Here is a 57671-nt window from a genome sequence, read left to right as displayed (position 1 = left end):
TTCAAAGTAACATACTGATAAGCTTGTTTTTTTGCAGTAGGTAAGGTCCCAACTCTCATCTCTGAAGAAGCGGTACGTATCTCAAGCACAGGTACCTTTTCAAAATCCACAGCCAGATCGCCATACGTAATCTGAATCAGGCGTTCTTTCAGAGTCCCGATATGGCTGGTAAAACGCTTGCAGTTAGGCAAATCGCACCCCCCCTGCCAGACGACACCACCGCCATAAGCAATTGCCTCCCAATAAGGATCATCAGGGTCAGATGTTTCTGTATCAATACCCGTCCAGCCCAACACGAACGGATCTAACCGTTGGCTCAATTTCAAGCCACCGGTCTGGCAAGCCGTCAAGGAAATACATATCAGGGATAAAAAACGAAACGCATATCAACCTCTACACTGGATAATGGCAGTGTAGAGAGGTCGGACAAACTGTCAACATTTTGATATTTAGTAATTAATAGGCGTCACCACATGGGACAACCAGGCACGCAGTTTCGCTGGCTTCAACGGTTTGTTCAGCAAGGCATAGCCCTGAGATGTGATGCTCGCGCGCAATTCATCCGTACGATCTGCAGTAATAACCATTGCCGGGAAATCGAGTTTGCGGTCGCGCTTCAACCAGGACAGCAATTCCACACCTGTTTCTGTTTCGCTCAAATGATAATCTGCAATGACTGCATCCGGGAAGGTCCCGAATTCATCCAACACTTCGATGGCTTCTTCCTGCGATCCGGCCGTCAACACGTTCACGTCCCAGTTTTCCATCAGGGCTTTCATGCCGATCTGGATATCGTCTTCATTATCCACCACCAGAACGGAAATCCCGCTTAAGCTTTCACCCAGCTTATCAATGGACGGCATGGCTTTTTGCTGAACCTGCTTTTCCACCAGCGGAACTTCTACGATAAAGCAGGCCCCTTGATCCGGACTCGACACCAAAGAAACCTTATGGCCCAGTGTCTGCGCAATCCGTTTAACGATGGCAAGACCAAGACCTGCGCCTTTTTCAGCCACAGAATTCTTGCTTTCCAACTGGCGGAACTCTTCGAAAATCCGTTCCTGATCAGCTTCTGAAATACCAGGTCCCGTGTCATATACGCAAAGACGCAACACATCACCGTGACGTTTCGCCCCAATCAGGATGCGCCCATTTTCCGTATACCGAACCGCATTACTGACAAAGTTGCGCAAGATACGCGACAACAATTTCGCATCACTATTCACCCAGGCTTTGGAGGCCACAACTTTCAGCGAAATGTCTTTTTGCGCAGCCAGGGGACCATATTCTTCCTGCAGGCGGTTAAACAAATCGCTCAGTTCAAAATTCGCGATCACAACCGGCACTGCGCCTGCGTCAAGTTTGGAGATTTCCAGCAGGGCAGAAAGTAAACTCTCCACGCCTTTTAGGGCAAAGTCGGCGCGCTCCACCAATTGCAGATTGTTATCTTCCAAAGAGCGTTCCAGCAGGGTGGAGATAAACAGGCGTGCTGCGTTCAACGGCTGCAACAGGTCATGACTGGCTGCGGCCAAAAAGCGGGTCTTGGAAAGATTGGCTTCTTCGGCAGCTTCTTTTGCCACATGAAGCTCATCGGTTCTTTCACGCACCCGTTCTTCCAGGTTTTCCTTGGCTTCGCGCAACTGTTCCTGCGCTTCTCGCCGTGCGGTGATGTCGGTGTAAGTCGTGACAAACCCTCCGCCGGGCATGGTATTTCGCTGGACTTCTACCACGCGGCCATTGGGTCTGGTATATTCAAAGAACAAAGCTTCCTTGGCGCGCGCACGTTCCATGCGTTTTTGGTAAGATTCTTCGGTTTTATCTCCAAATTCACCCCTGAACACATTGTAACGGGTATAGCGCTCATAGCTCATACCATGTTCAACAAGTCCGTCTGGCAAATCCAGAACCTCTATAAATCGCTGATTCCAGGCAACCAGTTTCAAATCCTTGTCAAACACCGACACACCCTGGCGCAGGTTATCCAATGTAGATTGCAGCAGTACGTTCTGTTCCGCCAATTCCTGTTCACGGCGTTTTTGTTCCTGCTGTTTAATCTCGGTAATATCGGTGTAGACGCCCACGATACCGCCATCTTTGGTCGGGCGTTCATTGATCTTGAGCCAGCGACCATCGCGCAACTGGATCACAAACGCATCTTTGGGGTTACGATGTCGGTTTAAACGTTCTTTCAACCAATCAACGGATTTATCCACCTCGTTTGGCACCACATACTGGCGCACAAAGGTGCGGGCCACATCTTCAAAGCGCGTCCCGTAAGGCACCTGATCACGACGGTCTCCCCAGAACTCCCAGAAGCGATGGTTGCAGAGGATCAGACGATCGTCTTTATCGTACAGTGCAAAACCTTCAGAAACGCTTTCCACCGCTTCTACAAGGCGGATCCGTGCTGTCTCTGCCTCACCTTTTGTGCGGCTGAGTTCCCGATTTACTTTTTCAAGGGACCCAAGCGCCTGTTCCAACTGGGTGGTGCGTTCCCGTACTTTTTCATCCAGTAGCGTTGCGGTCTGGAAGGAAGAAAACGCACCGCCCTGAACGTCAAGGGTGCGTTCCACCTGTTTCATCAATGCTGCGACAATTTTGCGCAGCTTCTGGGCTTCATCCGGTGTACCTGTGGGGATATCAAGGGCTTCAATCATCGCTGTCCCTCCAACCAATCGCCACACCTGTAAAGGTCTGGTTCACATGCATGCCTGCAAACTGTTCCCCATAGGTGTTAAAACCGAAAACGTTGTGTTCACGCAAGATATCAGAGACCTGATCATATTTTTCCGGCGTCTGTTCCAGCTCCAACCGTCTGAAGATACAATCACAGCCGATAATCAGTTCCGGGTCGCCTACGGCTTTATCAACATCCTGCAGCGTATGCTTTAAATTGGTGACAATATCCTGACCTTTGGCAAGGGTCAGAACCAACCCTTCATCAATGGCACAGAAAAAACGCAACCCGTCCTCGCCTTCCGGTTTCTGAATGGATCGCACGTAATAGGCCCCTCCCACACGCACCATCACCGGATGAGCGGCAAACAGGGTGGAATTCAGCTCATCCGGCTGCACCCCGATCAGGCGGGCATATTCTTCAGTCGCGGGACTTGCGTTAATTTCATGGACAATGCGGGACGCTGGATCCGCTTCGGTAATCACCATTTTGCGATCAGTCTCAACAAAATGTTCGGTGCGGAAGACCTGAAACGGACAAGTCGTGTGAACAAGAATAAGTGCTGCGCAATTGCTGATGGCTTCTGAATTGAAGAAAATCTGCGTTTTCTTGAACTTCAGATCATCGCCCGCCGATCCGCCAAACAACGGAATATCCCCTAATTCAGGATAAACCGCACTGAGAATGGTTTCTTCTGCCAGCGAAAGACCATCAATCAGTACAAGCCCGAATGTCTGATCTTTCAGCGGACCCGTTACATTGCTCTCAAAACGATCAACAAGATTTTTAGTGGCCTCTCCCCAGGCACTGATATCGATGGTACTGATATCACCGATCACATCTGCATCCACATGAAAGTGCGATGCAGGTAAGGCAAAGGCAGAAACGCTGTCTTCTTCATACCCCGAGACGCCGATCACACCAGCAGACGTGCATCCATATATCGGAATATCAGGGTAAAAAGTTGAAAGAGATCGTCCCAACTCAACAAGATCATAGTCACCGGACGTAAAGAAGAAAACAGCCGCAAACGACTGTTCTCCCAGGCCGATAAAAAGCTCGCCAGCGGCTTCAGCACCGGTTTTAACCTTGGTACTTGTTTTTGGTATTCTTGTTTTTTTATTCTTATGATCTGCCACTAAAAAGGTGCCTTTGCTTTTTTAGTCTTATTCGTCTTCTGGCTGCTCATCAACATAAGTGCGAATGGCCCAAAGCCCTTCTTGAGATATAACACCTACGAACTTCGGCATATAGACTTTTCCGTCACGAACCGCACCGTTTGTCATACGTTCGATAAACCATTCATCACCCTCAAAGTCTGCTTCCAGGTAACGCAAATCCGGCGCAATTCCACCAGATATTACTTCCAGACCGTGGCAACGCGCACAGTTCTGGTTATAGGCAGAGGCCCCGATTTCGATCGCACGCGCTTTATATTTTTCATCACTACGAAACGGATTTTCTTCCAGCCATTCGTCCCCCAACACAGGCAAACCGGATGTATCGACGGCTTGTGGTGTTACGTCACCATGGGCAAGCACAGTGTTTGCGAGACCAACCGTCATCCCAGCTGCCAACCCGGCGAAAAGGAACTTCTTGAACATACTTTCTTCCTCCAATGTGAAGGGGTGGAATTCAACCCTTCATGTGTGTTTTGTCCTGTCTCTTTTATACCGCGCATGCCCGGTTCATATCTGCTCGACTTTGGTCGCATTCGTACTAGCCAAAGGTCTAAAACGGACTAAAAAAAGGCAAAAAAATGCTGCCACCCATAAGGATGACAGCATAAGTTCGATGTAGAACGTCGGAGTTCTCTACATCTGGGATAGGGCCACATACGCATCCATGATGCGGTGGGGGTCTTCTTTGAGACGTTCTTTCCAGACACCAAGGGGTTTGCGATTCTGGATCAGGCCACGCAACACACCGATATGGTCCGTGCGTCCCAATGTCTGGGCACCCACAAGGATGTCGCCGTCAAATTCCAGTCGAATATATTTGTAATTTTCTTCATCAAGCCGTTCCACACTGTCACCACCGGGCACGCCTTCCCACAATCCGAAGGAGGCGGAAATCAAGCCCAGCGTATCCAGCACGTTCATCACCAATGATCCCTGATAAGGCGTTTCCTTACCCACCATATTCAGGGCAGCAATGCGACCGTGATCAGAGGCTGTGGGCTGAATGGCATGAACAGACCAGCCACCTGTTGAGAAATCAGGCCCCTGTGCCACGTCACCTGCGGCATAGATGTTGGAGACAGCTGTTTGCAGATGTTCATCCACCTTGATACCTTCATCCACTTCAACGGCGGAACCTTCAAGGAAGGCTGTGTTGGATCTCACACCAGCCGCAACCACCAGCAAATGCGCCGGGATTTGTTCACCGTTATCCAGATCAACCAGTAGCGTATCTTCCGGGTCACCCGGATTGGGTTCCACCATGGTGATTTTGGTTGAGGTATGAACCGTCACGCCGTGGGTATTACAGTATTTTTTGAGCAAGCCACCACAAGTCGGGTTCAACATGCGCGGCACCATCCGGTCGCCCATTTCCACAACGGTCAGGTTAACTTTACGAAGCGCGAGTGCTTCAAGGATAATACAGCCGATAAAACCGGCCCCCATCAACACAACATGCGCCCCTTCATGAGCAAGGTCGATGATCTTGCGCGCATCTTCCAATGTCCAGCAGTGGTGTACCCCTTTGTTATCCAGACCCGGGATTGGGGGCTTGATCGGGCTTGCCCCCGTTGCCAGACACAGCTTGCCATAAGAAATGGTCGATCCATCGGTCATGTTCAAAGCAGAGGCCTCCGCATCCACCTTTTGCACCAGACCATGGCGATATTCGATATTCAGGGCTTCATAGTGGTTTTCATCACGGCGCAGATAGGTGCCGTCCTCGCTCACTTTACCGATCAGAAGATAAGGGATCGCCATGCGCGAATAAGGGGGTTCTGGTTCACCACCGACCAAAAGAATGCTGGCTGTGGCGTCCTGTTTGCGCAAATGTTCAACAGCCTGCACACCTGCAGGGCCAGCACCCACGACGACATAGTCATACTGTCCACCCTTGGATTGCGTGCTATGCGTTTCCGCTTGCGGCTCAGCGGCAGGGGTATCGCCACCGAAAATACGCTTTAAAATTCCGATCATGATATTCTTTTTCCGTCTAAAAAAAGAAGCGGACCGAAAAGTCTCGGCCCGCTTCATCCATTTCAAGTCTTAAGCAAGACCCAAGCGGTTGAGGGTTTCGGATGTTGGAACGCCTTCCGCATCCCAGCCGCGAATATTGTAATATTCCGGCAGCATCTTATCCAAACCATTGACCTTGCCTTTGGCAGGGCCTGTCTTGGCCGCATCTTTCAGCAAGCGTTGTGGCAATGTGTCGTCCTTGCCTGTGAACCCGGCCGCCAGATTGTACTGACGTTCCATGTTCCAGACGCGTTCGCCCACTTCCAGCATGCTTTCAACCGTCCAGTCACCTTCACAAGCCGCATTCACTTGTGGTGCAATGTCTTCCAAAGACCAGGCAAAGGTCGTAAAGATACAAAGACCAGATGAATCCACAGCAGCTGTTGCATCCTGGAAGGCCATCACCAGACCTGCCTTACCGTCTGTTTCCAGCGGATCAGTCTTTTCAGGAATGCCCAGAACTTCTGATGCAACGGTGTAAGAACGCAAATGGCACGCCCCACGGTTGGAGGTGGCGTATGTCAGGCCCATGCCCTGGATGCCACGAGCATCATAAGCCGGGAATTCCTGCTTTTTAACGGACATGGACACTTCAGGGTGGCCGTATTTCTCAGCCAGACGGGCAGAACCCAGACCAAGTTCAACACCAAAGCCTTCTGCTTTACCAACAAGTTCCGCACAATCGGTCAGTGCTTTTGCATTACCGAAATTCAACTCGATTCCGCCAGTATGTTCGGTCGTCAGAACGCCCATTTCAAACAGTTCCATCGCCGCACCAACAGTGGCACCGAAGGAAATTGGATCATACCCCTGTTCGTTACAGATGAAGTTTGCAAATGTACAGGCTTCGATATCGTCCACCCCACATTCAGAACCAAGCGACCAGGCCGCTTCATATTCCAGACCACCGGATGCATTTTGATATTCCGGACGATCTTTAACGGTGTAGTGCGTGCGTTCAATGGTAGAAACACGCTGACAAGCAATGGTACAGCCATAACAAGCTGCGTTTGTCACCAGGTTCTTCGTCCCATCTGCACGAACTTCATGCATTTTCTCACCCGAGATATTGGCCGCACCTTCAAACTGAACGTCCTTGAAGTTACGGGTGGGCATGGCGCCCATCTCGTTGATCACATTCATCAGAACTTGCGTACCATAAGTCGGCAGGCCAGCCCCTGTAACCGGATTTTCAGCCAGAACGGCTTTACCCGCGTTTGTCGCTTCCAGGAAGCCCGCCGGGTCTTCAACCTTCACACCACGTGTCCCACGAATGACAACCGCTTTCAGGTTCTTGGACCCCATAACGGTCCCCACACCTGAACGGCCCGCTGCACGGTCCATATCGTTGACCACACAGGCATAAAGTACGCCCTGTTCACCGGATACACCGATGGAAGCAACACGCGCTTGTGGGTCCTGAAGGTCGGCTTTCAAGCCTTCTTCCGTATCCCAGCAGGATTTGCCCCAATAATCAGACGCATCCACCAGTTCAGCTTTTTCATCGATCAGTTTCAGGTAGACAGGTTTCTCCGCCTTACCTTCAAAAATGATCATATCCCAGCCAGCATTCTTCATCTCATTGCCGAAGAAACCGCCGGAGTTTGAACAAGCAATAGCACCCGTCAGTGCCCCCTTGGTCACAACCGTGTAACGACCAGCGGTCGAGGCACAGGTGCCTGTCAGCGGACCAGTAGACATGATCAGCTTGTTTTCAGGCGAAAGTGGATCCACCTTTGGATCTGTTTCTTCAATGAAATATTTTGTCGCAAGACCACGTGAACCCAGATATTTCTGCGCCCAGTCCATGTTCAATGCTTCTTCTGTGCAAGTGCCTTTAGAAAGGTTTACCCGCAATAATTTACGTGCCCATGACATCGTAGAGTTCTCCCTTTCTTAAGCTTCAGCTTGCATGCCAGCGTCGGTTTTGGCCGCCCAGCTGCGCATTTTATCCAGACCTGTCATCGATGCATCCACGAACGTGATGGCATCTGTTGGACAGGCCGTCGCACATTTCGGATCACCGCCACACAGGTCACATTTGGCAACCTTGCCTGTATCGGGCACATAGTTGACGGTCCCGAACGGACAGGCGATGGTACAGACTTTACAGCCCACACACGCACTGTCAGCCACAACCTTGGCACCCGTCGCCGCATCATAAGAAATGGCTTCAACAGGACAAGCCTGCAGACACCAGGCTTCTGAACATTGGGTACAGGTATAAGGAACAAAACGTCCCTCATCATGAAATTTGAATACTTTGATCCGTGACTTGGAAGGATTGAAGGCTCCCGTATGTTCCAGAGAACACGCCACTTCACATTGCAGACATCCGGTACATTTGCCCGGATCGATATTTAGCGCTTTCTGCATTTTATAACGTCCCTTAGAAAGACTCCCAAAACACTGACATACAGTCTGGCCACCTGCTTTTAACCCCAGTGCGTTAGCCGTTACTTTCCCAATTAAGGTTAATGATCAGAACAGTTTAGGGACTTCCCAAAATGGTACAATTCAACTTAAGGCGAATTGCCCGACGATATCAGCAATAGCCCTAGGGTTTCTGCGCATCTCAGGACTTAAAGCCACCTGTTTTTCCTGTAAAATTCGACTTGGCGTGCCCCCCAAATGCAAAATCCGGCTGCCCAGTTGTACGGCTTCGCCCAGATCATGAGTGACGAATAAGACTTTCGTCGATCTTTTCGCCATCACATCCAGAACCATCAGGCGCAATTGTTCTGCACGCGCCTGATCAAGCGAGACAAAAGGTTCATCCATGATCAGCACATCAGGATTGATGGACAGGGCACGCGCAAACCCAACACGACGCGCCATGCCTAGAGAAAGCTTGGACGCCAGCTGATCTTTGGCTTCCAAAACCCCGACATCCTTCAGCAAACCATCAATATCCACGCCATCTGCACAGACAAGGGCGATATTGTCATAAACCGACAGCCAGGGCAGCAGACGTGGTTCCTGAAAAACAAATCCGATTTTCTCACTGTCCAAATCAAGCTGCCCGTCAAAATCCGTATCCAGCCCGCAGATAATGCGCAGTAATGTGGTTTTGCCACAACCTGATGGGCCGAGAAGAACCGTGGTTTCATCTTTATGAAGGTGAAGGTCGATGTCTTTCAGGACGGTGATCCCATCAAAGTTTTTTTCCTGAACATGAAGTCGCATTACTTCGCCCTCCAGGCATGAAGGCGCTGATCCAGTGGCTTCATGATCAGATGTTCAATCACTGCAATAATCAGGATAAAGACCATGGAATAAGCCAGTATGCCTGCTACATCAAACAACTGAAAAAACAGATGGAGCTGAAAGCCAACCCCGTTGCTGCGCCCCAACAGTTCCACCACCAGCACAATCTTCCAGACGAGTGCCAGGCCGGAGCGGGCAGACGCCATGATGTAAGGCGTCAGTTGCGGCAGGATGATGGTGCGAATGCGTTTATCCAAGGGCAGTTTGTAAATCTTCGCCATTTCCGCCAGTCCGGCGTCCAGATTGCGGGTTCCTTCACGCAATGTCACAGCTACATTAGGGATTTTATTGATTGCAACGGCCAGAATGGCGGCCACTTCCCCCAGTCCGATCCAGAGGTAACACAGCACGATGACCACCAATGCCGGGATATTCAGAAACAACAAAAGCCAGGGATCAAAGAAACGATCTGCTGTTTTTTGTAGCCCCATGGAAATACCGATCACACAGCCGAATATCATCGCCAGACCAAAGGCTGCGACCACCCGCAACAAGGTAATGCCACAATGATAGAACAACTCCCCACTTTGGAATTCCTCACCAATACGTCCCGCAACGATCCAGGGCGCGGGCAGCAAGTCCCCTGCCCCTAAAACAGAAATGCCTGCCCATAAAATCATGAGCAGGCTAAGGGAAAACAACTGAAGGATTGCGGTTTTCTGCATCGTTAATATCGGATGGTCTCAGCAAAAGTGTCAGGCGACAGGGTCTTGCCTTTGCCCACCAGCTTTTCCCCACCCAGATCAGCCAGAACGTCAAACAGTTTGGCGGCTGCCTCGCGTTCCACATTGCCCCAGGCTGTTGGGATGCCATTGATAAATCCGGTCTTTAGGGCCTGAAAGGTTTTCTCATCCGCCACCTTCATCATCGGGCGGATTTTGGTCCAGGCGGCATCATCTTTTGCCAGCAAGTTTTTTGCCACACGTGAAGCCTTGGAAAAGGCCGCCATCAAATCTGTTTTTTGAGCAAAGACATAACCCAGCATAGGCACATCGGCGATCATGCCCAGTTCGGCCATGGCATCTTTGGAAGAAATCAGGACGTTATGGCCTTTTGCTTCCAGCTTGGCGACATAGTGCCAAAAATTGACCACCCCATCCAATTCGCCCATTTCCATTTTCTTGGCAAGCAAAGGCGGGGCGCCAAAGAAGATTTTTGTCGATTGGGCCAGGTCCAGATCAAAGCGTTTTTTTGCGACCGCCTGAAACAGCAACCAGTTTTTATCAACCGGACCACCTGCAATCCCCAGCTTTTTACCTTTCAGATCAGCCAGTGTTTCAATCTTTCGATCAGAACGTGCCACAAGCCCACCGACGATGCGCGAATAAGGCATAAAGCTGTAATCCTGGCCTGCACTTCGTTGGCGCGACACCCAGATCCAGTCATTTACAATCGCATCAACTGCCCCACCATGAAGCGCGGTAGCCGTTGCCTGTTTTCCGGCGAAGGGAACCACATCCAGTTTAAAGCCAGCCTTTTCATCCAGGCCATAGGCTTTAATAGTCTGCAGTTCCCAGTTCACCGTTCCGAATTTCAAGACGCCGACACGCAAACTCGGTAATTCTGCATAAGCAGAAGGAACCATAAAACCGATCAAACATACAAACGTCAGGAAAAATCGGATCATTGATCACACACCCTTACTTGAAGGTTTTCAGGAACGCGATCAGGTAGTCCTGTTCAGCCGCATCAGTGATTTCAACGTGACGCATGCGGGTTCCTTTAACCTTCATGTCATTGCCTTTGATCCAGTCGCGCAGGTTGGCTTCATCCCACACCAGACCGGATGCTTTCAGACTGTCGGAATAGTCAAAGCGTGGCAGACTGGCGGCCGGACGCATGTAAACACCGCGCAGGTTTGGCCCGAACGTGTTGCGTGCTGGGTCCATGGAATGACATTTCTTGCAGCGGTGGAACACCTGAATACCCGCAGCAGCTTCTGAACTTGGCGGCTTGTAGCCGAAGTAAGGATCATTCATTGCGGTTTCTGATGTGCTTTGGCACGCTGAAACGCCAATAACACACGCCAATACTGCCAGAGTTTTCTTGAACATTTTAATGTCTTCCCTAAAAAATAAAATTATTGCAGGAAAGCCCGATACATTCGGCTTCCCCCACCTGATAACAACAATACGAAACGATAGGAGAGAATGCATTTCGACTTTCGGCGAATAGGGATTGTCCCAAAGTCGTATGTTCACGTGACGGAAATCAATTTATCCCTACAGCGTGAAGTGTAAAATATGGACACTTTCATCTAAACAAAGGGATAGACCATGCTTGCCTCCCCCATGATTGGACATAATTCACAGGATCAGACGATTACTGTCAGTGTGCGTTTATTCAACGCCATGCACACCCATGGTGACCCGGACGCGGTGAAGAACCCGATGACCTATCCTGCAGGCACGACTGTTGGCGATATTTTTCGCGATTTGAAATTGCCGAAAGAACATCTCTTCCTGATTTTGGTGAACGGGCGCGACATCTCCCCCGGACTGGTGGGTGACCTATATTTCAACCATGAACTGGAAGAAGGCGATGTGGTCGCATTTTCCGGACCTGTCCCTTATAGTTATGGGTATGGCGCACCTGTGGTCTAATAGGGTATAGTGTTCGTCTTCCTTGATGACATAAAGAACCGTAATGCCGGATCAACCTTCCAAGTCTGTTACGATTGAAACGCTCCAGGCGGAAAATGAGCGTTTGAAAAAACGTATTGAGGAACTGGAAAAAACCGAAGAACGCTATGCGTTGGCCATGGAAGGACCGAACGAGGGCTTGTGGGACTGGAACCCGGTTACCAAACAGCTTTATATTTCACCCCGTCTGATGGAAACTCTGGGCCATCGCAATAAAGGCCATATGACCACAACCCACGAATGGCTGGAATGGGTACATCCAGATGACAAGGCCGGTTACGAAAACAAAGTGACCGAACATCTAAAGGGCCTGAGCGATTATTTTGAATGGGAATATCGCGTACGTGCCACAGACGGCGTCTATCACTGGGTCTTTGCGCGCGGTAAAGCTTTGCGTGACCCATATGGGACGGCGTACCGCATGGTCGGATCCGTTGGCGACATCACGGATCGAAAACTGGCCGAAGAAAAACTGCAACGCGCCCATGATGAGCTGGAACAACGTGTTGATGAACGCACCAAAGCCTTGGTTGCGCTCAACAAACAACTGAGTGCGGAAGTTCAGGAACGCCGCATCATCGAAAAAGAATTAAAAATCGCCAAGGATGCCGCAGAACAGGCCAACATCAGTAAGGATAAATATCTCGCAGCGGCCAGTCATGACTTGTTACAGCCCCTGAATGCCGCCCGTCTTCTGGTTTCCACCCTGCAAGAACGTGATCTGGGCTTAAAGGAAAAGAACATTGTGGAACGCATCCACAGTGCATTGAATAACGCAGAAGAACTGTTAAGCGATCTGCTGGATATTTCCAAGCTGGATGCCAATGCGGTTGTTAAAAACATCACGGAATCGCCTGCCAATCGGTTCTTGACCCCGTTGGGCGATGAATTCCAGTCGGTTGCCAATCAGGCAGGCGTCACCTTCAAGGTTCTGCCCTGCAGTCTGGGCGTGAGAACAGACAGTCGCTTGCTCAGTCGTATCCTACGCAATTTCTTAAGCAACGCTATTCGTTATTCCAGTGGGGGGCGCGTCCTTTTGGGATGCCGTCGGATCAAAGGCAATATGCTACGCTTTCAGGTTTGGGATACCGGGCCGGGCATTCCCGCTGACAAACTCGAAGAAATATTTCTGGAATTCCATCAGCTAAAGGACAGCCACCCGACCCCAACGGACAAAGGCGTCGGTCTCGGTCTTGCGATTGTGGAACGGATTGCCCGCATGTTGGAACATCCCATCAACGTACATTCCATTGAAGGCAAAGGGTCGGTCTTTAGTGTAGATGTACCGGCTTGCGAAATCAGCCCGCAAATGGCTGCGCCACGCCTCATTGCTGAAAACACAAACCCGATGAACTCACTTGCCGGGCATAGTTTTCTGATTGTGGATAATGAAGGCAGCATCACCCATTCCATGGCAGACCTACTGATGGAATGGGGCTGTACACCTGTTTGCGCCTTAAGCAAACGTGCTGCCTTAACCCAGTTAAAGTTCAGCAAAGTAATGATCAGCGGCATTTTAGCCGATTACCACCTGGATGACGGCGAAACAGGCCTGGACGTTATCGAAGAAATTTTTGCCCTTTATGGATCAGACATCCCAGCCGCCGTCATCACCGCAGATCGCACGCAGGAATTGAACAAGGAATGCCAGCGCCTTGGTCTGCCCATGCTGAACAAACCGATTAAACCCGGGAAATTGCGTGCGCTTTTAAATCACATGATCCAAGTCGGCTAAGACGATCTTCTGGCGAGGGATGACTGCCATACCAGAAAGCAAACAGACGATCATCCTTGAGCGGACTATGATCCTTGCCCCAGATTTTCTTTAAGGCAGCGATAAACATTTCAGCACCCACAAGGTCACGGGCTGTCTCATCTGCCTGAAATTCAAATCTGCGCATCATAGAACTGACCAACGGCAAGCTGAGGTTTTGGGTGATATATAACATCAGAACAAAGGTGACCAGGTTTAAAGGTTCAATCTGATCAATGCTGATAAGTCCCACCCCATAAAACAGGCACAACAGGCCCACCAGCTTCACATGATGATGGTGAACGATATGGCCAACTTCATGGGCGAGAACGGCGCGAAACTCATCCTCACTTAAAAGTTCTTTCAACTGTTTTGTATAGACAATAAAAGGGCGCAGCAAACCACCATAGGCACGTGCATTGGCATGCCCGGCTTTTACATCCTCAAAAACTCGCACATCAAAAACAGCTTCAGTTTCAGATAAGCCACGCGCCTTGATGCGGGGGATCAGGATCGTTTTTGCCCAGATGATCAGCCCGATTAAAACCACAGCCAGCCAGACAAAAGACAAAGGCAAAGAATGGGTCAGCAGCCCAACGCTTGGTGCCCCAAAGAAAAGTGCCAGAAGGCCGCCTGTTGCGGCACCTTCCAGCACCATCATTTTCTTGATCCGCTTCAGCCTAGGACTATTTTGCAAACGGCTGAATTGGCGCAACAACGCCCAGATTTTCAAACCCGAAATAGCAAGGGCCAATATGACCAGCCCTTCCATCATTTCAGGGTCGCAAGTCCTTTATTGATCTTGGGACTGACCGCCCCTTTGGCCCGCATCACCAGTGGCATACGTGGACCACCCTGAATTTTGGCATTTTCAACAGCAGACTGAACCACATTGAAATGTTCCGCCTTGCTGCAGGCCGGGTCGGCATTTCTCGCGTCCCCCGTCAAAAGGTAAGCCTGACAACGACAGCCGCCGAAATCCTTTTTCTTTTCCTCACAGCCACTACACGGCTCTTTCATCCAATCATCACCGCGAAACTCGTTAAAGGCCTGAGAATCTTCCCAAATCCATTTAACTGACTTTTCCCGCACATTGGGGAACTCAATCCCCGGAATGACCTGGGCTTCATGACACGGTAACACCTGACCGTTTGGTGTGATGCTCAAATGCACACTGCCCCACCCGCCCATACAGGCTTTCGGGCGACCATCGTAATAATCCGGGATCACGAAGAAGATTTGCACTTTATTGCCCAAACGTTCGCGCGCCGCTTCCACCTTGGCTTCGGCTTCCTGCAGCTGTTCCAGGCTCGGCAGCAACTCATTGCGGTTCAACAAAGCCCAGTTATAATATTGGATATTGGCGAGTTCCAGAAACTCGATCCCGTTTTCTTCACACAGATCAATAAGGTCTTCCACCGCATCGATGTTGAGGCGGGAAATTGGCACATTCAAAACCATGGGGAAACCATGCTTTTTGATCATGCGGATACAGTCCATCTTTTTATCAAAAGAGGTTGCCCCGACGATCAAGTCATTTGTTTCTTTATCAGAATGCTGAAAACTCAGCTGAATTTGCTTCAGGCCTGCTTCTTTCAACGCGATCAAACGTTCTTCCGTCAGTCCCATGCCGGACGTAATCAGGTTGGTGTAATAACCCATCTTGTCGGCTTCATCGACGAGAATTTCCAGGTCCTTGCGCACCATGGGTTCGCCACCGGAAAAGCCCAGTTGCAGGCTGCCCAACTCGCGCGCTTCGCGCAGTGCCTTGAGCCAATCTTCGGTGGACAGTTCATCGGTATAATCGTCAAAATCCATGGGGTTTGTGCACCATGGGCATTTCAGCGGGCACTTGTATGTCAGTTCGGCAACCAGCCACAAAGGCTTGCCGCAGTCAGAGAGTTGTTCAAACTCTGATCCATCCTTTTTCAAGGGCCACCTCCATGAATGCATAGACATCGTCGGACAATTCGTCTGATGCCTCAAATTTCTCTTTCAGGTCGGTAATGATCTGTTCGACATTGCGTTTGCCATCGATCATTTCCATGATAAAGCCCGCCGGACCGTTCAGCTTAATCAGCCCTTCGGGATACATTAACATATGGGCCTTCTGGCTTTCTTCCCAACGAAAAACATAGACAGGATTGATGGTCGGTGTTGAATCCAGATTTATCGGCGAGTTCTCGATCATTTTTATTGTTCCTTCAAATAAAAAAGGGAGGATTTCCCCCATCCTCCCTTTCTTAAGTCATTCTTGCTTGAAATAGCTTAGCGAACGTTTATGTAAGCTGTTACTTCAAAGCCAAGACGCAAGTCGCAAAATGCAGGTGTTTCCCACTTCATGTCAGTCTCCTTGTAAAAATCTATGCAGATCACTCTGCCTGTTTCATCCAAAAGTTTCTATTCGCCTTTAGTCCTATTCAGCAGCCTGGGCCGCCAAATCAGCCGGATCAAAGCATCCCGGCGGGATCATCCCCGGCGAGACATAGGCCAGATAAAGGGCGTCCAGTTGTGCCCAAAGAACACCCGTTTTCATGTAAAGCGCATCAATCACTGCCTGCTGTTCAGGCATCGTTGTTGCATTTTCTTTAACGTACCGAAGGGCAAAATCCACATCGCGTGGGGCTTGTGTCAAACGTTCACGGAAATAACCAACCATACTGTCATCCACAAAGTCGTAGTTTTCCAGCATACCCGCGATCCGTTCCTTATGGATTTTCGGGGCGAACAATTCGGTCAGGCAAGACGCAATCCCGATCAGAAGCGGGGCCTGTTTACAGAAATTGATATAGTTGTTCACAGCGTGCGTGCTGGCCGGATGGACCCCTTCCATGGATTTCACATATTCACGATCCAGACCAAGCGATACACACAGTTTCAGCCAGCGTTCAATCCCGCCTTCATCTTCGCCCAGACCATCATGATCAAAGATACGCTGGCGCCAAAGATTGCGCAGTTCCTTGTCATCACAATTGGACAGGATCGCGTAATCCTTGATCGGAATGCCCTGCTGATAAACATAACGGTTCAGCGCCCAGGCTTGCACTTGCCCCAAATTCATTTCTCCGCCATGCAGCATTTTATGGAACGGGTGCAGATTGTGATAGCGCTCAGCGCCAATGCTGCGCAGGGTTTCTTCCAGTTCGTCGGGTGTGAGAACTTTATCTAACTTGATCATAAAAGGACCTCCATCGTGTCATAGCCGATTTCCCAATCGGCATGATTTGCAATCGCTCTTTCTGGCGAATTGTTCATAAGTACGGGATTGGTGTTGTTGATATGGATAAAGATTTTGCGCTTTACCCCTAAGTCACGAAACGCTTCGATACTGCCATCCGGGCCATCCATACACATATGGCCCATGCGCTGTCCGGTCTTGACGCCACAGCCTGTCTTGATCATCTCTTCATCAATCCAGGTGGTGCCGTCAAAGAACACAAGCTCTGATCCGCGCACGCGACCTGCCAGTTCTTCGGGCATGGCTGAACAGCCGGGCAAATAATAAAAATGTTTGCCGCTTTCTTTAGATGTAATCTTGATCCCGACCGTATCCTCCGGCACGGACCCAAAATTATCGCCAGCACTTTCATCTTCCAGATAAAGCGCGATCTTGCCGGGGACAGGGAACAGTTCGACCTCAATCCCGCTAGGGGTACCGTCTTTATATTGCAGCTCTGTCACTTGGTGGACAGGCAGGTCACGACGATCCACATATTCAGGGTTCAGGATGTTAAACAGGCTGTTGCCCCCCAACACACCCATCACCCGCTTTGTCGCATAAATCGCCAAAGGATGGCTTTCGCGCAAGGTCAGCAATCCGCCGATGTGATCCACATCTGCGTTGGTCAGCATCACGCCGACGATGGGGCTGTGGCGTTTGCCTTTTTTGGGAAATAAACACGGATTGGCCTGAATTTGCTGGCGGATATCAGGGGATGCATTTAACAAAAACCAGTTTTCGTCATCCACCGTCACAGCCAGCGAAGACTGCGTGCGCGCATTGACGTTGTCGCCCCCTGCCCAGATGGCGCGACAGTTGTCACAATGACAGTTCCACTGCGGAAAACCACCACCTGCGGCAGAACCCAATATTTTTACTTTCAGCATATAGCTCTCATCCCAATTTTGTGTTTTTTCCAGCTTAGGCAAAAGAGGCACACAGGAAAATTGGACTTAGGTCTATAAGATTGGGGCTATTCTAAAGTCAGCTATTTCAGTTCAATAAGCATATCGACTGCACGTTCATCACCCAATTCATGTGCTTTTTCAATCCAGTAACGTGCTTTCGCCAAGTCAACCGGGCGGCCTTGTCCCTGCATATACATGCTGGCGATATTGATCATGGATGTGGTGTGGCCGTTTTCCGCCAAGGGCAGCCAAAGATCATAGGCCTCATCATACTGCCCCATTTTATAGACCGCATAGGCCTTGAGCGATGTGATCATGTCATGTTGATTTTTGTCACGTTTGCCAAAATCATCTGCCCAAGAAGGAGATGAAGTCATCAGAACAAACAGGATCAACAGAAGCTTTTTCATCTTCCCAAGATAGCTCACCTGCCCTGCACACGCCAGCTAGACAATGGTCGAAAGAAAAACCCGCTGCACTTTCATGCAACGGGTTTTCCAAGGTCTGTGAGGGACAAGAATTACTCAGCAGCCTTATGACGATCAAAATATTCTTTCGTCAGCTTGAAGACCACGGGGCTGAGAACAGCAATCGCAATCAGGTTCGGCAGGGCCATCATCGCGTTCAGCGTATCAGACACCAGCCAGACGAAATCCAGGCTCAGGGTTGCACCAACAGGCACAGCAATAATCCAGACAACACGGTATGGCAGGATAGATTTCACACCGAAGAGATATTCCACGCACCGCTCACCATACAAAGACCAGCCAAGGATGGTAGTAAAGGCAAAGATCGCAAGCGAGATCGCAACGATATAGTTACCCGCACCTGGCAGGGCTTGTGCAAAAGCAGCCGAGGTCAGCGCAGCACCGGAATCACCGGATGTCCACAGACCGGAGGTTACAATCACGAGACCTGTTACGGTACAAACGATGATCGTATCCAGGAATGTGCCCAGCATGGCGATCAGGCCCTGACGTACGGGGTCTTTTGTTTGTGCCGCCGCGTGTGCGATCGGGGCAGACCCCAGACCAGCTTCGTTTGAGAAAACACCACGCGCCACACCAAAGCGGATCGCTGCCCAGACAGCCGCACCAGCAAAGCCACCTTCAGCCGCATGACCAGTGAAAGCACTTTCAAAGATCAGGGCGAAAGCCGCACCGATTTGGTCAGCGTTGATAAACAAAACAACCAGACCAGCAATCACATACGCAACCGCCATAAACGGAACCAACGCACCAGCGACAGAACCGATACGCTTGATGCCACCGATCAGAACGGCACCAACCAGCACCATCAGCACCAGACCTGTGATCATGGGCGGTACGGAAAAGTTCGTTTCAATAACAGCAGCAATTGAGTTTGACTGCACGCCATTACCGATCCCGAAACCAGCAACTGCACCAAAGACAGCAAAGGCAGACCCAAGCCAGGCCCATTTCGCCCCCATACCGTTTTTGATGTAATACATCGGGCCACCAACATGGTTGCCTTCTTCGTCAACTTCGCGGAAATTCACCGCCAGAACAGCTTCGGAAAATTTGGTTGCCATCCCGACAAGGGCGGTAATCCACATCCAGAACAAGGCACCGGGACCACCCAGGAAGACGGCTGTTGCCACCCCTGCGATGTTACCTGTACCAACGGTTGCGGCCAATGCGGTCATCAAGGCTTGATACGGCGGGACTTCCCCTTCGCTTTCTTCGCCTTTGCGCGCATGGACGCCGCCTGCCAACAGTTTAAAGCCTGTCCCCAACTTTAAAATGGGCATTAATTTTAGGCCGATACTCATGAACAAACCGACACCGAGGATGAGGACAAGCATAGGCCATCCCCAAACGATACCGTTAATTTCACCAATGATGGAACTTAAAGCTTCCATTATTAAAAATCCTCTCTGTATAGAAAATGTGAGTGTTTTTTATTGCTTTTATTGGGGCGGAAAATTGCCCTTACATCGCATGCAGACGGCCTATGGCCTGCGCGCGTTTCTTGCGTAATTCTTCAAAACCCGTGTCCGCGTGATGGGACGATCTTGTTAAAGGCGTTGAAGAAACCATGTCGAAGCCCTTGCGCATGGCAATGCGCGCAAACTCTTCAAATTCTTCTGGGGTTACGAACCGGTCAATCGGTGCATGTTTTGGTGTGGGCTGCAGATATTGGCCGATGGTGATAAAATCCACCTTTGCCACCCGCATATCATCCATCACCTGCAACATTTCGTGTTTTTCTTCACCCAATCCCACCATCAGGCCGGATTTGGTAAAAATTTCAGCGTCCAGTTCCTTGACCCGGTCCACAAGGCGAAGCGACTGGTAATAACGTGCGCCCGGGCGAATTTCCCCATAGAGACGCGGCACGGTTTCCAGATTGTGGTTAAATACATCCGGCTTGGCTTCCACCACGATTTCCAGCGCGCCCTTGGGCTTATCGCGAAAATCAGGCGTCAGCACTTCGATTGTTGTAGCAGGTGACATATTCCGGATCGCAAGAATAGTTTCTGCAAAGTGGGTTGCCCCACCGTCATGCAGGTCATCGCGATCAACAGAAGTAATCACCACATGGTTCAGGCCCATTTCCGCGACAGCTTCGGCTGTTTTTTGCGGCTCTGTCGGGTCAAGAGCAAAGGGTTTTCCGGTCGCCACGTTGCAAAAAGCACAGGCGCGCGTACAGATTTCCCCCATGATCATAAATGTTGCATGTTTTCTGTCCCAACATTCCCCCAAGTTTGGACAGGCGGCTTCTTCGCATACCGTAGTCAGGTTCTTCTTTCGCATCAGTTTGCGGGTATCTTTCACCCCTTTCGACCATGCCGGCTTTACCCGCAGCCATTCAGGCTTGCGACCACTTGGACGGTCTGGATTTTTTTGCTTTTCCGGATGTCTTTGGGCAGCTGATAAAGTCGTCATAATGATACGCCTTTCACTCAAATTTTGGCAAAAAGGATCCTCTCCCCGTTTTTTTGGGGACTGAACCACCACAAAAAACAGGCTCTCAATTCTCTGTAATCCGGTTCGTAAAAAGCGGAGAGAGGACAAAGTAGGTCTTGTAGGAAAAGCAAAGATCTTATTGGGTTACGGCACTTTGCTTTCCGGACTTGCCAGCCTGAACACTAATGGGGAGAGACGGTTCAGACTGACAATTCGCTTGACCGGGCCAGCTTATTCAGCCGCGTCGGCATAATCTTCCAGCGGTGGGCAGGAACATACGAGGTTTCTGTCACCATAGGAGTTATCGACACGGTTGACCGGTGCCCAGTATTTATCAACACGGAACGCCCCTGGTGGGTAACAGGCCTGTTCGCGGCTGTAGGGACGATCCCATTCACCAACCAGGTCTTCCACCGTGTGTGGTGCATTTTTCAGCGGGTTGTTGTCCGCATCAATCTTGCCGTCTTCAATGTCTTTGGCTTCCTGATAAATCGCCAGCATCGCATCACAGAAACGATCAAGTTCGAACTTGGTTTCACTTTCTGTTGGCTCAATCATCAGGGTACCTGCAACAGGCCAGCTCATGGTCGGGGCATGGAAGCCGCAATCAATCAAACGCTTGGCCACATCATCAACCGTTACACCAGCTGTATCTTTTAGCGGACGGGTATCAATGATGCATTCGTGTGCCACACGGCCATTTTTCGACGTGTAAAGAACTTCATAGGCCCCTTCCAGACGTTTGGCGATGTAGTTGGCGTTCAGGATCGCAACACGGGTTGCCTGTGTCAGGCCATCACCGCCCATTGCCAGGCAATATGCCCAGGAAATCGGCAGGATCGAAGGTGATCCAAATGGTGCTGCAGAGACAGGACCAACAGCCGCGTCCAGTTCAGGGTGACCCGGCAGATGAGCTTGCAGATGCGCGCGAACACCGATTGGACCCATGCCCGGTCCGCCACCACCATGTGGAATGCAGAAGGTCTTGTGCAGGTTGAGGTGAGAAACATCCCCACCGATCTTGCCCGGCTGTGCCAGACCGACCATGGCGTTCATGTTCGCACCATCGATATAGACCTGACCACCATGGTCATGTGTAATCTCGCATACTTCACGCACGGTTTCTTCGAACACACCGTGGGTGGACGGGTATGTGATCATACATGCTGCCAGGTTTTCTGAATGCTTTTCAGCCTTGGCGCGGAAATCTTCAACGTCAATGTCACCATTTTCCGCAGATTTCACCACAACAACCTTGTAACCCACCATCTGTGCAGTCGCAGGGTTTGTCCCGTGTGCAGAGGTTGGGATCAGACAAACGTTACGATGGTTGTCACCACGGGAATTGTGGTAGTTACGGATCGTTGTCAGGCCTGCAAATTCACCCTGCGCACCGGAGTTTGGCTGCATGGAAATCGCATCATAGCCAGTGATCTGGCACAGTTTATCCGACAGGTCTTCGATCATTTCGTAATAGCCATCAACCTGATCGCGCGGCGCAAACGGGTGGATGTCACCAAATTCAGCCCAGGTAACCGGGATCATTTCCACAGTCGCGTTCAGTTTCATGGTACAGGACCCAAGAGGGATCATGGCACGATCAAGCGCGAGGTCACGGTCCGCCAGTTTACGGATGTAACGGGTGATTTCCTGTTCCGCACGGTTTTTGTGGAAGATCGGGTGTGTCAGATATTCAGATGTACGGGCCACATCTTCTGGCAGACGGTAATCCATCTCCTGATGTTCGTCATCTTTCATATCAACCGCACCGAAAGCAGCCCAAACAGCTTCGATCACTTCCGGACGTGTTTGTTCATCCAGTGAAATACCGACGCGATCTGTGCCGACTTTGCGTAGGTTGATGCCGTTTGCAACAGCGGCATTCAGGATCACGCCCTGCATGGCACCCACTTCCACCGTGATGGTGTCAAAGAAGACAGAGGGTTCAACATTGAAGCCCAGCTTTTCCAGACCAGCAGCCAGACGCACTGTGTGCTGGTGAATGATCTGTGCAATCGCTTTAATACCATCAGGGCCATGGAAGACCGCATACATAGACGCCATAACCGCCAGCAGAGCTTGTGCTGTACAAACATTCGATGTGGCTTTTTCACGACGAATGTGTTGTTCACGTGTCTGCAAGGACAGACGATAGGCTTTATTGCCACGGCTATCGATGGAAACACCGATGATACGGCCCGGCATGGAACGCTTATACGCGTCACGTGTCGCCATATAGGCAGCGTGTGGACCACCAAAGCCCATGGGCACGCCAAATCGCTGTGTGGAACCAACCGCAATATCCGCGCCCATTTCACCCGGTGCTTTCAACAAAGCAAGCGCCATTGGATCAGCAACCATCACAGCCAGTGCTTTTGCTTCATGCAGGCTGTCAATGATGGCGGTAAAGTCACGCACATGACCGTAAGTGCCAGGATACTGGAAGATCGCACCGAACACATCAGCTGGAACCAGATCTGTATCCGGGTTACCGACGATGATCTCAATGCCGATAGGTTCGGCACGTGTTTTCATCACCTCAATATTTTGCGCATGGCAGTTTTCATCAACGAAGAATGCCTTGGCTTTGGATTTGCTGGAACGCTGCGCCATGGTCATGGCTTCAGCCGCCGCAGTCGATTCATCCAGCAAGGATGCGTTCGCGATGTCCAGTGCCGTCAGGTCACAAACCATGGTCTGGAAGTTCAGCAAGGCTTCAAGACGGCCCTGGCTGATTTCTGGCTGGTATGGGGTGTAAGCTGTGTACCAGGCTGGATTTTCCAGAATGTTACGCAGGATCACAGGCGGGGTCATGGTGCCGTAATAGCCCTGACCGATCAGAGACGTCAGCACCTGGTTTTTATCTGCAACCTGACGCAGGTGATAAAGCGTATCACGTTCAGAAAGGGCCGGGCCCCATTCCAGCGGTTCAGACTGACGAATGTCGGCTGGAATGGTTTCATCAATCAGACTGTCCAGACTGTCCGTGCCAACCACTTTCAACATCTCGTCCATCTCTGAAGGAGACGGGCCGATATGACGACGGTTCGCAAAATCGTAAGGTTGGTAAGAGGTTGGCTTAAAGGTCATCGCGAGGGGATCCTTTCGATTAGGCGATTAAGTCTTGATAGGCAGCAGCATCCATCAAGTCATCGAGTTGAGACACATCTGAAATCTTGATTTTGTAAAGCCAGGCAGAACCTTCAGGGCTTTCATTAACCAGTGACGGATTATCGGCCAATTCTTCATTGGCTTCAACAACTTCCCCATCAACCGGGGCATAAATTTCACTTGCGGCTTTTACGCTTTCAATTACGCCGATATCATCAGCGCGTTCAAAGTCGTCACCTTCGTCTTTCAGTTCGATAAAAACGATATCGCCCAACAACTTGGCGGCATGTTCTGTAATGCCGACAGTTGCGATGTCGCCTTCAACTGTGATCCATTCGTGATCTTCAGAAAAATATTTAGTCATGGTGAGTTCCTCGAATTAACGTTTGTAGTTTTGTTGAACAAATGGGGCTTTTACGATTTCTGCAGGCAACAACTTGCCACGAACAGAAAGCTGGACTTCGGTACCCGGCGTAGCAAAGTCAGATGCGACATAGCCAAGGGCAACAGGTCCTTCAAATGTGGGGCCGAAACCACCGCTGGTGATATGGCCGATGGTGACTTCATCCTTGGACACAACTTCCACGCCCTGACGGGCTGGCGCGCGGCCCAGTGGCTTGATGCCAACCAGCTTGCGCGTCACGCCTTCGGCGATTTCATTCAGGATACGATCTGCACCGGGGAAGCCGCCTTCTTCGCGGCGACGTTTCTGGATCGCCCAGATCAGTTGTGCTTCAATCGGGGAGGTGGAACCATCAATGTCGTTACCATAAAGGCAGAGACCAGCTTCCAGACGCAGGCTGTCACGTGCACCCAGACCAGCAGGTTCCAGGTTTTCATCTTCTAACAATGTGCGTGTAATGCGTTCAGCTTCATCAGCCGGAATAGAGATTTCATAACCATCTTCGCCTGTGTAACCAAGGCGGGAGATACGACATTTCGCCCCCAGCAGGTCAGCTTCGATGGTTTCCATGAATTTCAGTTCAGCTGCCGCAGGGGCGTGTTTGGCAACAACACCTTCTGCCGCCGGGCCCTGAACCGCGATCAAAGCATGGTCTGTGATTTCGATAACTTCACAGCCTTCCAGATTGTCACGCATATGCGGGATATCCTGATCACGCATGGAGGCATTGACCACAACAAACAGATAATCACCCGCGTTGGATACGATCAGATCGTCCATGATGCCACCTTCTTCATTAGTGAAGAAGGTATAACGCGCTTTACCTTCAGGCAGGCCATCGATGTTGCTTGGCACCAGTTTTTCAAATTCAGTGCCACGGTTTTCACCACGCACAATGACTTGTGCCATGTGGGATACGTCAAACAGGGCCGCTTTGGTGCGACAATGGGTATGTTCACCCATGATGCCCATGGGATAGTTGATCGGCATGGACCATCCGGCGAATTCAACCATTTTGCCACCGAGTTCGACATGCAGGTCGTATAGGGGCGTTTTTAAAGTTTCAGTAGCAGACATTGGGGGTATTCCTTTTATCAAAATTCTTTTTAAGCGTGGATCGCGCGATCCAGCGCATCCATACAAGCTTCACGAACAGCTTCACCAAGGGCCGGGTGGGCATGACAGGTGCGGATCACATCGCGCACACTTGCCCCCGTGGTCATGGCAAGGACCAGTTCAGCAATCAGATCACCCGCATGGGGGCCAACGATATGGGCACCAAGGATTTTGCCACAGCTTTGCGAAACCAAAACCTTGACCAGACCATCCACATCACCAATGGCGCGTGCGCGGGAATTTGCACGGAACTGGAAAACACCTTTATCAAAAGGAATGTTCTTTTCGACCAGTTGTTCCTCGGTCTGACCAACACCTGCAACTTCAGGGGCGGTATAGACAACACCGGGAACCGTGCCGTAATCCACATGACCGTTTTGACAAGCCAGCATTTCAACGCATGCCACGCCATCTTCTTCGGCCTTATGGGCCAGCATGGGACCGGGGACGCAATCGCCAATGGCGTAAATGCCTTTGACCGTCGTCTGAAAATGATCATCAACCCGGATAAACCCGTGTTCATTCAATTCCACACCCAGATCACCCAGGTTCAGACCTTTGGTTACCGGACGGCGACCAACGGCAACCAGTACCACATCCGCATCCAGTTCTTCGATCTTGTCCTTACCCAGACGTTCCATAGAAACGGTCAGACCATCGTCTTTTTCGATGATTTCCAGAACCTTGCGGCCCAATGTGAATTTAAGGCCACGTTTGGACAGGGCACGCTGCGCAGTCTTTGCAATCTCGGCATCCATACCCGGCAGGATACGATCCAGATATTCAACGACTTTGACTTCTGCGCCCAATCTGGACCAGACCTGACCAAGTTCCAGACCGATCACGCCCGCGCCGATCACGACCATCTTTTCAGGCACTTCGGTTAGAGACAGGGCACCCGTGGAGCTGATGATTTTCTTTTCATCAATCTCAATGCCGGGCAGAGAGACAGGTTCAGAACCTGTTGCGATGATGATGTTTTGTGTTTCCAGACGAACATTTCCATCTTCTGTTTTCACATCAACAACACCGGCTTCGACAATGCTGCCCCAGCCCTGGATGTAATCGACTTTGTTTTTCTTAAACAGGAATTCAATACCCTGTGTCAGATCAACAACCGTCTTGTCCTTGCGTGCCATCATAGCAGACACATCGATGGAGACTTCACCCGTTTCAATTCCATGTTCCGCCATATGTTTTTTGGCATCGGCATATTTTTCGGAAGACGTCAAAAGGGCTTTGGAGGGGATACAGCCTACATTCAGGCAGGTCCCGCCAAGGCTGCCGCGTCCTTCGACGCAGGCGACCTTTTTGCCCAGCTGGGCGGCGCGGATGGCAGCCACATAGCCACCGGGTCCACCGCCAATTATTACAATATCATACGTGCTCATGACCCAATTCCTTAATAGAGTGGGAAGCGACGGCACAGTGCGACAACTTGTTCACGCACAGCAGCTTCAATCTCGACATTGTCATCGCCATGTTCGGCAATCCCGTCGATCACGTCACAGATCAGGTGACCGATCTTGCGGAACTCTTCTGTGCCAAAGCCACGGGTCGTACCCGCAGGTGTACCCAGACGAATACCGGAAGAAACAGCTGGTGGCTGCGGGTCAAACGGGATGCCGTTTTTGTTACAGGTGATACCTGCACGTTCCAGTGCTGCATCAACAACTTTACCAGTCACATCTTTCGGGCGCAGATCTACCAGCATCAGGTGGGTATCAGTACCACCAGATACAATATCAACACCGCGTTCAATCATCACGCCTGCCAGCGTTTTAGCGTTATCGACAACTTGCTGGGCGTAAGCTTTAAAGCTTGGCTGCAAGGCTTCACCAAAGGCAACGGCTTTCGCTGCGATCACATGCATCAATGGGCCACCTTGTAAGCCAGGGAAGACGGCAGAATTAAATTTCTTACCCAGCGTTTGATCGTTGGTCAGGATCATGCCGCCGCGTGGACCTCGCAGGGTCTTATGCGTTGTTGTTGTGACCACATGGGCGTGTGGCAGCGGAGATGGGTGAACACCACCTGCAACCAGACCTGCGATATGGGCCATATCAACCATCAGGTACGCACCAACTTTATCAGCAATTTCGCGGAAGCGGGCAAAATCGATGAAACGGGGATAGGCAGAACCGCCTGCGATAATCAGCTTTGGCTGACATTCAACAGCTTGGGCTTCCAACTCGTCATAATCGATCTGGGAGGTTTCTTTATCCACACCATATTGAACGGCGTTGAACCATTTACCGGACAAAGTCGGGCGCGCACCGTGCGTCAGGTGACCACCTGCATCCAGTGACATCCCCAAAATGGTATCGCCTGGTTGCAGCAGGGCCAGCAGCACCGCACCGTTTGCTTGCGCCCCAGAGTGCGGCTGAACGTTTACGAAGTTACAGTCGAACAGTTCTTTTGCGCGATCAATCGCCAGTGTTTCAGCCACATCCATAAATTCACAACCGCCGTAGTAACGACGACCGGAATAACCTTCGGCATATTTGTTGGTCAGAACTGAGCCTTGGGCCTGCAGAACAGCTTTGGAAACGATATTTTCAGAAGCAATCAGCTCGATCCCGTCAGCCTGACGGTTCAACTCGTTCTTGATGCCGGACATCAAGGCTGGATCGCTGTCTGCCAGGTCCTGATGGAAGAAGTTTTGTGTTTTCGCGTTCATTTTAGATAATCCCTGTTCTAATCTCTTAACATTCGACCACATTGACGGCGAGGCCGCCCTGTGAGGTCTCTTTGTATTTGCTTTGCATATCCATGCCCGTCTGGCGCATGGTCTCAATGACTTTATCGAGCGACACCTTGTGAGACCCATCCCCACGAAGGGCGAGACGGGAGGCGTTGATCGCCTTGGTCGCACCCATGGTGTTGCGTTCGATACATGGCACCTGCACCAATCCGCCTATGGGATCGCATGTCAGGCCCAGGTTATGTTCCATGCCGATTTCAGCGGCATTTTCAATCTGTTGGTTCGTTCCACCCATCACGGCGCACAAGGCACCTGCGGCCATGGAACAAGCCACACCCACTTCGCCCTGACAGCCGACTTCGGCCGCAGAAATGGAAGCGCGCTTCTTATAAATGGAACCAATGGCAGCAGCAGTCAGGAGAAAGTCGATACTGCCTTTATCTGTCGCGTTCGGGCAAAAACGCTCGTAATAAGCCAGTACCGCGGGAATGACACCCGCTGCGCCATTGGTTGGTGCTGTGACGACACGACCGCCAGCAGCATTTTCTTCGTTTACAGCCAAAGCAAACAGGTTGACCCAATCCAATACAGTCAGAGGGTCTTTCATGCCTGCTTCCGGTCTGGAAACCAATTCCTGATGAAGTTTGTAAGCCCGGCGTTCCACATCCAGACCACCTGGCAGGATGCCTTCGGTTTTGCATCCGCGATCAATGCAAGACAGCATGCAATCGCGCACCAGCTCCAGAAATTCCATCACATCCGCTTCGCCGTGCATGGCTACTTCGTTGGCCAGCATAATCTCGGCAATGGTCAGGCCTGTCTTGTCACCATGGGCCAGCAGTTCTTCACCGGACCCGAAAGGATAGGGAATATCACAAGCTTCAACGTCAGAAGGATCGGCTTCCAGTTCTGCCTTATCGACAACAAACCCGCCACCGACGGAGAAAAACAGGTGGCTGTAGACAAGCGTGCCAGCCGCATCAAATGCTTTGATTTCCATCGCATTCGGGTGTTCAGGCTTGAAGACGTTGTAGTGAAAGTTCAGCTGCGTTTCTTCAACAAAAGCCGTTTCCTTTTCACCCGCCAGCAACAAAACGTTACCTTCACGGATATTGGAAATGATGGTCGGAACCGCATCGGGGTTAACCGTGCGGGGACGCTGACCAGACAGGCCGAGCAAAACCGCAATGTCGGTTGCGTGACCTTTGCCTGTCAAAGCGAGAGAGCCAAACAGGTCAACCGTGACACGTTCAACATCAGCCAGCTTTTCTGATTTGATCAGTTCCTGACAGAAACGGTATCCGGCACGCATGGGGCCGACAGTGTGAGAACTGGACGGGCCAATCCCGATGGAGAATAAATCCATGGAACTGAGATGTGCGTGATCTGTGCCAATGGTGACATCCGCATCATCTGTAAAATTTTGAAGTTGGTCTGTAGAATCCAACAAAGGGCACCTCCTAATCAAACCGATAACGGTTTGGTTAAACGATGCCCCCTCTGTCTTCGGTGCCTGAGATAGTGTTCGACTTGGCGTAGCAAGTTCCGAACTTGACCTTCGGCGGATCAAGTCTAAGTGCTTGATCTCTCTCCAGAGTCTCATCTTCCTGCAGTACATGTGCCTGAGAGTTTCCGGGGCGGTTGCTCCTTCGGCGACAGCTTCTAGTACTGTCTCTCCCACAGGAATTTCATGAGAAGTTCTTATAAAATTGTCCAACAAGGAATGTGTTTCCTTATTGCCCTTTTACCGTAATGAAATCACATGCTCGCTGTCAAACGCTTTTTTGACACAACAACACACAATGCAACGCAATAAATAAAAAAACTCTTATAAAACATAAATAAAAACAGCAAAATAAAATTCTTTTTTTGCACTGCAGTGTTGTCAAAATCAATTAAGCAATCTCATTTTCGAGAAATTTTATTAGTCGCAAATCAACCAACTTCATCCTAAAATTCTCTCCTTGTATATTCCACCAAAGAAAAGAAACTGATGCTTTACTCTTGTCATTCAGTCTTGTATGTTCTGCCCGATTTTGATTAAGCACCCGTGGCACAGCTGGATAGCGCGTCGCCCTCCGAAGCTAACCCGTCTCAAAGTTGCTAATCGGCGTTAAGTGTTTTAATGCTGTGTCCCTTGGGTTTCTGCCATTCCTTAAAAATATGTTTTGATGCCGATTAAGGACTCTTTGTGCCGCTTTTGAATTTATGGGCACAAAAATAGGCACTTTTTTGAGGACGATTTCGGCCATTTTTCATACCCGCCTCAAGCAATAAGGCCATGAAAATAGTGAGGACATGTCCCCTCACTTCAATAAAATCCAATTTTAATAGGCAGCCGGAAATGGAACAGCGCGGCCTTGAGATTTAGCCTCGTCGGCAATGGCTTTCAGCAAACGCTTCTTTGATTTTGTGCGATTGATCCCTGAATTTTGGGCAGCAGAAAGTTGCTCGGATTTTAAACCAAGTTCCTTTTTCTTCTTCTCAACATACTCTGCTTTGTCTGTTAGAGAGCGCATGCTTACCTTACTCTTCCAGCAATAAATCAATCAAAGAACTATCTAAAAGTTCTTCCTTAAGTCTCTTTTCAAGATACTGTGAATCTACATTTTCTGCAAGTTGATACAAAATCTTTGCTTGCTCCAGCATTTCCGGCTGTCGTGTATCAGCTTCGTACTGTCCCATCCGATCAGCAATCAAATCTTCAATTGGCGGGAAGGCGACAATGGCTTCTTCTTCACGATCCACAGCAACAACTTCGATGCGCTTTGTATCTGTTCTTCCATCAAAAAGTGGGCCAGATACCAGTTCAATACCTGTCAGGTATTTCTTGTGATAAAAGCCGTGTGTTAAATGCCCAAACCGATCTTCAGATAAAAGCCCTGCTTTTCCATTTCCTTGGCAAAGGCATCCATATGTTCAAAAATGATATCAAAGTCACCAGAAACGATCTCACCTGCTGAGTAATATTCAACAGCTGCACCACCAACGATAACAGGTCGTGGGTAGCCTTGAGCTTCGAGTGATTTAAAGACTCTGCCAAGCAGTATTAACGTTTCGATATATTCCTGACGATACGCTATCCTGTCCTCACAGCAAGCGATTCATTTTTACAACAGATGCAACTTTTTGATTCGTTTGTTTTTATACACTGAAACAGTGAAAAAATGTGCTTCGCACTCAATATTTTCGATGTTTTTAAAGCGAAAAAACATTTTTTTACGACTTTTTTCTTATGGTTTATCTGATTAATCGTTGTTTTACAATGGGTTAATCGACGCCCTTTCTTTGTGGGTAAAATGCCCATCTAGGAAGGGCGTCGAAAAAATAAATATGTGAATAATAGGAGAGGCGCGTTACGAGCCTCATGGTAAATCGTAGCTCGCGTTGTTCAATCAATTCAAAGGAAACAACGTGATGAATTTAAAACAAACAACGCTTTCCCTCAAGCAATTTAATAGCTTGGATATCCATCCAGCTGCCAAATCAGCCCACGCTCAATGGGATGATTTAAGACTTCAAACGTCACTCTCAAATCTGCCAAGCCAGCTTCAGCAGCTGTTGATCGAAAATACGCCGATCTCAGCGATTAAAGAGGAGGGTGAAATTCTGGCTTTTGCGGGCTTTTACAACTTAAACATTTTGGATGAATTATCTGTTTTAGATGGACAGGCCTTCAAATACCAGAAAGTGATTTTTTATCCAGCAGATATTGATGAAAGTGTTCTCGAGCGCATTGCCTACACAGAAGTTCTCAGGATTCTTCAATTCCAACTTAACTCTGGCAATGGCTATGCATCACTTTTCCATGCATTAGCGGGTTGCAATTTCTTCAAGGCTCTTAATGAAACAAAGAAAATCACGCAAGTTTCTTTCTCGGCAATGGTGAACATTACGCGCCGAATATTGCGTTATCAGCTGAACGAATTTGGAAAAGGAGGCAAAAAATGAGCAACCTTCTTTCTTTCCAAGAAATTCTTCCGAACACCCCACCGAAACGTATCGAAAATATGATTGCCGGTAGAATTGAGAATCTCTTTAAAGCAATTAAGCGTCCTGGCAATCTCGAAGAATGGCAAATCAAACAGCTTGAGGAAATCGAACAAACGATCTCATCACATGATTTGCCATATGAAGATGATGGGAATGACTGGTGTGCTCTGCTACGTGACAAACATAAGATTTACTCACAAGACTACCCTTATGCCCATTTGCTCGCTTGGCAACCAACATGTGGAGCAACAGACCTTCAAAAGATCAACCTCCTGAAGGCGTATTTATTCTTGGCAGCAGTATGTTGGCCCAAACGAGATGAGTCCCCTACAACAGTTCCAACAGTTTTTGGTAACCTGCGTAATATATTAAAGGATGAAAAACGCCATATTTTGGAGGTGTTGCCAACCAACGGATCTATCACCAAGGTGATTTCCAGCTTGGAGCATGCAACAACAAACTGGAAGAAAGAACACGAAGGGCGTACCACTGCCCTTAGCTTTCTAAATTTATTGGACAAATTTCATCTCGAAGAAGATGCGATTTTGCGATCTCCCTTTTTGTATGATGAAGCGCCTGTTGAAACAAAGGTCGAGACGGAAGAAGTCGAAACCGATGAAGACGACTATCGCGCACAACTTCTCTCGGATGTGCCGGTTCTTCCTGCAAATAGTGTGAAACAAGAAAATTTCCGTGACGGGAAGGTGCCGTCGAGAAATATTCGTGTTCAGTCGAAGAGGCGGAAGAAACAATATTGGGGGGCTAAGCATACCTACCTTGAAGGGGCAATCTCAAATGGCATTGTGAAAAACGAAATTGGCGCTCCCTGTGCGTCAAATTCCATGACAAATGATGAAGCGGAAGTCTTGTTCAGGAAAATTTGTCTGGCTATGAGAGGCACCCCCATTGTTGGATTACTTGGCTTGAGCCTTCTAACAGGCCGAAATGCGAAGGAGATACATCGCTCTATTGTATGCGGAAATTCCAAAGAAGTGGATCGCTGGTTTATTGATGGAGGCCAACTCGTTCTTAAGCACCGCATAGCTGTTTCTTCTCACAAACTATCTGAAGAAGCGAAGAGTTTTGTGCTGCCTGGTGGTGGCTTTGTTTTCGTCCGTTTGCCGAAACTTTTTCAAGAAACATATAAGGTATGTCGCCAGCATTCTGGAAATGATGAAAGCTGGCTAGATGACATTCGTTCTTTTCTGTCTGAAATCGGTAGAGAAATGAATGCCAATCTTACACTGGTTAAAATAGCCGCTTATCCGTTCAATAAAATACGCTGGGATGGGGCAAGTGAAACCGTTGCTGCAGCCATTTGTGGCAAGTCACCCACAAATTTTCCCCAGCTTTACTATTTGCATTTTAACTCTGAGGTTTTGGAAACAAGTTTTATGCCATTCGTAAAGGAACTTGTGTCGTTCTCAAATGATTTAGGCTTAGGGCTTCAGTTCAAAATCGAGAGCAAAGAAGCTGGAAGTAAAATTTATCCAAGCTTGAAACAAGTTCGCAAGTTTGTTCAAAGACTAAAAGGTCGCCTAAAAGCAGCAAAAACAAGGATTGAATACCACAATGCCTTTGTCCTTTATCTGACAATTTCATTGTTATTTTCCAATGGCCATCGTCCTGTAAAAGGGCCCTGTGATCTTTTGGATGATAATGATTTTTTACGTGGCTTTCACTGGATCGCAGATAAGGAAAACCGTTCCATTTTGTCGGCTCGTATTGTTCCCATGCCGAAAGTCATTCGGGCATTGTTTCATGACTACCTGGAGCATTTGGCCAACTTAAAAACTTCACAGAAATTTTCCGACGACAAAAGAATTGCTGAATACTGTCAAAGAGCAATTGATGGTCAAGTCCCCTTATTGTTTTTCATTGATGATAGAGGCCGCCCTCAGACTGTTTCGCCGAAATGGTTGACTTCAAAAGTCAAAGATATTTGGCCGCTTCCCTTAAATGCAGGGCGTCATATTTTGGTTTCATTTCTTCACAGGAAAGGCGTTAAAGGTGAAATTATTGATGCGGTTGTGGGGCATTCAGGCTTTCGTCAGGAGCCCTTTGGGCCATGGAGTGGCTGTTCCATTAAACACCTTCAGGGGGCTTCCGTACCCACCGAAAAATATATCGAATGGCTTGGTATCAGCACCGTTGAAAAGTGGGAGGGCTGAAGATGTCGATTATTACGAGTACTATTGAAACGCGAAAACAAGAAAAACTGCTGAGAACCCAGAAAATCAGGCGGCAGGTGGATGCCTTTATCTCTGAAGATTTACCTGGTCTTACTGAGCAGCCCCCTTTTGTAGAAGATTATGAAGAAAACAGTGACAAGATTGTTGAGAAAGTTCTCACCTGTGATTTCAAGGTCAATGAGATTGCAGACGGCTTAGAATATTTTGCCGAGTTCATTGAAAAGGGAAATGCCGCTGGCGAATGGTATCTTCCTCTCCCGGAACGTTTATTGCGCATAAGAGGAGAAGAGCAATTACGCACCAGAGAGTGGTTCCACAACTCAATTAAGCTTTATAAAATGGACCAACTTGTACTTGAGGGGTTGAATAAGCCAAACCTTATTAAACATATGGCTACAGAGACACTTCTTGGGGCTGTTTTCTATTTTGCAGCTACCCGTGGCGGTTTATGTCAAGCGCATTTGATGTTCGCTCTTGGACAGACGCTTTCCTCGAAAAAAGTTATTAATTTTCAAGAGGGCGAACCACATTGGGTTGAATTGCAGTTTTCATTAAAGAGGCGTCCAACCAATGCTGTAGATGAAAACGGTAAACGCTACACTTCAATGCCTTGGTATTTACCACCAGTCTGCAAAGGTCTTCTATCTCAATATCTAAATCGTGACGTGTCCATTCCTGTTTCAAACGAAAAGAAGGCGTGGTCTTTAATTCAAGAATTCGTGAAAGACGTTTCCGGCCAAAAATGTACGCTACAGTCATTCACTAAATTTCTGCTCGTGTGCCCATCATTGACCGAGAACTTACACGGCGTTCACCTGTCACAGGCCCTTATTCAGTGTGTGGCGGGAAAAACGCAAAACGTATCGCTTCCCAAGAAATACCGTTTTGACATCCCTGAAACAGTATTTGAACCACCGAAAAAGAAAGCTAAAACCCGTCTCCCTGAACAACGAATGCATTCTTCTAATGAAGACATCGAAGAACTCGGAAAACAGCTGTATGCATCTCTGACAAGAAGTGAAAGAGGGTACGAAAAAGTTACTCATTCACAAGCGATTAACCGCTTAAAGAAGCTTCAAACGGATCAAACAACGATCTGCCAACATGTCATTCAATGGCATTTGCATATGCTCGAAGTGGAGATTTTGGCAGTTAGCACAGTCAAAAAATACCATCAAATTGTGTTTGATCAGTTTGCTAATTTTATGTCCGAGGAAAGCCCGTTTGATCTATCGTCGGAAGATTTCGCTTTTCACTATCACCATATGCTGGATCAGTGTGATTACGAAAACCAGCGGCTATCATTAGCAGCTCGACTGCAAAAATATCATGATTTTGCTCATCAGGAACTAGATTACCAACCGTTACTAGAGTGTATTTCCCGAGGAAGTGGAGAAGCCCGACATGTACGATCCGGTTATGTCTCGCATTCACTTTATATGGAATTGAGAAAGACGCTACGAACCCTTGAAGGAAAATTTGAACCCTACCGGGCATTCCTAGAAGTTATGGTGATTTTAGCCTATCGCACAGGAATGCGACTGTCCGAATTACTGCACCTTCAACTTTCAGATTTCAGTGACCCAAAAAATATTGGTAATTGGGTCATTCATCTATCTAATAATAAGTACAACAACTTAAAAAGTGCGAATGCGCGCCGGATTATTCCTTTACGGGTGTTGCTGAATGAGGACGAGGTAACAGCCGTTCATAACTTTTTGCCGTCTCCTGCGTTAAGGCTAAAAAATCCTAATCACCTGCTGTTTCATCGCTCAAATGCACCAACGATGCCAGTAAATGGTTTGGATGTGAGCATGTTTGTTTCAACGCTCATGCGTCAGCTTGACGAGAAAAATGATCTTGTGTTTCATCATTTCCGTCACACGGCTTTTTCGAACCTTCATTTCGTCATAGAAAACGAATTTCATCTGTTTGAACGACATGCTGGGATTTCGGTATTACAAGGTCTGGAGATATATAAAGCTATAGTGGGGCATCAGACAAATTACATAAACGCTTATCGAATGTTTGCAGTTTTTGCTGGTCACAGCTCACCGGAAACTACTTTTTTCAGCTATTTCCATTTTTCCGATCGAATTATCGCAGAAAAACTTAATCGTCAAAATGAAACACTGCCGCTTCATGTGATTAAAAATTTAACTGGGTTATCAGTTGCAGAAATTAGACGGGCAAATTCAGGTGAAAATATTTCAAATGGTGTAGCCTTTATATCTGTCCAGAACAGTTTGGACGAACGTTTGACAAAATATTGTAACCTTATAGGTTCTTCTCCTGTGCAGGCCGAAGAACCGATATCACTCCCCCAAAAGCCTTGGAATGCACTGGAAAACCTCGAAACCATTCAGCATGTATTGGACATTTTCGACAAAACACGCGACCTTTCAGAAACGGTTGATTTTTTTTCGTTACCTGAAGAACATATCAAAGGCTTGGTTGATACAGCTAAAGACATTGCAAATACGAAAACCTACAAGAAATCAAATCGTGTAATTAGTCCTCAGCGTGCTGGGAAAATTGCACCGGCGGTTCCTAAATCATGTGAAGATATGGCGTTGTTTGATCTTTTAGTTTCTATTATCAAACAGCAAGCGGGACCTGAAGAGATACGAAAAAAGTGTGGTTTTCTTTTGTCACGGATGAACACATCAGAATCAGAAATTCGTGTACATAATATTGAAATTGCTCATCGGATCGTTTCGCATTTTTCGGATGGACGTTCAAAACTTAAATGGTTTGTTGAGATTTCAGTGCCTTATGGACAAGAAGAAGAGTTGCGATTGCTTTGGAAGCAGAAATTGCCAAAGGCTACTATTAAACTATCATCGGACCCGCTCAGCAGCGATAGTCCATATTCTGAAGGCATAGCCAAGTTAACATTGCAGTCGCCCAGATTTGAAAGGCTTCGTAAAGAACAGGCGAATAAAGGCGTAAGGAAGAAATATACGAAGCTCGCAAATCCAGTTCTACGCTACGTGGCTCACCTTCTTTTGATCGCCAGCACATACGACATTCAAGAAACTGGAAAATAAGGAGAAAATGGCGGTCCCGATACGATTCGAACGTACGACCTTTTGCTTCGGAGGCAAACACTCTATCCAACTGAGCTACGGGACCGCAAGTTCTCCCTGAGAATGAGCGCAACATACTTTACCTTTTAAATCTCGTAAAGTGATGATTGCTGATTTTTTTTATACAGTTTTCTTATTTTCCATCCGTCAAATGAGTTAACCTTCATTTCGGGCGATAAATAAATCCCGGATCTAGCACAATCTCAGAGCTATCCACATCACAATATAGTTCATCAGAGGCTACGACATTTGCATAGAAATGGCATCATACATCGGTGCAATCTAGATATTCGAAAATCTTGACGCAGTTAAACTCCCCACATTCAGGGCCGCGTTTGGTTGTTTTTGGGTATTGGTCTATGTGTTTCACATTGATCTCCCTTTTCCTTATCTTCTGGAAAATTTTAATGAGGTTCCCTGTTTTTTGCAGGATAGAAACCAATTGTTTCTAATAATTTTGGATGTCCGCCGACACAGGACGGAACAGAGAAATTCATATTGTTGTAAGCAACAACTTCACCGGTTTCGATCTCAAAGAGGTTGCCCCCAGCGGCTTTCAAAACAGCATGGGCAGCGGCGATATCCCAGTGTGAGAAGACTTCACGTTCAGCTATTGATTCATTTTTATCAGGTCTGTTGTGCCAAACAATTTCAGCGTCACCACAGGCAACTCTGCATAGTTCCTCACCTCCTACGGCTGGAACAGCTTCATAAGAATGACCGTTAATGTCATGTGGACGCTTGTGAATTTTCCAGGGAACAGCGGCACGTAGTTTAGTCCCCTGTACTTTCGTTAAGACGGAAAGTTCAAGGGGGCTTTCTTGTTTAAATTGGCTGTATGCCTTTCCATCATTACCTGTGTAGTAACATTTTTCTTGAGCTGGAAAATAGCAAACTCCTAATTCTGGGTGGCCTGACTTTACAAGGGCAATATGAATTCCAAAGCCAGCAGTATTTCCAAGTTTTGGCCCATTTAAATATGTTGCAGTTCCATCCAACGGATCAACGACCCAATGCATTGGGTTCTCAAGTGCTTTTTCATTTTGAGCAAGGCTCGCCTCTTCCGAAATGACCGGTATGTCAGGTGTTAAATCGTTCAATGCCTTTATGATGAATGTACTGGCCTGTTGGTCCACGACTGTTACTGGTGAACCGTCGCTCTTCGCTTCACGGATAACGTATCCCCAATTCGGCATGAGAATCTTTTTACCAGCATTTTTTGCGATTATGATGATGTCTTGAATATCTATTTCCACATTGAGATTCCTTAAGATGGTCATGTTATGTTTAGACACTGCTTCGATAAAGTTTCTCACCACAAGCTTTGCATGAATGAATGTAAAGCCTGCCGCCAAAGCCATGTCCAAAATAGCTGCGCCAAATCGATAGGCTATTGCAATGGCAACAACGTGGTCCTCTTCGCGTTCTGCAATCCGGGTTCTCACGTAGATATTTGTGAAGTTTTGGCAATCTGAAAAATTGAACGATGTTCCTGAAGGCTGCCAGAATTGAGAATAGAATGAGGCCTGCGATTGCGAGACCTCCCAATACGGTAAGCTGATCCATTACAAGCCTCATATTTCTGGCGATTAAAACTGGGATGCTGCTTTTTTCTTTTCCTGTGCATCTTCCGCTTTGGAGATGCTGTTAAATGAGCTCAACAATTCCTGAGAGGCATAGACGATATTCATCTCGAAACCCATATGAGGGGCATTTAGTTTGATGATCGCATTGGGGGCCTGATATTCAACGTACTTGTTCCCCACAAAAGGAACTTGTCGTTTAACCGGTACGTATTTTTGAGAAATGAAACCGTCAAAATCGTTGAAGTGATGTTTGCGTGAATCAAAAGTCACGCCTTGCAGTATTTCTTGCTGATCAAAAATCAGGATGAGCTTCTTTACACCGTTGACCTGAGCGGAACTGACGTCAATGTCCAGCATCAAGCCGCCTGTATATTTATTCTCACCATCAATTTTGTGAGCATAGCCCCTTTCAGTGGCTTTGGTACGAGAAGACATCAAGGTATCGGTGCCGATTTCAAACCCGAAGGGAGCTGCTTCTTCTGCTGCAAGAGAGGGGACAACAAATAGTGTAAAAACGAGAAAAAGGAATGTACGGATAAAGATCATTAGAAGACTCCTTGTTATCTGAATAAGTTCGGTTTGAGTTTCTTAAGTTGCAATTAGTCTGATTATATTCAGTGAAAATATGCACGCAATCAAAACTCTGAATTCATTCGGTGGTATAGTGGTTAAATACGGGTAAAATTCCGTGTATGACCCAAGATCAGATCATCACGCAGCTGGGAAAAACTATCCGCAAGCTTCGAAAAGCAAAGCAGATGACCCAGGAACAGTTGGCCGAGGCCATAGATTGCAACGTTGACACCATTTCCAACATTGAACGTGGTGCGACATCTGCACGTCTGGAAAACCTGGCTGCGATGGCAAAAGTATTTGAAATTGAGATTGGTGAACTGTTCGACCTGCAGCCGCGCAATCTATCACCAGAGATTCTGCGCTTGATGCAATTATTGGAAGACCAACCATCGGATGTGATCAAGACGGTCACTGAGCAGGCCAAGGTTCTTATCCGACACAAAAAATAGCCTAGAGATAGTGGCATTGCATTATTCCTAATAAATATTTGTGAACCTCGATGATTGCAGGTAGACCTCCATCAACCATGTATCGAAGTGCAGATATTCCCTTTGTGAGTTGGGAAGCATTTGGGGCACGTACCCATTCGTTATGGACTTGGGGGCCAAACATCATGTGTAATGATTTTGCGATCTTTATAAGCACGCCAATTCTAAGTAACTGGTCTTCGGTTAAGGCAATGCCAGTTTCCGGGTCCCAGCCTTGATAACGTTCAAGGTTGAAAGGTGGTGTGCCACCTAACAAATCCCAACGGTCTTGTATGTCGGTTTGCCACAAATCCATAAGCTTGATATAGGCCTTGATTCCGACCGGGGTGAAATGGATGCGTTCATCTAGGCTCATTTCTGTATGGTCCATCACTCGGTTTCCCATTCAATGCGACGGTAATGAAGGTTGGGATGGAGAATTAAATCTCCGTTGGCCAAGTCATTCGGGCCATATCTGCGGTTTTCATCAAAGAGGCCGACATACAGGTAAAGGCTACCTTCGTTATCTTGGACCCATTCATAGATCTTCTGGCTATCAAGATCGCCAATCACGGGGCCAACTGTTGGAATGGCAAAGTTATTCATACGTCGCCTCCCGTATTGAGTTTGTTCATCAACTCGCAAACCAGGCGTTCATGCCAATGATCCAACGTGAGCTCAAAGCTGCTGGCGGGGAAGTCAGTGATGGTGTCCTTAATCCAAGTTTGGATTGCCTCAATATTATTTCTGTTTTTTCCATTGCCAATGAACGGGCGCAAATCGGTCTCATCATCGATCGGCAGAAGGCAGTGGAGCTTTTTGGCTAGTTGCATGCTGGCGTACCCTTCAAGGTGTCTCTTGAGCTTCATATAGAGTGCATGGTTATCTTTATTCATGTTTTGTTCCTTTGTTTTCATCTGTAAAATGAGTAGTGAGTAGGCGTTCAAAGGCTGAACCATCCTGACGGGTCAGGTTCGGGACATAGCGTGAGTAAACGGTGAACAGCATTTCTGTTGAGCTATGCCCCATCTGCCGGGCAATCCATTCCGGGTTCTCACCTGAGGCCAGCCACAGTGTCGCGGCCGTATGGCGCGTTTGATAGGGACGGCGTCGCTCAAGGTTGAGATGTCGCAACAATGGGTGCCAGATACGGCGACTGACATTATTGTGGTTTAACGGTTTTCCTGATGGTCCACAAAAGACATAGGAGCTGGTCCCCCTTGATAGATTTTCCTGGCTCTTCAAGGCGTCAAAAACCGGTTGGGACATATGAATAGCTCTATGAGAACCATCTGTTTTCGTCTGTACCATTTCGCCTTTCACGTAGGCTTCATGCACCAGAATTTGCTTTCTGGCGAAATCCACATACTTCCATTGCAGGCCATCAATTTCGGCGGTACGCATACCTGTGAAGAAGCGGACTGTGTAGTAATTGCGAAAATCCCGCCTGACGGAATTGATGATCAAATGCACTTCTTCCAACGTGAAGGGATGAACTTCTGTTTTGGGCACCCTTAGTTGCTTGATATTTTGCCATGGAGATGTGAACTCATATCGGTCAGCGGCTTCCGTAATAATCATACGCAAGGGCGTCATGATATGGTTGATGCGTGAAGGTGATAAAAACTTATTGGTTTTGCCTGGACGCTTTGCCAACTTAGATCTGAAGTTCAGGATATCAGCCTTGGTAATATGATTAACGGGTCGTTTTGAAAAATAGGGAAGAATATGCACGTCAAGAGACAATCTGACATTATTGATGTGAGACGTTCGCCACTCGACCTTTTTCTCTGAAAACCAAAGATCAACAAAATCCTCAAACATGGGAATGTCACCACGAGTAACACGGTTGAACTTTTCTTGGGTTGAAAACTGTTCTAGCTTTGAGCTCTTAGGGAAATACTTGCCATAGATAAAAGTTCCCAGCGTAATTTCCGCCTCCATCCGTTTAATCACGGAGTTTAGACGTCGCCGGTTTTGCGGCGTATCATCCAAAGAAGTCGCTTCGCGGCATCTTTGTTTTCTGTAACGGAAGTCCAGAAACAGCTTTCCGTTGCGTGATCGAATGCTTGCCATTTCAATAACTCCCTATTGAAGCCCTGCAACAAGGGAGTCCACTCCAGTTCCCCGGATCATATCTTCTTCGACCTTTTCCCAGATATAGAGGATTTTGCGACCACCAAAGGGACGGAAATAATGAATACCTTCAAGTAGGACAGAGTCTTTTAGACGTTCTCGGATCGTGCGTGAGTCATATTTTATGCGATTAGAAAGTTCTTCGGTTGTTAAATAAGTTTGTGACATTTGGTGTCTCCTCATTTAGTATTTTGACGCTGCAAGGAGATGAATTAACCTCCTGTAGATCATTGTAAGTGCAAAAAAATCATTTGCAAGCTTTTTTGATCTGCAGAAGGTCAAAAAGGTGTTTTGTGATGATAAAATGTCATTTATCCCGGTTAATGGGAGAGAAGAAGCTTAAGATTGCTGATGTTACAAGAGAGACAGGAATTAACCGCGGGACAATTACGCGCCTGTATCACGAAAGTGCTGAACGAGTGGAGCTTGATGTAATGAGCAAGCTATGCGCTTTTTTTGAATGTGAGCTGGGTGAATTGTTTGAATATATTGAATGAAAGAAAAAGGCTTTCTGATCATCTAAATGTCAAAACTGAACCACTACCGACTGATGTCGGTAGGTTCTGCAATATCTTAAGACGGTTGTAATTTCTCTGAATGTCCGTCGAGATATTCAATGATGATGTCATCGGTAATATTACCGCTTGTCGTGCAGAAATAGCCTCTTGCCAAAACCGTTGCCCCCAATAGCGTTTCCTAAGTTCAGGGAACTCCTGTTGGGCTCTACGCGAAGATCGCCCTTTTACCCTTTGCACAAAATAGCTCACAGCAATATGGGGCGGAATTTCGACAAACATATGGACGTGATCTGTCGAAAGTACGCCTTTCACAATACGAACACCCATTTCGTCACAAACTTGACGAACAATATCACGAATACGTTCCCGAAGGATGCCACGCAGCACCTTATATCGATATTTGGGAACCCAAACGATATGGTAACGATGATGAAATTTCGTGTGGCTGCCAGTGCTGTAAGGCATATTCTCTCTCCTTAAAATGAACGTTTACGCTCCGCCTGACGTTCATTTTAAGGAGAGAGAATATGCTGGCTGAAGCCCTTCCCGTCTAAAGACGGGGGATTTAACCAAGGGGAGACATTAAACCAAATCCAAACCGCTTTAAAACAAATTGACGCACTAAAACACAATAACGTGACTGTCAATCACAATTGATGCACCAGACCTAAAAATGGTCTCGTGAAGAATTAATGAATATGGAACAATGCAGAAAAATGGGACTGAGATTGATGATTAGATATCGCTTAAAAGAATTGATTGCAGAGAAGCAATTCAAGGAGCAGCGTCGTATTACGCTAGAAGAAGTTGCCAAAGCGACAGGGGTTCACCGTACAACCTTGTCTAAACTTTCAAACCAGATTGGTTACAATACAACGACAGAAGTTCTGGACAAATTGTGTGCTTACTTCAAAGTAGAGGTTGGCGATGTCGTTAATTATGTTGAGGGTCACCCCCAAAGGGATAGCTGACGCATAGGCAGGTTAATCTAGCGCCTTCCCGATTGTCTCCGGTCAGCCCCACTGGGACAAATTAAGAGAGTTGCGTAACGGAGGGTTTTGAGTTCATCGTAGAGACCGAAAAGGAACGAAGATGAAGTCAAAACCACAGACCTCGAAAATGGAAGCGGACAAGACGGTTCGCACCATTCGCCGTAAGACCCGTAAGCAGTACTCTGCCGAAGAGAAAATCCGCATTGTCATCGCAGGATTGCGTGGCGAGGAAAGTATTGCCGCGCTTTGCCGAGCCGAAGGCATTGCGGAAAGCCTGTATTACAGCTGGTCGAAAGAATTTCTGGAGGCCGGCAAGAAGCGTCTGTCTGGCGACACCGTCCGTCAGGCTACATCTCATGAGGTGCGTAATCTTAAACGTGAAAACCTTGACATGAAGGAGGCACTCGCCGACCTGCTTCTGGAAAATCGTCTACTCAAAAAAAGCATGAGCGAGGATGGGGACGACGATTTATGAGGTATTCGGCTGATGAGAAAATGGAAATTATTCGTCTTGTGGATACGTCCCACTTGGGCGTTCGCCGCACACTGGACAAGCTCGGTATTGCCAAAACCACCTTTTATCGTTGGTATGAACGCTATCAGATTGAAGGTGTTGATGGGCTTGCTGACAAATCGCCAAAACCGTCCCACATCTGGAACCGCATCCCCGATGACATTCGCGATGACATTGTGGAATTGGCACTGGACAACCCGCAACTGTCCCCACGAGAACTCGCAGTGACGTTCACTGATGAGCGTGATTATTACGTGTCAGAAAGTTCTGTCTATCGCCTGTTGAAAAGCCGGGACCTGATTACGGCTCCAGCCTACGTGGTGATCAAGGCAGCTCATGAGTTCAAGGACAAAACCGTGCGTCCCAATCAGCTTTGGCAAACGGACTTCACCTACTTGAAGGTCATCGGCTGGGGCTGGTTTTACCTCTCCACCATTCTGGATGATTACTCGCGTTATATCGTGGCGTGGAAGCTGTGCACGGGTATGAAAGCTGAGGATGTGACTGCGACGTTAGAGCAGGCTTTAGAAGCATCAGGCTGTAATCAGCTTGATGTTGTTCATAAACCCCGATTGCTGAGCGACAACGGGTCGTCCTACATCAGTGGTGACCTAGCCGACTGGTTGGAAGGTCAGGGCATGCGCCACACACGCGGTGCTCCTAATCATCCACAAACCCAGGGCAAGATCGAACGCTGGCATCAGACCTTGAAGAACCGTATCCTGCTGGAAAACTATTATCTGCCCGGCGATCTTGAGGCGCAAATCAACGCCTTTGTCGATCATTATAACCATGAGCGCTATCACGAAAGCCTCAACAATGTCACTCCTGCAGACGTTTACTTTGGTAGGCAGCACAGCGTTTTAAAACGAAGAAAGGAGGTCAAACTCAAAACCATCAAACAGCGTCGCTTGCATCATAAAAAGCACGTGGCATAATCAACAAACCTGATGAGCCAAAATCCTCTGGTATTTTAAGCGCTCACTTGTCCCAAATTATATGGCGACGGACAAACCTAAATAAGAATTCCCCCGCTTCAGCAAGGCATAGCTCAATCAGAAAAATTAAACGTTTTCACTTCTCTGTTGGAATCAATCAAAGTCAACTCAATCTCTGACTTTGTATCCAAAATATTTTGGGCACCTATATACCCCATCTCCTCAATTCGAACATTATTGACCATCACAATCGTCATACTATTCTTAACTCCCTTCTTGTCAGCCATACCGCCTGGAAAGATCCAAGCAAATGAAGAAGGATCATGAATACTTAATTGCATTCCCCATTTTTCTAATGAACTTTTTGTTTCTTCAGCTGTGCTTACTGTCAAGGCAAGTTCATTTTTAGAAAAATCAAAAGAAGAAATATAGTTTCTAAAAAAAGTAGCTCCAAATGCAGACCACGATCCGACTTGTCCCAAAACCCCTTTACGGCAAACTTCACCATCCAAGCAGAGGTCTGGCAACTCTCCAACATCAGTCAACTGTAAGCCATCTATGGAAAAGGCCATTTCATTGTATTTCGGCACGGGAATTGCCTCTGTCTGAGCTTGCATAAGTGGTGTAATACGTGTGTATGAAGCACCTGTATCTAGCAATACTTTATCATATACCTTTGCCCCCAAGCTCATCACGGCAAAAGGCCGTCCGGAATCATCAATGACAAAGGATGCTTTAGTTGCATTTTTATAATGAGGCATAAATCGAGGCAGAATGAAATATGCCAGTTTCTTATCATAATCAAGCGTTAACCCAGTTAATCTCAGTAAATCCATACCAATCAGGCCGTTATAATTGCCAATAATACGTTGTGTATAATTTGACTTTTTCGAGATCGCTTTCATTTGCTCAAAACATAAGTCATTGCTCAGGCAAAGACTGTCCAAATCAACTTGTCGCTGATTTTTATTCTCACTGAAGACTTCAGGCGGAACCCATGTCCTTGAAGCCCCTGTATCAATTAACATATTCAACGTTTGATTGCCGTTGACAACTACTTCAACAACCGGATGCACCCCCCTTATCAATTTAAAAGGAACACCTTCGTTTAGCTTTTTCGGAATATATGAAAGTCCTTGAGGTGAATAACTTTTGTATTGTTTTATTTTTTTATACTTTCGTCCCAAGTCGTTTCTAAAAGAAACATCGACTTTTTTACGATACTTTAGAAAAGAAAATTCCGATTTGATTTTTTGATCGCTTTTTTTCAGTTTTTCTTGATCCTTCGATAACAGGAAAGTGCTATCAGATAACTGTTCGACCTCACTATCGGATTTTGCAACGCGCAAAGCCTCAAAAAAGTTTCGGTATTTTTTTCCATCCACAATAACCTTTCCCAAAGACCAACATTCAGTTTCTGAGACTTGCTCACATTGTTGTATCAGTTCAACATGGAATGGGTTACTAATTTTGCTATTGATATACTCAAGGGCACCATTGAGGGACCATTGATCTTTATCGCCTTTTATCAAATAGACTTGTCGCGCCCGGGCAGAGTGACTATCCAAGCTTTCACGAAGAAGTTGTTTACCCGCGAACAAAGCAGAGTTTTTAAAATCAATAAGCTTTTCCTGCTCTAGCTGCTCATCACTCTGCATGAACTTGTTCGCACTCGCCAGTACAATAAGCAGAGCAAAAACAGCAAGAGCAATCTTTCCAAAGCTAAAGCCCGATTTTTTTTTGCGGCTACGCGATCTTCTGCGCCGTCTTTTTTTCTCAACCATGTTTCCCGACAGTAAGTTATTTAATTACCAATTTGTCGTCCATTTTACATATGGTTCTCCTTACATCAACAAAGAGATGGTTTCACTGATTAAAATCTCAAATTTTATACATAGATTATCACTTGACTAGACTATAAATCCCATCAAAATACGCGAAACAATCCCGCACTCTCTTTTCGAGTAAAAATATGCATATATTATCAAAAAAGATTATTATTCTTTCTTTCCTTGTTGTTGTTTCCCTAGGACTAATTGCGGGATTTTTACTTTCAAGTGGCTCCGATACTGACGATACACAATCTGCTTACCCTAAAGTCTCTAGGAAGGCTCTCTATGAAGGGATTGCAAAAAACCTTGATACTTTAAGCGAGGATGATCAGCTCAAAATCTCCATGCTGATTCCAGGTAATGTAGTTAAAGAGAATGTTTGGTCATTTAGTGGTACATTTAAGGGAGAGAGTGCGGATCGCCCATTTTTTGGTCAAATTAGAATGACATGCCAGGTGGTCGAGACGCATGCCTGCTGGAAACTGCAAGAATTGGTTATTGATGGCACGCCCTACACACTAGCAATTGAAGACACTGTACAAACAGAGGAACTTTTACCGGAAGAAAAAGAGAACCAGATTCTTGAAACAACTGAGAATCAGGAGAGCGGTGCTAAACAAGAAATAAAAGCTGAAATTGAACAAACACCAAACCAAGAAGACACTATCTCAAAAGAAATAGAACAATCAGTTACAAAAATCAAACTTCCTCCAAAAGCACCTGCGGTCAAGTCCGAAGAGATAAGCATTTATCGAACAGTCTCTGATAACGTAAATGCCCGAATGGGTCCTGGAAGTGATCATGGCATTGCTTTTAAGATGCCTTCCAGCGTGTCACTTAAACTCTTAAAGAAAGACGGCAAATGGGGTGAATTTGAATATAAAGGAGCAAATGATCAAACCGGAAAAATTTGGATTGCCCTATCTCTTGTAAAAAAAGTAAATTAAAATGCTTCAAAAGGTTACATTTTACGGTTTTTTGGGGACCATTTTATTGGCCCCCCTACCATTTGGCTCTAATAGAGAATGGTCTTGGACTCTTTTATGCACATTGATCGGCTTTTGGCTTTTTCTTGAATGTCTCCCCATATGGAAAAAAGAAAAAGACGAAAAACGTACGATCAAACAACTCGCCCCTTTATTGTTAGTGTTTGTGGGTTTCTGCATTTGGGCTTTATTCCAAAGCTTTCCTTTAGGCAATTCATCTGAGTTAGCACATCCAATTTGGACTGAGGCATCTGCCATTTTGGGTTTAGAACTCAACCATTCGATCAGCATAAACGCACAAGACACGACACGCGCCCTTATGATTATGCTAAGTTACGGTGGATGCTTCTGGCTATCTGCGCGTTTTTGCCGATCTTCCGATAACGCCAGAATTGTTCTGAAAGCCTTTATGTATGCCAGCTCTATCTATGCTTTCTACGGGCTATTAATATACTTCTTTGGCTTTAAAACTGTATTGTGGTTTGATAAGTGGGCTTACCAAAACGATGTAACATCAACTTTTATTAACCGAAACACCTATGCAACTTACGCAGCGCTAGGTGTGATCGTCTCTATTGCCGTTCTTTTTCAAACTGTCGGCAGCCAGCTTCGTGGGAATTTAACACAACGTGAGATTTTCCGTATCCTTGTAGACAATGCCTCCAAGAAAGCATGGTTTCCGTTTTTTGCATTATTGCTGAATACGACCGCCCTTTTACAGACACATTCTCGCGGTGGTTTTCTATCTTTAACTCTAGCCTTATTAGTGCTTGTCGTTTGCTTGGCTTATATACGACTTTTGCCTAAGAAGCTCCTCATCGGCAGCTTCAGTGTGGTCGCTTTCGGCGCTTTCTTTGCTTTCACTATGAGTTCGGACCTAACAGTAAAGCGTCTAGAAGGAACTTCTTTTGAACGTTCATTGCGAGATGACGTCTACCTCCTGACAATAGATGCTATTGAAAGCAGCCCCTTGTTGGGAACAGGCTATGGCACCTATCAAGAAGCCTTCCGCTCTTATAAAAACAATGATATACGCTTAAGCTGGAACAACTGGGATAAAGCCCACAATACCTATCTGGAAATGGCAATGGAAACTGGCCTCATTGCAACCATTGCAATCGCCTTCATTTTTATTTTTGCATTCATCGTCAATGTGAGAGGCGTATTGAAGAGGAGGAGACGACAGATCTATGCCGTCGTCAGTGCCTCTTCGATTGTACTAGTTGCAGCACATGCCCTCGTCGACTTTAGTCTGCAAATTCCGGGATTTACGGTTTCATTCCTGCTTCTAGCCGGAATGGGCTGGGCACAATCTAGGACATCACGAAGACGTTCTAGCGGCGAGAGCGGTTCATCAATTTAACAAATCGCAACATTGCTTCTTCATCGTCTGACAGGGCATTTACAATCTTAACAAAATGGTCCGGTTTTGCTTTTGCAATTTCGATCAAAGCTCGACGGTTATTGCGCTCGACCCAGCCGACTAAATTGATTAACTGTATTTGTTCCTCGGATGATATTTTATCCCACAGATCAAAGCCGAAACGCAGATAAAACGGTGCAAGCCTTCTTTCATAGGGGCCAGTCCATAAGGCCATACTTAATGCCTGCTCACTACCACCATATTCACCAGCGTTCAGTTTACGCACATATGCCAGAAGTGACCAGGCATAAGGATTAGAAGGCCCAGCCTGAATACTGTTTTCAAGTGAGCTTTCCGCATTCTCTCGCCATTGCAGGGCGTTATTCTCATCACTTTTTGCCAACGCCAGCTCGATCTTTGCCTTATCCAGGTAGACAAGGTTGTTTTCCTGCCAGTTCAAAGAGGTGAGATATCCTTCATGAAGTTTTTTTAAGTCTTCAAGGGTAAGTTCTTCTTTTTTATCAAATAGGTCTTTCAGACCTTGAACATATAGCAACTCGAAGCTTGCAACCAACCTTGGAACGGACAAAGTCAAAAGGGCAACTGCAACAGTTGCCCCGATAACAAAAGTAAGATATCTCCACATCACATCAGGCCTTACGTAGTGTAATAGTCCTTATATTTACCGTAATAGTAACCGTAGTCACCGTAACCGTACTTAGCATGTTTCTTGACATTCACTTGTGTCATCACAACACCGGCCAGGTCGATTTTTGCTTCTTTGGCAGCACGCAGTCCTGTCTGAACAAGACCACGAGGAGTGCTATCCCATTTCACCCCATAGAGCATCTTATCCGTCAATTGCCCGACGATTTTGGCATCCGAAACAGCCAAGACAGGAGGACAGTCAAGAACGATCATATCGAAATGTTTACGTAGTTCATTAAGCGTCGTTTCCATATGTTCTGAAGACAGAAGGTCAAGCGCGTTAGCCTGTGTTACCTTACCTGGGATCACATGCATATTGCTTTGTGTATCTTTCTGGATTGCATCTTTAAGAGAACATTCTTCGGCAAGAATTTCTACAAGTGTATATTCATTTTCCATATCAAGTGAACGGTGTACACTCGGACGGCGTAAGTCACAGTCAATCAGCAAAGCACGTTGACCAGACATTGCACACACTTGTGTAAGCCATAAGGCAACTGTCGACTTACCTTCTGAAGGCACAGTCGAAGTCACGCCAACCACTTTTGGGGGGTTATCTACATCTGATAACAACATTGATGTACGAAGCGTTCGAATTGCTTCTGAAATAGTAGAAGCGGGCTTTTCAATAGGGTAGCGCCCAACAGTTTTTCTATTTAATAGATTTCCCGTTACCAACGGGATCATACCAATAGCTGGATATCCTGTATAAAGTTCCAGCTGATCAGAGCTTCTGAAGCTATTGTCCAGGCGTTCGAGTAGAAAGACTAGAACGACGCCTAGGAATGCGGATCCGATGAAGGCCACAGCAATAATAAGCTTTTTCTTTGGAAAGGATGCTAAAATTGGAACGTCTGCCTTGGAGATTACACGTGCATCAGCCTGTTGCAAATTTTGCTGTTCACTTGTTTCCTTAAAACGGTTCAAGAAATTTTCATAGAGAAGGCGACTTGCCTTTGCTTCGCGTTCCAACTCGTTAAGCTTAATTGAGGCCTGGTTTTGAACACCTTGCTTACCTTCAAGTTGGTTTAGGTTTTGTTTAAGTGTGTTCTCACGGGCACGCGCAACGACCATCTCATTTTTTAGACTCTGGGCAATTTTTCGAACTTCATTTTCAATTGACTTGCGTAAGTCTTTCAACTCGGCTTTTGCCTTAATCATTTTAGGGTGACGTTCACCATAGCGGGATTCTAACTCGGAAACTTTACGCATAACCTGCGCTTCTTGGTCCCTAAGGCGGTGGATCAATGGTGAATTAAGAACCTCTGCAGCAGACGCAAGATCCCCGCTTGTGCGCATCAAATCTTCTACTTGACGGAGGCGTGCGTTGGCTTCAGCACGTTTTGCGCGAGCGAGAATCAGCTGTGAGTTCAGTTCTGAAATTTGTTGTGTTGTCATTTCAGTTGAACCACCAATTTTACCGGTCAAGGCGATTCTGTATGTCTCTACAGCGGCTTCTGCTTTTTGAACTTTATCACGAAGGCCAGCAATTCGGTCATTCAACCAGCTGCTCGCACGACGTGTTGCATCAAACTTGGCTTCTAATTGATCTACAATATAATTGTCAGCAACCGTGTTTGCAATTAAGGCAGCTTTTTTCGGATTTGTTGAAGTGAATGCAATGGTAATTACAAGAGAGCGTCGAACCGGCGACACACTCAATTTAGATTTAACATTTTCAACAACCTTAGCTAAAAGCTCTTCTTCTGCTTCCTGCTCACTTAATTCGATTTCAACTTTTCGCAGGCCCATAGAAACAAGAATTTCACGGTCAAAATAGGTTTCCAAATCTAAAATAGATTTGAACCAAGGCTTTTCTGCGAGTTCAGAGTTAAACTCGGGGTCACGGACCAGATTTAATTTTTCAACAACACGTCGAATTAAAGAGGTAGAACGTATAACCTCAACCTCACTTAAAACCGTTGCCATTTCTGCAGACATGCCAGAAACAACGCTTTCAATATCCACGACATTAGATTGGCGTGTTTCCAACATCACGTTAGCCGATGCAGTATAGCGAGGGGTAAGTTGAAGGGTTACGAGAGTAACCAAAGCTGTCAAAAGAATAGTCGTGGAAATAATGACCATTCTTCTGCGCCAAAGTGTTCGCAGGAGTTCCTGAATATCTACTTCATCAACTTTAAATGCGTTGATTTTGTCAATATAACCTTGTTTTTCTGCACCTACAGGTTCGACCTGTGTTAATTCATTAGACATACTGCAAATCACTTAAATCGTTAAAATAAACGTTCTTCGACACGAACAACATCACCTGGGAAAATTTTTGTTTCCGGTGTAATTTTGCGAGGCTTCTTGGAAGAATCATTCGCTTTAATAAGCAGCAAATCATCCTTATCGGCTCTGTAAGTAAAACCACCGCCAAGAGCAACAGCATTTAGTGCGGTCATACCGTTCACGTATGGATAACTTCCGGGTTCATTGACTTCACCCAAAATATAAAACGGGCGATAGTTTAAAACTTCGAGACTAACACGAGGGCTTTTTAAGAAACCATCAAGCAACATATTTATTATAGATTGCTCAACTTGTTTTAAAGTTTGTCCTTTCGCAAACACACTGCCAATAAGGGGTAAAGATAGTTCGCCCTCTGCACTGACTTCAAATTCACCAGATAAATCTTCTTCCTGGAAGACTGTAACCTTAACCTTGTCGCCACTATCAAGCGTATAAGCTGCATTTGCGTGAGCGTCTTCAATGAAGACAAACAGCGCGAATATAAAACTTAAAAACTTAAATAACTTCATATGAAATTCCCAAAAAAAGTCCCCCAGGGACAACCTGGGGGATTGTAGTCAATTGGGTTCTAAATTGCTAGGCTTCTTCTTAGAATTGGGCACCAATTTTAATCATGAAAGTTGTTTTATCATAATCATTGGTATCTTCATTAGAATCGCGTTCTTCGAAATCCACTGAAGCACCTGCAAAGAAGTTGCGGTTCAGCTTGTAATCGATCTTGGCAATATAGTTGGTCTTGTCATCCTTACGTGTGCCGCCTTCATAATCAGACTTGGACAGTTTGATATCAGCAGAGGCCCGCAGGTTACGCAGGAATTCATGATCCACACCGATGCCGTACTTAGTACCTACCGTGGAAGAAACACCAGATGTTGTTGTTTCATCGATAGAACGACCAACTTTACCGCGAACTGTCGTCAGTGGCGTTGCAAACCAACTTACATCGACATCACCTGACCAGCCAGAAGCATCTTTCAAAGAATTATCTGTATAGTCTTGTGACATATAACCCGCAGCAATGTCAGCACGCACGAGTTTAGAAAGGTCAATCGCGATACCAGCTTGCGCCTTGTAACCATCAGAATCACGGTTTACACCATTATCATCAGTTGCGTCGTCATAGTTACGATCATTCAGGCTACCTTTAAGATATGCTTCGTAGCCTTTTTTCAGCTCGTAGCTAACCTTCAGTGTACCTTCTACATCGCGACGATCACGATCATCGTTGTTTGTCGTACCACCAGCTGTTGTCTGGTTGTCATCAATATCAATGATGTCATAATCAGCAGTGAATTGCAGACCCAAACGATTCGGCTTGTACTTCACATCAACTTGCGTGTTGATTGTGTCAGACTCCACCGGATTTTTGGCATCAGAACCAACGTCATCACCGCCACGGTCTTCGTGACCATGTTTGAACTTGGCATCACCTTTAACAGTCAATGCTTTAGAAGCATCCAATGTACCACGCGCACGCAGTTCATAATCTTCGTAATCGTTATCGCCATAATCAGCATAGCGACCAATGTTCGCTTTACCATCAAAACGAAGTGAATGCTGGTTCCAATCTGAACGCAAGCTTAAGCTTGGTTCAATATCTGTGATCCAGTCGTCACTTGTATTCTGTTTTTCTTTATAGATGTTGTCATTATGCGTTTGCTTGACAGTCACCTTTGGAAACAGATTAAAGCTACCGAGACGAACACCTTTGGCGTTATATTCTTCAGCCTTTTTATCGGCCACACCCATCTGTGCTGCTTGCTCATCTTTCGCAAGTGCGACAGTTGAAAAACTAAGTGCTACCCCTAAGCAAGTAACAGAAAGTAAAGATCGTCGTAAAGACATGTTATTCATTCCCCTTAAGAATCTATTTTAATTGCTTAGTTAGGACTTGCATTTGGATCAGGCAGATCCGCAGGTTCATCAGCGGCAGCATCTACTGCATCAGCAATATCTTCAGCGAAGGCACTCTCACCAGCATCATCCAGTGCAGCAACATCAACAGGTGCCGGAGCATCGGTTGGCGCGTCAGCAGGAGCGGCATCTACCGGACCGGCCAGATCAACGCCAGCGGCTTCCGCAGCTTCGGCTACATCAGCACTTGCAGCAGCAGCTTCAGCTCCAGCGGTCTGAGCTTCAGCCATGGCAGCATTCACATCAGCCATTGCAGCTGTTGTATCAATATCCTGAGCAGCAACAGCGACTTCGGCTGCATCCATCTCAGCAGCAGCAGAAACTTCTGAAATTACGTCAATGCCTGTTGCAGCTTGTGTAACAGCAGCAATTTCTGCAACAGCTTCCGGTGCAGCAACATCAGCGGCAGCAGCAGCGACAGCCGCCACATCCACACCCGCATCCGCAGCAGCACTGGCCGCAGCAGCGGCGATCTCAGCAACCGCATCAGGTGCAGCAGCAGAAACAACTTCAGCAGCAATCGCAGCAGCAGCTTCTGGTGCAGCAGCAACAGAGGCAGCAGCAACTTCAGCAGCAGCTTCTGGAGCAGCTACTGCTGCAGCAGCAGCAACTTCAGCAGCAGCTTCCGGTGCAGCAGCAATCGCGACAGCAGCAACTTCAGCAGCAGCTTCTGGAGCAGCAGTAGCAGCGGCAGATGCCACGGCGGCAGCAGCTTCTGGTGCAGCAGCAACAGCTGCGGCAGTCAATTCAGCAGCCAACGCAGGATTAGCAGCGACTTGCGCCTGGATAAGAGCGGCCAAAGCAGCAGGATTAGCTTTAGCGGCCTGAATCTGTGTCAAAACAGTAGCAGAAACAACTGGCCCTTGCTGAGCCATTACAGGTGACGATATCGCCAGAACCCCTGCTACCATTGTCGCAGCCAGTAAAGACTTACGAAAAGTAAACATTTAGAACCCTTTCTTTATTATTCGACGGTGCATTTTCGAGAGCTAGCAAACACACCAAACGATTAAACCGATATGCATTACATTCGATTCCTAATGGAAACTACTTAAAGCGCTGAATTAATGCAACCTTTGAATCAAAAAATACTGATTATTAAGCCTGCAAAGTGCAACCTTCTCTCCGCCTGTATCATATTTATCACACCCCCCCCCCTGAAAAGGCTTAAAAGCTTGATGTTTCCTTAATTTTTCTGCACAAAGGCATTTCATTATAACTGTCAGCGTCATCAGGTCATGAGATCTTTATTCAGAAAGCTTACGCGTCAAAGTAATCATTCAACCCAGCAATTGGATTCTGCCCAGACAAACTCTGGGGATCGAATTTATGCTATCGGCGATATACATGGTCGAGCCGACCTTGTTGAAAAACTTCTTCAAAATATCTTCCTCGACATCAATCAATGTAACGATAAGAAGAATATCAAACTTGTTTTTCTAGGGGATTATGTTGACCGTGGACTTCACAGCAAACAGGTAATTGAAATATTATCTCAACCTGCGCCCGCCAACATTGAATATGTTTTCATAAAAGGCAACCATGAAGAAGCCATGCTCAACTTTCTAGATAGTCCAGATCGTGCAAGTGAATGGCTTCAATATGGCGGGACAGAAACACTTTTAAGTTATGGAGCCTCTATGAAAGCAGGCAAACTTTCCGCAAAAGACCTAAAAGAAGTTGCAGAAAACTTACTAAATCAAATGCCCGAACAACATGTCCGCTTCCTTACTGACCTACAAGACAGTTATGAAAACGGCGGGTACTTCTTTACTCATGCGGGGATTGATCCAAAAACACCTTTATCCTCACAAAAAGGGAAACATTTACGCTGGATCAGAGAAGATTTCATTCACGAGAAACAACTTTATGAAAAAGTCATCGTGCACGGTCATACGATCACAAACGATGCGCTTCTTCTTAATAATAGGATCGCCGTGGATACAGGTGCTTATTATTCAGGCAAACTCACTTGCATTGTTCTTGATGGAAGTGAAAAACGCATCATCCACACTTAATCCCGATACGGGCCCAATATCGCGCCTTATGTGCCCTTACTATCTCTGGCACTCGATTTTTGACGCATATACTTATACAAAAAGAAGACCAAGACACCCAAGCAAACACCTAGCGCATTTGCAATGATGTCACCCAGACTCGGAACACGCCCCGGAACCAAAGACTGCCCCGCTTCGAGAAAGCTCCCGTATATAATAAGCATTGCAGAAATTCTTCTTACACGCATGGGATGAGCAATAATACCGAGACTTGCGAGAGAAGCATAAGCAAGCAGATGTTCAATTTTGTCAGAAAGACCAGATTGCGGTAATGCCTCTTGAGGCGTCAGTGAAAGCAAGGCCAGAATTAAACAAGCTAAATAAAAGAGAAGTTGAACAACTTTCTCGCTCATAGCTAACCCGCTTTTGAATATGCAAAGCGCCCCAGCCCCCATTTAAATGCAGCAGCACTTGCCATAGAGATATGCAGCAAGGTTGGTAATAAGGCTGACGCGCCCATCAGGACACCAAAATACACATTTTTAATATTGTTCTCTGCAAACGGATTGAAAATCGCATTCCACACACGGCCCTCATAAAGTGCCGTGCGTTGATTAAAGGTTTCAGGATTGTCCAAAACGATATTGACCAGCCAACCAGATGCAACAAAAGCAAATAAAACCCAGAAGGTTGCAAGGATAGCAATAAACAAGTCAACACTTAGGTAAGCCAGATACACACCAGTCCTATCAGTCTTCAGCGCTCGGCGAACCATCAAAATTGTAACAAATAAAGAGAAGCTATCGAATATGCTCCCCATCAACGCCACAGGAAACCCCATCAGCTGATATTCAATCGCCTTATGTGATGCCAAATGCTGCGGGTAAGCTGTAAACAAGGCCCACCAATAGCATGCAAAATTCAACCCGGCAAAAAACACGAATAGCTTAACCAGAAAACAGCCAGATTGACTTTGGCGTTTTTCAAACCAGTCAAGAAAACTTCTCAGAGATTGTCGCCAGTATCCCAGCATCAACTTTCACCAAATTTTAAGCAACATTCTTAAAGTCAAGAATGACCAGCTGCCCCTTCTCATTAAAGAGCTTTACAAACTTGCCGATATCATCCTTATGGCTAAAGTAAACTTTGCACAGATCGTCGGTGATTCGATAAAGATCAAAACCTGCAATGCCGATAAAATGAAGAACCTGGCGGACATGATTTGCACGCCCTTCCAAGGATATATACTCGCTGGTGTATTTCACGAGTTTTAAAATTCTCTGTTCTTGCATTTTACATCCTGTTATCGGCATTGAGAACCAGTGACCTCTTGGAGTGCATAAAATGTCAGAGGCCACTGACCACCTCACTGGGGATACCTCATAAGGTTTTGTGATAGTATTCTATTTAATTTTCAGTTGCAAATCATAAACAACTCATCATTTTTAGTCACTCAATCCCATTTCCAAATCAAAAGTTGCCTCAAACGCGCATGTGGGTCTTTTTGAGTTTCTTCTATTTCGACTGAAGTTTTTTTCTCTTTTGAAACATTCTCTCTTTTGACAGGACTCAATTTCCTACTCAAAAGGCGTCTCAGAGCCTGACCCAAAAGTAGTTGAGTGATTACAGTCAGTTATGATTCTATCGGTTTGCTACAACTGATGGAGAACAATAATGGCTTGGACA

The 57671-nt window shown here is 47.0% G+C and carries 56 protein-coding genes, 1 tRNA gene, 1 pseudogene and 1 riboswitch (1 of these 59 running past the window's edge); of the genes and pseudogenes, 12 read left to right on the top strand and 46 right to left on the bottom strand.

Going from position 1 to position 57671, the window contains the following annotated elements; all coding sequences use genetic code 11:
• The 11 genes from RYZ26_RS07025 to RYZ26_RS06975 all read right to left on the bottom strand — a co-directional run.
• Window positions 1-320, bottom strand: the 5' portion of a protein-coding gene (locus tag RYZ26_RS07025; RefSeq protein WP_317682469.1) for a hypothetical protein. 136 nt of this gene lie to the left of the window's left edge; 320 of the gene's 456 nt are visible here — the first part of the coding sequence; the start codon lies at window positions 318-320; the stop codon falls past the left edge of the window.
• Window positions 321-449: 129 nt separating this feature from the next.
• On the bottom strand, window positions 450-2657 hold the full coding sequence (locus tag RYZ26_RS07020; RefSeq protein ID WP_317682468.1) for a NahK/ErcS family hybrid sensor histidine kinase/response regulator: 2208 nt from the start codon (window positions 2655-2657) through the stop codon (window positions 450-452).
• The gene (locus tag RYZ26_RS07015; RefSeq protein ID WP_317682467.1) at window positions 2650-3816 is read right to left on the bottom strand and encodes an FIST N-terminal domain-containing protein; all 1167 of its coding nucleotides are present in this window, start codon (window positions 3814-3816) and stop codon (window positions 2650-2652) included. Before RYZ26_RS07015 ends, RYZ26_RS07020 begins: the two co-directional genes overlap by 8 nt.
• A gap of 27 nt (window positions 3817-3843) precedes the next feature.
• Window positions 3844-4281 carry a cytochrome c-550 PedF gene (pedF, locus tag RYZ26_RS07010; RefSeq protein ID WP_317682466.1) on the bottom strand — a complete coding sequence of 146 codons (438 nt, stop codon included), beginning with the start codon at window positions 4279-4281 and terminating at the stop codon, window positions 3844-3846.
• A gap of 210 nt (window positions 4282-4491) precedes the next feature.
• Window positions 4492-5835, bottom strand: a complete 1344-nt coding sequence (locus RYZ26_RS07005; protein WP_317682465.1) for an NAD(P)/FAD-dependent oxidoreductase — start codon at window positions 5833-5835, stop codon at window positions 4492-4494.
• Window positions 5836-5904: 69 nt separating this feature from the next.
• Window positions 5905-7752, bottom strand: coding sequence for an aldehyde ferredoxin oxidoreductase family protein (locus RYZ26_RS07000; RefSeq protein WP_317682464.1), 1848 nt, complete (start codon window positions 7750-7752; stop codon window positions 5905-5907).
• Between the two features lie 18 nt (window positions 7753-7770).
• Window positions 7771-8250, bottom strand: a complete 480-nt coding sequence (locus tag RYZ26_RS06995; protein WP_317682463.1) for a 4Fe-4S dicluster domain-containing protein — start codon at window positions 8248-8250, stop codon at window positions 7771-7773.
• Window positions 8251-8391: 141 nt separating this feature from the next.
• On the bottom strand, window positions 8392-9060 hold the full coding sequence (locus tag RYZ26_RS06990; RefSeq protein WP_317682462.1) for an ABC transporter ATP-binding protein: 669 nt from the start codon (window positions 9058-9060) through the stop codon (window positions 8392-8394).
• The gene (locus RYZ26_RS06985) at window positions 9060-9806 is read right to left on the bottom strand and encodes an ABC transporter permease (protein WP_317682461.1); all 747 of its coding nucleotides are present in this window, start codon (window positions 9804-9806) and stop codon (window positions 9060-9062) included. Before RYZ26_RS06985 ends, RYZ26_RS06990 begins: the two co-directional genes overlap by 1 nt.
• Before the next feature lie 2 nt (window positions 9807-9808).
• Window positions 9809-10768: an ABC transporter substrate-binding protein gene (locus tag RYZ26_RS06980; protein WP_317682460.1), complete on the bottom strand. Its 960-nt coding sequence runs from the start codon at window positions 10766-10768 to the stop codon at window positions 9809-9811.
• A gap of 13 nt (window positions 10769-10781) precedes the next feature.
• Window positions 10782-11195, bottom strand: a complete 414-nt coding sequence (locus RYZ26_RS06975; RefSeq protein WP_317682459.1) for a c-type cytochrome — start codon at window positions 11193-11195, stop codon at window positions 10782-10784.
• Window positions 11196-11417: 222 nt separating this feature from the next.
• On the opposite strand from RYZ26_RS06975, the gene RYZ26_RS06970 reads away from it, so the two are divergent.
• Window positions 11418-11744 carry a MoaD/ThiS family protein gene (locus RYZ26_RS06970; RefSeq protein ID WP_317682458.1) on the top strand — a complete coding sequence of 109 codons (327 nt, stop codon included), beginning with the start codon at window positions 11418-11420 and terminating at the stop codon, window positions 11742-11744.
• Window positions 11745-11787: 43 nt separating this feature from the next.
• On the top strand, window positions 11788-13518 hold the full coding sequence (locus tag RYZ26_RS06965; RefSeq protein ID WP_317682457.1) for a hybrid sensor histidine kinase/response regulator: 1731 nt from the start codon (window positions 11788-11790) through the stop codon (window positions 13516-13518).
• Here RYZ26_RS06965 and RYZ26_RS06960 read toward each other — a convergent pair.
• From RYZ26_RS06960 to RYZ26_RS06885, 17 genes are all read right to left on the bottom strand, one after another.
• Window positions 13466-14311, bottom strand: coding sequence for a M48 family metalloprotease (locus RYZ26_RS06960; RefSeq protein ID WP_317682456.1), 846 nt, complete (start codon window positions 14309-14311; stop codon window positions 13466-13468). The genes RYZ26_RS06965 and RYZ26_RS06960 overlap by 53 nt on opposite strands.
• Complete coding sequence (gene pqqE / locus RYZ26_RS06955; RefSeq protein ID WP_317682455.1) at window positions 14308-15468, bottom strand: pyrroloquinoline quinone biosynthesis protein PqqE; 1161 nt, start codon at window positions 15466-15468, stop codon at window positions 14308-14310. The genes RYZ26_RS06960 and pqqE overlap by 4 nt, the downstream gene beginning before the upstream one ends.
• Window positions 15443-15727: a pyrroloquinoline quinone biosynthesis peptide chaperone PqqD gene (pqqD, locus tag RYZ26_RS06950; RefSeq protein ID WP_317682454.1), complete on the bottom strand. Its 285-nt coding sequence runs from the start codon at window positions 15725-15727 to the stop codon at window positions 15443-15445. Before pqqD ends, pqqE begins: the two co-directional genes overlap by 26 nt.
• Before the next feature lie 77 nt (window positions 15728-15804).
• Window positions 15805-15879 (bottom strand): pyrroloquinoline quinone precursor peptide PqqA, encoded by a 75-nt coding sequence (gene pqqA / locus RYZ26_RS19935; protein ID WP_411576857.1) that lies wholly within the window; start codon window positions 15877-15879, stop codon window positions 15805-15807.
• Window positions 15880-15952: 73 nt separating this feature from the next.
• The gene (gene pqqC, locus RYZ26_RS06945) at window positions 15953-16714 is read right to left on the bottom strand and encodes a pyrroloquinoline-quinone synthase PqqC (protein ID WP_317682453.1); all 762 of its coding nucleotides are present in this window, start codon (window positions 16712-16714) and stop codon (window positions 15953-15955) included.
• Entirely contained in the window at window positions 16711-17643 is a 933-nt protein-coding gene (gene pqqB / locus RYZ26_RS06940; protein ID WP_317682452.1) for a pyrroloquinoline quinone biosynthesis protein PqqB, read from the bottom strand. Before pqqB ends, pqqC begins: the two co-directional genes overlap by 4 nt.
• A 101-nt stretch (window positions 17644-17744) precedes the next feature.
• Entirely contained in the window at window positions 17745-18074 is a 330-nt protein-coding gene (locus RYZ26_RS06935) for a tetratricopeptide repeat protein (protein ID WP_317682451.1), read from the bottom strand.
• 110 nt (window positions 18075-18184) lie between these two features.
• Window positions 18185-19546 carry an alanine/glycine:cation symporter family protein gene (locus RYZ26_RS06930; protein ID WP_317682450.1) on the bottom strand — a complete coding sequence of 454 codons (1362 nt, stop codon included), beginning with the start codon at window positions 19544-19546 and terminating at the stop codon, window positions 18185-18187.
• Window positions 19547-19616: 70 nt separating this feature from the next.
• A complete protein-coding gene (gene lipA / locus RYZ26_RS06925) occupies window positions 19617-20573 on the bottom strand; it encodes a lipoyl synthase (RefSeq protein WP_317682449.1) in 957 nt (318 codons plus the stop codon).
• 252 nt (window positions 20574-20825) lie between these two features.
• Window positions 20826-23684: an aminomethyl-transferring glycine dehydrogenase gene (gene gcvP / locus RYZ26_RS06920; RefSeq protein WP_317682448.1), complete on the bottom strand. Its 2859-nt coding sequence runs from the start codon at window positions 23682-23684 to the stop codon at window positions 20826-20828.
• 19 nt (window positions 23685-23703) lie between these two features.
• Complete coding sequence (gcvH, locus tag RYZ26_RS06915; RefSeq protein ID WP_317682447.1) at window positions 23704-24069, bottom strand: glycine cleavage system protein GcvH; 366 nt, start codon at window positions 24067-24069, stop codon at window positions 23704-23706.
• Window positions 24070-24084: 15 nt separating this feature from the next.
• Window positions 24085-25185 carry a glycine cleavage system aminomethyltransferase GcvT gene (gene gcvT, locus RYZ26_RS06910; protein ID WP_317682446.1) on the bottom strand — a complete coding sequence of 367 codons (1101 nt, stop codon included), beginning with the start codon at window positions 25183-25185 and terminating at the stop codon, window positions 24085-24087.
• Between the two features lie 29 nt (window positions 25186-25214).
• On the bottom strand, window positions 25215-26615 hold the full coding sequence (gene lpdA, locus RYZ26_RS06905; RefSeq protein ID WP_317682445.1) for a dihydrolipoyl dehydrogenase: 1401 nt from the start codon (window positions 26613-26615) through the stop codon (window positions 25215-25217).
• A gap of 11 nt (window positions 26616-26626) precedes the next feature.
• Window positions 26627-27904, bottom strand: coding sequence for a serine hydroxymethyltransferase (gene glyA / locus RYZ26_RS06900; RefSeq protein WP_317682444.1), 1278 nt, complete (start codon window positions 27902-27904; stop codon window positions 26627-26629).
• A gap of 25 nt (window positions 27905-27929) precedes the next feature.
• Window positions 27930-29378, bottom strand: coding sequence for an L-serine ammonia-lyase (locus RYZ26_RS06895; protein ID WP_465245933.1), 1449 nt, complete (start codon window positions 29376-29378; stop codon window positions 27930-27932).
• Window positions 29379-29528: 150 nt separating this feature from the next.
• Window positions 29529-29618: riboswitch (glycine riboswitch) on the bottom strand.
• A gap of 637 nt (window positions 29619-30255) precedes the next feature.
• Window positions 30256-30447, bottom strand: coding sequence for a hypothetical protein (locus tag RYZ26_RS06890; protein WP_317682443.1), 192 nt, complete (start codon window positions 30445-30447; stop codon window positions 30256-30258).
• 7 nt (window positions 30448-30454) lie between these two features.
• Window positions 30455-30676, bottom strand: coding sequence for a hypothetical protein (locus tag RYZ26_RS06885; RefSeq protein WP_317682442.1), 222 nt, complete (start codon window positions 30674-30676; stop codon window positions 30455-30457).
• A gap of 669 nt (window positions 30677-31345) precedes the next feature.
• Between RYZ26_RS06885 and RYZ26_RS06880 the strand changes: the two genes are divergently transcribed.
• From RYZ26_RS06880 to RYZ26_RS06870, 3 genes are read left to right on the top strand one after another with little or no spacing between them, the layout of a single operon-like run.
• The gene (locus RYZ26_RS06880) at window positions 31346-31879 is read left to right on the top strand and encodes a hypothetical protein (RefSeq protein ID WP_317682441.1); all 534 of its coding nucleotides are present in this window, start codon (window positions 31346-31348) and stop codon (window positions 31877-31879) included.
• Window positions 31876-34092 (top strand): site-specific integrase, encoded by a 2217-nt coding sequence (locus RYZ26_RS06875; RefSeq protein WP_317682440.1) that lies wholly within the window; start codon window positions 31876-31878, stop codon window positions 34090-34092. Before RYZ26_RS06880 ends, RYZ26_RS06875 begins: the two co-directional genes overlap by 4 nt.
• 2 nt (window positions 34093-34094) lie before the next feature.
• Window positions 34095-37163, top strand: coding sequence for a tyrosine-type recombinase/integrase (locus tag RYZ26_RS06870; RefSeq protein WP_317682439.1), 3069 nt, complete (start codon window positions 34095-34097; stop codon window positions 37161-37163).
• 8 nt (window positions 37164-37171) lie between these two features.
• On the opposite strand, the gene RYZ26_RS06865 is transcribed toward RYZ26_RS06870, so the two are convergent.
• The 3 genes from RYZ26_RS06865 to RYZ26_RS06855 form a co-directional block, all read right to left on the bottom strand.
• A tRNA-Arg gene (locus RYZ26_RS06865) sits at window positions 37172-37248 on the bottom strand.
• A gap of 358 nt (window positions 37249-37606) precedes the next feature.
• Entirely contained in the window at window positions 37607-38563 is a 957-nt protein-coding gene (locus RYZ26_RS06860) for an inositol monophosphatase family protein (protein WP_317682438.1), read from the bottom strand.
• Window positions 38564-38791: 228 nt separating this feature from the next.
• Window positions 38792-39334, bottom strand: coding sequence for a hypothetical protein (locus RYZ26_RS06855; RefSeq protein WP_317682437.1), 543 nt, complete (start codon window positions 39332-39334; stop codon window positions 38792-38794).
• A 146-nt stretch (window positions 39335-39480) separates the two neighbouring features.
• On the opposite strand from RYZ26_RS06855, the gene RYZ26_RS06850 reads away from it, so the two are divergent.
• The gene (locus RYZ26_RS06850) at window positions 39481-39813 is read left to right on the top strand and encodes a helix-turn-helix domain-containing protein (RefSeq protein WP_317682436.1); all 333 of its coding nucleotides are present in this window, start codon (window positions 39481-39483) and stop codon (window positions 39811-39813) included.
• A 1-nt stretch (window position 39814) separates the two neighbouring features.
• Here RYZ26_RS06850 and RYZ26_RS06845 read toward each other — a convergent pair whose 3' ends face one another.
• From RYZ26_RS06845 to RYZ26_RS06825, 5 genes are read right to left on the bottom strand one after another with little or no spacing between them, the layout of a single operon-like run.
• Window positions 39815-40222, bottom strand: coding sequence for a hypothetical protein (locus RYZ26_RS06845; RefSeq protein ID WP_317682435.1), 408 nt, complete (start codon window positions 40220-40222; stop codon window positions 39815-39817).
• The gene (locus tag RYZ26_RS06840) at window positions 40222-40437 is read right to left on the bottom strand and encodes a hypothetical protein (protein WP_317682434.1); all 216 of its coding nucleotides are present in this window, start codon (window positions 40435-40437) and stop codon (window positions 40222-40224) included. Before RYZ26_RS06840 ends, RYZ26_RS06845 begins: the two co-directional genes overlap by 1 nt.
• Window positions 40434-40727 (bottom strand): hypothetical protein, encoded by a 294-nt coding sequence (locus RYZ26_RS06835; protein ID WP_317682433.1) that lies wholly within the window; start codon window positions 40725-40727, stop codon window positions 40434-40436. Before RYZ26_RS06835 ends, RYZ26_RS06840 begins: the two co-directional genes overlap by 4 nt.
• Window positions 40720-41907 (bottom strand): Arm DNA-binding domain-containing protein, encoded by a 1188-nt coding sequence (locus tag RYZ26_RS06830; protein ID WP_317682432.1) that lies wholly within the window; start codon window positions 41905-41907, stop codon window positions 40720-40722. Before RYZ26_RS06830 ends, RYZ26_RS06835 begins: the two co-directional genes overlap by 8 nt.
• Before the next feature lie 12 nt (window positions 41908-41919).
• Window positions 41920-42135, bottom strand: a complete 216-nt coding sequence (locus RYZ26_RS06825) for a hypothetical protein (RefSeq protein WP_317682431.1) — start codon at window positions 42133-42135, stop codon at window positions 41920-41922.
• Window positions 42136-42263: 128 nt separating this feature from the next.
• On the opposite strand from RYZ26_RS06825, the gene RYZ26_RS19930 reads away from it, so the two are divergent.
• A complete protein-coding gene (locus tag RYZ26_RS19930; RefSeq protein ID WP_411576855.1) occupies window positions 42264-42464 on the top strand; it encodes a helix-turn-helix domain-containing protein in 201 nt (66 codons plus the stop codon).
• Window positions 42465-42540: 76 nt separating this feature from the next.
• Here the strand turns inward: RYZ26_RS19930 and tnpA are convergent.
• Window positions 42541-42950: pseudogene (tnpA, locus tag RYZ26_RS06820) on the bottom strand (IS200/IS605 family transposase).
• Window positions 42951-43177: 227 nt separating this feature from the next.
• Here tnpA and RYZ26_RS06815 point away from each other — a divergent pair.
• Window positions 43178-43456, top strand: a complete 279-nt coding sequence (locus RYZ26_RS06815; RefSeq protein WP_317682430.1) for a helix-turn-helix domain-containing protein — start codon at window positions 43178-43180, stop codon at window positions 43454-43456.
• A 121-nt stretch (window positions 43457-43577) separates the two neighbouring features.
• A protein-coding gene (locus tag RYZ26_RS06810; protein WP_317682429.1) for an IS3 family transposase occupies window positions 43578-44929 on the top strand; the annotation gives its coding sequence in 2 pieces (ribosomal slippage) (window positions 43578-43913 and window positions 43916-44929; 1350 coding nt in all).
• 113 nt (window positions 44930-45042) lie between these two features.
• Here RYZ26_RS06810 and RYZ26_RS06805 read toward each other — a convergent pair.
• The gene (locus RYZ26_RS06805) at window positions 45043-46713 is read right to left on the bottom strand and encodes a hypothetical protein (RefSeq protein ID WP_317682428.1); all 1671 of its coding nucleotides are present in this window, start codon (window positions 46711-46713) and stop codon (window positions 45043-45045) included.
• Window positions 46714-46901: 188 nt separating this feature from the next.
• On the opposite strand from RYZ26_RS06805, the gene RYZ26_RS06800 reads away from it, so the two are divergent.
• Window positions 46902-47708, top strand: a complete 807-nt coding sequence (locus RYZ26_RS06800) for an SH3 domain-containing protein (protein ID WP_317682427.1) — start codon at window positions 46902-46904, stop codon at window positions 47706-47708.
• A gap of 1 nt (window position 47709) precedes the next feature.
• The gene (locus RYZ26_RS06795; protein WP_317682426.1) at window positions 47710-49110 is read left to right on the top strand and encodes an O-antigen ligase family protein; all 1401 of its coding nucleotides are present in this window, start codon (window positions 47710-47712) and stop codon (window positions 49108-49110) included.
• On the opposite strand, the gene RYZ26_RS06790 is transcribed toward RYZ26_RS06795, so the two are convergent.
• The 5 genes from RYZ26_RS06790 to RYZ26_RS06770 all read right to left on the bottom strand — a co-directional run bounded on the left by RYZ26_RS06790 (window position 49082) and on the right by RYZ26_RS06770 (window position 54935).
• Window positions 49082-49756: a hypothetical protein gene (locus RYZ26_RS06790; RefSeq protein ID WP_317682425.1), complete on the bottom strand. Its 675-nt coding sequence runs from the start codon at window positions 49754-49756 to the stop codon at window positions 49082-49084. The genes RYZ26_RS06795 and RYZ26_RS06790 overlap by 29 nt on opposite strands.
• Window positions 49757-49767: 11 nt before the next feature.
• A complete protein-coding gene (locus tag RYZ26_RS06785) occupies window positions 49768-52035 on the bottom strand; it encodes a GumC family protein (RefSeq protein ID WP_317682424.1) in 2268 nt (755 codons plus the stop codon).
• 20 nt (window positions 52036-52055) lie between these two features.
• Window positions 52056-52583 carry a polysaccharide biosynthesis/export family protein gene (locus RYZ26_RS06780; RefSeq protein WP_317682423.1) on the bottom strand — a complete coding sequence of 176 codons (528 nt, stop codon included), beginning with the start codon at window positions 52581-52583 and terminating at the stop codon, window positions 52056-52058.
• A 79-nt stretch (window positions 52584-52662) separates the two neighbouring features.
• Window positions 52663-53919: an outer membrane beta-barrel protein gene (locus RYZ26_RS06775; RefSeq protein WP_317682422.1), complete on the bottom strand. Its 1257-nt coding sequence runs from the start codon at window positions 53917-53919 to the stop codon at window positions 52663-52665.
• 35 nt (window positions 53920-53954) lie between these two features.
• On the bottom strand, window positions 53955-54935 hold the full coding sequence (locus RYZ26_RS06770) for a hypothetical protein (protein WP_317682421.1): 981 nt from the start codon (window positions 54933-54935) through the stop codon (window positions 53955-53957).
• Between the two features lie 291 nt (window positions 54936-55226).
• Between RYZ26_RS06770 and RYZ26_RS06765 the strand changes: the two genes are divergently transcribed.
• Window positions 55227-56006 (top strand): metallophosphoesterase family protein, encoded by a 780-nt coding sequence (locus tag RYZ26_RS06765; RefSeq protein WP_317682419.1) that lies wholly within the window; start codon window positions 55227-55229, stop codon window positions 56004-56006.
• A gap of 26 nt (window positions 56007-56032) precedes the next feature.
• Here RYZ26_RS06765 and RYZ26_RS06760 read toward each other — a convergent pair whose 3' ends face one another.
• From RYZ26_RS06760 to RYZ26_RS06750, 3 genes are read right to left on the bottom strand one after another with little or no spacing between them, the layout of a single operon-like run.
• Window positions 56033-56398 carry a VanZ family protein gene (locus tag RYZ26_RS06760; protein WP_317682418.1) on the bottom strand — a complete coding sequence of 122 codons (366 nt, stop codon included), beginning with the start codon at window positions 56396-56398 and terminating at the stop codon, window positions 56033-56035.
• Window positions 56399-56400: 2 nt separating this feature from the next.
• Complete coding sequence (locus RYZ26_RS06755) at window positions 56401-57018, bottom strand: hypothetical protein (protein WP_317682417.1); 618 nt, start codon at window positions 57016-57018, stop codon at window positions 56401-56403.
• Window positions 57019-57034: 16 nt separating this feature from the next.
• A complete protein-coding gene (locus RYZ26_RS06750; protein ID WP_317682416.1) occupies window positions 57035-57277 on the bottom strand; it encodes a hypothetical protein in 243 nt (80 codons plus the stop codon).
• Window positions 57278-57671 lie beyond the last annotated feature (394 nt).

The sequence above is a fragment of the Terasakiella sediminum genome (assembly GCF_033100395.1).
Lineage (GTDB): Bacteria > Pseudomonadota > Alphaproteobacteria > Rhodospirillales > Terasakiellaceae > Terasakiella.
This window is presented reverse-complemented; position numbering and strand designations above follow the sequence as displayed.

What these genes read in the sequence shown, in the direction of transcription:
- RYZ26_RS06890 (WP_317682443.1), bottom strand. Translation starts at nt 30,447, where the DNA reads ATGCGCTCTCTAACAGACAAAGCAGAGTATGTTGAGAAGAAGAAAAAG.
- lpdA (WP_317682445.1), bottom strand. Translation starts at nt 26,615, where the DNA reads ATGAGCACGTATGATATTGTAATAATTGGCGGTGGACCCGGTGGCTAT.
- lipA (WP_317682449.1), bottom strand. Translation starts at nt 20,573, where the DNA reads ATGACGACTTTATCAGCTGCCCAAAGACATCCGGAAAAGCAAAAAAAT.
- RYZ26_RS06975 (WP_317682459.1), bottom strand. Translation starts at nt 11,195, where the DNA reads ATGTTCAAGAAAACTCTGGCAGTATTGGCGTGTGTTATTGGCGTTTCA.
- RYZ26_RS06805 (WP_317682428.1), bottom strand. Translation starts at nt 46,713, where the DNA reads ATGGTTGAGAAAAAAAGACGGCGCAGAAGATCGCGTAGCCGCAAAAAA.
- RYZ26_RS06765 (WP_317682419.1), top strand. Translation starts at nt 55,227, where the DNA reads ATGAGATCTTTATTCAGAAAGCTTACGCGTCAAAGTAATCATTCAACC.
- RYZ26_RS06875 (WP_317682440.1), top strand. Translation starts at nt 31,876, where the DNA reads ATGAGCAACCTTCTTTCTTTCCAAGAAATTCTTCCGAACACCCCACCG.
- pqqB (WP_317682452.1), bottom strand. Translation starts at nt 17,643, where the DNA reads ATGCTGAAAGTAAAAATATTGGGTTCTGCCGCAGGTGGTGGTTTTCCG.
- RYZ26_RS06965 (WP_317682457.1), top strand. Translation starts at nt 11,788, where the DNA reads ATGCCGGATCAACCTTCCAAGTCTGTTACGATTGAAACGCTCCAGGCG.
- RYZ26_RS06970 (WP_317682458.1), top strand. Translation starts at nt 11,418, where the DNA reads ATGCTTGCCTCCCCCATGATTGGACATAATTCACAGGATCAGACGATT.
- RYZ26_RS06785 (WP_317682424.1), bottom strand. Translation starts at nt 52,035, where the DNA reads ATGTCTAATGAATTAACACAGGTCGAACCTGTAGGTGCAGAAAAACAA.
- RYZ26_RS06870 (WP_317682439.1), top strand. Translation starts at nt 34,095, where the DNA reads ATGTCGATTATTACGAGTACTATTGAAACGCGAAAACAAGAAAAACTG.
- pedF (WP_317682466.1), bottom strand. Translation starts at nt 4,281, where the DNA reads ATGTTCAAGAAGTTCCTTTTCGCCGGGTTGGCAGCTGGGATGACGGTT.
- RYZ26_RS06790 (WP_317682425.1), bottom strand. Translation starts at nt 49,756, where the DNA reads ATGTGGAGATATCTTACTTTTGTTATCGGGGCAACTGTTGCAGTTGCC.
- RYZ26_RS06815 (WP_317682430.1), top strand. Translation starts at nt 43,178, where the DNA reads ATGAATATGGAACAATGCAGAAAAATGGGACTGAGATTGATGATTAGA.
- RYZ26_RS06770 (WP_317682421.1), bottom strand. Translation starts at nt 54,935, where the DNA reads ATGTTTACTTTTCGTAAGTCTTTACTGGCTGCGACAATGGTAGCAGGG.
- pqqD (WP_317682454.1), bottom strand. Translation starts at nt 15,727, where the DNA reads ATGATCGAGAACTCGCCGATAAATCTGGATTCAACACCGACCATCAAT.
- gcvH (WP_317682447.1), bottom strand. Translation starts at nt 24,069, where the DNA reads ATGACTAAATATTTTTCTGAAGATCACGAATGGATCACAGTTGAAGGC.
- RYZ26_RS07020 (WP_317682468.1), bottom strand. Translation starts at nt 2,657, where the DNA reads ATGATTGAAGCCCTTGATATCCCCACAGGTACACCGGATGAAGCCCAG.
- RYZ26_RS06930 (WP_317682450.1), bottom strand. Translation starts at nt 19,546, where the DNA reads ATGGAAGCTTTAAGTTCCATCATTGGTGAAATTAACGGTATCGTTTGG.
- RYZ26_RS06935 (WP_317682451.1), bottom strand. Translation starts at nt 18,074, where the DNA reads ATGAAAAAGCTTCTGTTGATCCTGTTTGTTCTGATGACTTCATCTCCT.
- RYZ26_RS06795 (WP_317682426.1), top strand. Translation starts at nt 47,710, where the DNA reads ATGCTTCAAAAGGTTACATTTTACGGTTTTTTGGGGACCATTTTATTG.
- RYZ26_RS06825 (WP_317682431.1), bottom strand. Translation starts at nt 42,135, where the DNA reads ATGTCACAAACTTATTTAACAACCGAAGAACTTTCTAATCGCATAAAA.
- RYZ26_RS06990 (WP_317682462.1), bottom strand. Translation starts at nt 9,060, where the DNA reads ATGCGACTTCATGTTCAGGAAAAAAACTTTGATGGGATCACCGTCCTG.
- RYZ26_RS06850 (WP_317682436.1), top strand. Translation starts at nt 39,481, where the DNA reads ATGACCCAAGATCAGATCATCACGCAGCTGGGAAAAACTATCCGCAAG.
- RYZ26_RS06760 (WP_317682418.1), bottom strand. Translation starts at nt 56,398, where the DNA reads ATGAGCGAGAAAGTTGTTCAACTTCTCTTTTATTTAGCTTGTTTAATT.
- RYZ26_RS06855 (WP_317682437.1), bottom strand. Translation starts at nt 39,334, where the DNA reads ATGATCTTTATCCGTACATTCCTTTTTCTCGTTTTTACACTATTTGTT.
- RYZ26_RS06960 (WP_317682456.1), bottom strand. Translation starts at nt 14,311, where the DNA reads ATGATGGAAGGGCTGGTCATATTGGCCCTTGCTATTTCGGGTTTGAAA.
- pqqC (WP_317682453.1), bottom strand. Translation starts at nt 16,714, where the DNA reads ATGATCAAGTTAGATAAAGTTCTCACACCCGACGAACTGGAAGAAACC.
- RYZ26_RS06835 (WP_317682433.1), bottom strand. Translation starts at nt 40,727, where the DNA reads ATGAATAAAGATAACCATGCACTCTATATGAAGCTCAAGAGACACCTT.
- RYZ26_RS07005 (WP_317682465.1), bottom strand. Translation starts at nt 5,835, where the DNA reads ATGATCGGAATTTTAAAGCGTATTTTCGGTGGCGATACCCCTGCCGCT.
- RYZ26_RS06860 (WP_317682438.1), bottom strand. Translation starts at nt 38,563, where the DNA reads ATGGCTTTGGCGGCAGGCTTTACATTCATTCATGCAAAGCTTGTGGTG.
- glyA (WP_317682444.1), bottom strand. Translation starts at nt 27,904, where the DNA reads ATGAACGCGAAAACACAAAACTTCTTCCATCAGGACCTGGCAGACAGC.
- RYZ26_RS06830 (WP_317682432.1), bottom strand. Translation starts at nt 41,907, where the DNA reads ATGGCAAGCATTCGATCACGCAACGGAAAGCTGTTTCTGGACTTCCGT.
- RYZ26_RS06775 (WP_317682422.1), bottom strand. Translation starts at nt 53,919, where the DNA reads ATGTCTTTACGACGATCTTTACTTTCTGTTACTTGCTTAGGGGTAGCA.
- RYZ26_RS06800 (WP_317682427.1), top strand. Translation starts at nt 46,902, where the DNA reads ATGCATATATTATCAAAAAAGATTATTATTCTTTCTTTCCTTGTTGTT.
- RYZ26_RS06750 (WP_317682416.1), bottom strand. Translation starts at nt 57,277, where the DNA reads ATGCAAGAACAGAGAATTTTAAAACTCGTGAAATACACCAGCGAGTAT.
- RYZ26_RS06755 (WP_317682417.1), bottom strand. Translation starts at nt 57,018, where the DNA reads ATGCTGGGATACTGGCGACAATCTCTGAGAAGTTTTCTTGACTGGTTT.
- gcvP (WP_317682448.1), bottom strand. Translation starts at nt 23,684, where the DNA reads ATGACCTTTAAGCCAACCTCTTACCAACCTTACGATTTTGCGAACCGT.
- RYZ26_RS06845 (WP_317682435.1), bottom strand. Translation starts at nt 40,222, where the DNA reads ATGGACCATACAGAAATGAGCCTAGATGAACGCATCCATTTCACCCCG.
- RYZ26_RS06840 (WP_317682434.1), bottom strand. Translation starts at nt 40,437, where the DNA reads ATGAATAACTTTGCCATTCCAACAGTTGGCCCCGTGATTGGCGATCTT.
- RYZ26_RS06995 (WP_317682463.1), bottom strand. Translation starts at nt 8,250, where the DNA reads ATGCAGAAAGCGCTAAATATCGATCCGGGCAAATGTACCGGATGTCTG.
- RYZ26_RS06980 (WP_317682460.1), bottom strand. Translation starts at nt 10,768, where the DNA reads ATGATCCGATTTTTCCTGACGTTTGTATGTTTGATCGGTTTTATGGTT.
- RYZ26_RS07000 (WP_317682464.1), bottom strand. Translation starts at nt 7,752, where the DNA reads ATGTCATGGGCACGTAAATTATTGCGGGTAAACCTTTCTAAAGGCACT.
- gcvT (WP_317682446.1), bottom strand. Translation starts at nt 25,185, where the DNA reads ATGTCTGCTACTGAAACTTTAAAAACGCCCCTATACGACCTGCATGTC.
- RYZ26_RS06880 (WP_317682441.1), top strand. Translation starts at nt 31,346, where the DNA reads ATGAATTTAAAACAAACAACGCTTTCCCTCAAGCAATTTAATAGCTTG.
- RYZ26_RS06985 (WP_317682461.1), bottom strand. Translation starts at nt 9,806, where the DNA reads ATGCAGAAAACCGCAATCCTTCAGTTGTTTTCCCTTAGCCTGCTCATG.
- RYZ26_RS19930 (WP_411576855.1), top strand. Translation starts at nt 42,264, where the DNA reads ATGATAAAATGTCATTTATCCCGGTTAATGGGAGAGAAGAAGCTTAAG.
- RYZ26_RS06780 (WP_317682423.1), bottom strand. Translation starts at nt 52,583, where the DNA reads ATGAAGTTATTTAAGTTTTTAAGTTTTATATTCGCGCTGTTTGTCTTC.